The sequence below is a fragment of the Mesorhizobium sp. BR1-1-4 genome (assembly GCF_020165375.1).
GTDB lineage: Bacteria > Pseudomonadota > Alphaproteobacteria > Rhizobiales > Rhizobiaceae > Mesorhizobium > Mesorhizobium australicum.
Genome location: NZ_JAIUIB010000001.1, coordinates 504,937 through 559,859 on the forward strand (window position 1 = coordinate 504,937; position 54,923 = coordinate 559,859).

The 54,923-nt window shown below is 64.1% G+C and carries 56 protein-coding genes, 1 tRNA gene and 2 pseudogenes (2 of these 59 only partly in view); 24 read left to right on the plus strand and 35 right to left on the minus strand.

Going from position 1 to position 54,923, the window contains the following annotated elements:
- On the minus strand, positions 1-7 hold the 5' end (the start) of the coding sequence (locus LB571_RS02540; protein ID WP_140712215.1) for an ACT domain-containing protein. 401 nt of this gene lie to the left of the window's left edge; 7 of the gene's 408 nt are visible here — the first part of the coding sequence; the start codon lies at positions 5-7; its stop codon lies beyond the left edge, outside the window.
- Positions 8-181: 174 nt separating this feature from the next.
- Between LB571_RS02540 and LB571_RS02545 the strand changes: the two are divergent.
- The 3 genes and pseudogenes from LB571_RS02545 (at position 182) to LB571_RS02555 (ending at position 2,044) form a co-directional block, all read left to right on the plus strand.
- Positions 182-1,087 (plus strand): annotated as a pseudogene (locus LB571_RS02545) (bestrophin family protein).
- A 103-nt stretch (positions 1,088-1,190) separates the two neighbouring features.
- Positions 1,191-1,601, plus strand: coding sequence for a DoxX family protein (locus LB571_RS02550; RefSeq protein WP_224592027.1), 411 nt, complete (start codon positions 1,191-1,193; stop codon positions 1,599-1,601).
- Between the two features lie 179 nt (positions 1,602-1,780).
- The gene (locus tag LB571_RS02555) at positions 1,781-2,044 is read left to right on the plus strand and encodes a YMGG-like glycine zipper-containing protein (protein ID WP_015314961.1); all 264 of its coding nucleotides are present in this window, start codon (positions 1,781-1,783) and stop codon (positions 2,042-2,044) included.
- Positions 2,045-2,152: 108 nt separating this feature from the next.
- Here the strand turns inward: LB571_RS02555 and LB571_RS02560 are convergent, their stop codons facing one another.
- From LB571_RS02560 to LB571_RS02590, 7 genes are all read right to left on the minus strand, one after another.
- Positions 2,153-2,998, minus strand: a complete 846-nt coding sequence (locus tag LB571_RS02560) for an acyl-CoA thioester hydrolase/BAAT C-terminal domain-containing protein (RefSeq protein ID WP_140874515.1) — start codon at positions 2,996-2,998, stop codon at positions 2,153-2,155.
- A 125-nt stretch (positions 2,999-3,123) separates the two neighbouring features.
- Positions 3,124-3,525 carry a 30S ribosomal protein S16 gene (rpsP, locus tag LB571_RS02565; protein WP_023774471.1) on the minus strand — a complete coding sequence of 134 codons (402 nt, stop codon included), beginning with the start codon at positions 3,523-3,525 and terminating at the stop codon, positions 3,124-3,126.
- Positions 3,526-3,573: 48 nt separating this feature from the next.
- Positions 3,574-3,900, minus strand: a complete 327-nt coding sequence (locus LB571_RS02570) for a chorismate mutase (RefSeq protein ID WP_224592030.1) — start codon at positions 3,898-3,900, stop codon at positions 3,574-3,576.
- A 7-nt stretch (positions 3,901-3,907) separates the two neighbouring features.
- Positions 3,908-5,503, minus strand: coding sequence for a signal recognition particle protein (gene ffh, locus LB571_RS02575; protein ID WP_224592033.1), 1,596 nt, complete (start codon positions 5,501-5,503; stop codon positions 3,908-3,910).
- A 295-nt stretch (positions 5,504-5,798) separates the two neighbouring features.
- Positions 5,799-6,755, minus strand: coding sequence for a CPBP family intramembrane glutamic endopeptidase (locus LB571_RS02580; RefSeq protein ID WP_224592036.1), 957 nt, complete (start codon positions 6,753-6,755; stop codon positions 5,799-5,801).
- Between the two features lie 178 nt (positions 6,756-6,933).
- On the minus strand, positions 6,934-7,533 hold the full coding sequence (locus tag LB571_RS02585; protein WP_015314956.1) for a DUF1236 domain-containing protein: 600 nt from the start codon (positions 7,531-7,533) through the stop codon (positions 6,934-6,936).
- Between the two features lie 62 nt (positions 7,534-7,595).
- Positions 7,596-8,693: a putative zinc-binding metallopeptidase gene (locus LB571_RS02590; RefSeq protein ID WP_224592039.1), complete on the minus strand. Its 1,098-nt coding sequence runs from the start codon at positions 8,691-8,693 to the stop codon at positions 7,596-7,598.
- A 331-nt stretch (positions 8,694-9,024) separates the two neighbouring features.
- On the opposite strand from LB571_RS02590, the gene LB571_RS02595 reads away from it, so the two are divergent.
- Positions 9,025-9,822, plus strand: a complete 798-nt coding sequence (locus tag LB571_RS02595; RefSeq protein WP_015314954.1) for a lytic transglycosylase domain-containing protein — start codon at positions 9,025-9,027, stop codon at positions 9,820-9,822.
- Between the two features lie 49 nt (positions 9,823-9,871).
- On the opposite strand, the gene LB571_RS02600 is transcribed toward LB571_RS02595, so the two are convergent.
- Both LB571_RS02600 and LB571_RS02605 read right to left on the minus strand, forming a co-directional pair.
- On the minus strand, positions 9,872-10,393 hold the full coding sequence (locus LB571_RS02600; RefSeq protein ID WP_224587130.1) for a hypothetical protein: 522 nt from the start codon (positions 10,391-10,393) through the stop codon (positions 9,872-9,874).
- Positions 10,394-10,398: 5 nt separating this feature from the next.
- Complete coding sequence (locus LB571_RS02605) at positions 10,399-11,622, minus strand: argininosuccinate synthase (RefSeq protein ID WP_224592042.1); 1,224 nt, start codon at positions 11,620-11,622, stop codon at positions 10,399-10,401.
- Between the two features lie 325 nt (positions 11,623-11,947).
- Between LB571_RS02605 and LB571_RS02610 the strand changes: the two genes are divergently transcribed.
- Complete coding sequence (locus tag LB571_RS02610) at positions 11,948-12,589, plus strand: LysE family translocator (RefSeq protein WP_015314951.1); 642 nt, start codon at positions 11,948-11,950, stop codon at positions 12,587-12,589.
- Here LB571_RS02610 and LB571_RS02615 read toward each other — a convergent pair.
- From LB571_RS02615 to rlmN, 3 genes and pseudogenes are all read right to left on the minus strand, one after another.
- Positions 12,561-13,033, minus strand: a pseudogene (locus LB571_RS02615) (hypothetical protein). The gene LB571_RS02610 and the pseudogene LB571_RS02615 sit on opposite strands and share 29 nt — an antisense overlap.
- Positions 13,030-13,443 carry a hypothetical protein gene (locus tag LB571_RS02620; protein ID WP_224529748.1) on the minus strand — a complete coding sequence of 138 codons (414 nt, stop codon included), beginning with the start codon at positions 13,441-13,443 and terminating at the stop codon, positions 13,030-13,032. The pseudogene LB571_RS02615 and the gene LB571_RS02620 overlap by 4 nt, the downstream one beginning before the upstream one ends.
- Before the next feature lie 32 nt (positions 13,444-13,475).
- Entirely contained in the window at positions 13,476-14,711 is a 1,236-nt protein-coding gene (rlmN, locus tag LB571_RS02625) for a 23S rRNA (adenine(2503)-C(2))-methyltransferase RlmN (RefSeq protein ID WP_140618248.1), read from the minus strand.
- Positions 14,712-14,989: 278 nt separating this feature from the next.
- Here rlmN and LB571_RS02630 point away from each other — a divergent pair, with 278 nt between their 5' ends.
- Positions 14,990-15,289: a hypothetical protein gene (locus LB571_RS02630; RefSeq protein ID WP_015314947.1), complete on the plus strand. Its 300-nt coding sequence runs from the start codon at positions 14,990-14,992 to the stop codon at positions 15,287-15,289.
- A gap of 80 nt (positions 15,290-15,369) precedes the next feature.
- On the opposite strand, the gene LB571_RS02635 is transcribed toward LB571_RS02630, so the two are convergent.
- Positions 15,370-15,927 carry a DUF305 domain-containing protein gene (locus LB571_RS02635; protein WP_224592045.1) on the minus strand — a complete coding sequence of 186 codons (558 nt, stop codon included), beginning with the start codon at positions 15,925-15,927 and terminating at the stop codon, positions 15,370-15,372.
- 129 nt (positions 15,928-16,056) lie between these two features.
- Here LB571_RS02635 and LB571_RS02640 point away from each other — a divergent pair, with 129 nt between their 5' ends.
- Entirely contained in the window at positions 16,057-17,412 is a 1,356-nt protein-coding gene (locus tag LB571_RS02640; protein ID WP_140660410.1) for a chloride channel protein, read from the plus strand.
- A gap of 54 nt (positions 17,413-17,466) precedes the next feature.
- On the opposite strand, the gene LB571_RS02645 is transcribed toward LB571_RS02640, so the two are convergent.
- From LB571_RS02645 to LB571_RS02655, 3 genes are all read right to left on the minus strand, one after another.
- Positions 17,467-17,970 carry an invasion associated locus B family protein gene (locus LB571_RS02645; protein WP_015314944.1) on the minus strand — a complete coding sequence of 168 codons (504 nt, stop codon included), beginning with the start codon at positions 17,968-17,970 and terminating at the stop codon, positions 17,467-17,469.
- A 286-nt stretch (positions 17,971-18,256) separates the two neighbouring features.
- The gene (locus LB571_RS02650; protein WP_015314943.1) at positions 18,257-18,619 is read right to left on the minus strand and encodes a YkvA family protein; all 363 of its coding nucleotides are present in this window, start codon (positions 18,617-18,619) and stop codon (positions 18,257-18,259) included.
- Between the two features lie 138 nt (positions 18,620-18,757).
- Positions 18,758-19,054 carry a 4a-hydroxytetrahydrobiopterin dehydratase gene (locus tag LB571_RS02655; protein WP_015314942.1) on the minus strand — a complete coding sequence of 99 codons (297 nt, stop codon included), beginning with the start codon at positions 19,052-19,054 and terminating at the stop codon, positions 18,758-18,760.
- A 50-nt stretch (positions 19,055-19,104) separates the two neighbouring features.
- On the opposite strand from LB571_RS02655, the gene LB571_RS02660 reads away from it, so the two are divergent.
- A complete protein-coding gene (locus LB571_RS02660; protein WP_015314941.1) occupies positions 19,105-19,623 on the plus strand; it encodes a low molecular weight protein-tyrosine-phosphatase in 519 nt (172 codons plus the stop codon).
- Here LB571_RS02660 and thpR read toward each other — a convergent pair.
- Positions 19,527-20,123, minus strand: a complete 597-nt coding sequence (gene thpR / locus LB571_RS02665) for an RNA 2',3'-cyclic phosphodiesterase (protein ID WP_015314940.1) — start codon at positions 20,121-20,123, stop codon at positions 19,527-19,529. The two genes, LB571_RS02660 and thpR, sit on opposite strands and share 97 nt — an antisense overlap.
- 139 nt (positions 20,124-20,262) lie before the next feature.
- Positions 20,263-20,907: an arylesterase gene (locus LB571_RS02670; protein WP_140719659.1), complete on the minus strand. Its 645-nt coding sequence runs from the start codon at positions 20,905-20,907 to the stop codon at positions 20,263-20,265.
- Between the two features lie 85 nt (positions 20,908-20,992).
- Here LB571_RS02670 and LB571_RS02675 point away from each other — a divergent pair, with 85 nt between their 5' ends.
- The 4 genes from LB571_RS02675 (at position 20,993) to LB571_RS02690 (ending at position 25,922) form a co-directional block, all read left to right on the plus strand.
- Positions 20,993-21,688 (plus strand): ABC transporter ATP-binding protein, encoded by a 696-nt coding sequence (locus LB571_RS02675; protein ID WP_140876176.1) that lies wholly within the window; start codon positions 20,993-20,995, stop codon positions 21,686-21,688.
- Positions 21,688-24,237: an ABC transporter permease gene (locus tag LB571_RS02680; protein WP_224592049.1), complete on the plus strand. Its 2,550-nt coding sequence runs from the start codon at positions 21,688-21,690 to the stop codon at positions 24,235-24,237. The genes LB571_RS02675 and LB571_RS02680 overlap by 1 nt, the downstream gene beginning before the upstream one ends.
- Positions 24,238-24,464: 227 nt before the next feature.
- Entirely contained in the window at positions 24,465-25,238 is a 774-nt protein-coding gene (locus LB571_RS02685; protein WP_015314936.1) for a Bax inhibitor-1/YccA family protein, read from the plus strand.
- Between the two features lie 105 nt (positions 25,239-25,343).
- The gene (locus LB571_RS02690) at positions 25,344-25,922 is read left to right on the plus strand and encodes a GNAT family N-acetyltransferase (protein WP_140618237.1); all 579 of its coding nucleotides are present in this window, start codon (positions 25,344-25,346) and stop codon (positions 25,920-25,922) included.
- 74 nt (positions 25,923-25,996) lie between these two features.
- Here LB571_RS02690 and LB571_RS02695 read toward each other — a convergent pair whose 3' ends face one another.
- Positions 25,997-26,377: a DUF2794 domain-containing protein gene (locus LB571_RS02695; protein ID WP_023782086.1), complete on the minus strand. Its 381-nt coding sequence runs from the start codon at positions 26,375-26,377 to the stop codon at positions 25,997-25,999.
- A 528-nt stretch (positions 26,378-26,905) separates the two neighbouring features.
- On the opposite strand from LB571_RS02695, the gene LB571_RS02700 reads away from it, so the two are divergent.
- From LB571_RS02700 to LB571_RS02725, 6 genes are read left to right on the plus strand one after another with little or no spacing between them, the layout of a single operon-like run.
- A complete protein-coding gene (locus tag LB571_RS02700; protein WP_015314933.1) occupies positions 26,906-27,565 on the plus strand; it encodes a helix-turn-helix domain-containing protein in 660 nt (219 codons plus the stop codon).
- A 35-nt stretch (positions 27,566-27,600) separates the two neighbouring features.
- Positions 27,601-28,671, plus strand: coding sequence for an extracellular solute-binding protein (locus LB571_RS02705; RefSeq protein WP_224592052.1), 1,071 nt, complete (start codon positions 27,601-27,603; stop codon positions 28,669-28,671).
- Between the two features lie 23 nt (positions 28,672-28,694).
- Positions 28,695-29,558: an ABC transporter permease gene (locus LB571_RS02710; protein ID WP_140793871.1), complete on the plus strand. Its 864-nt coding sequence runs from the start codon at positions 28,695-28,697 to the stop codon at positions 29,556-29,558.
- The gene (locus LB571_RS02715; protein ID WP_140660404.1) at positions 29,558-30,355 is read left to right on the plus strand and encodes an ABC transporter permease; all 798 of its coding nucleotides are present in this window, start codon (positions 29,558-29,560) and stop codon (positions 30,353-30,355) included. The genes LB571_RS02710 and LB571_RS02715 overlap by 1 nt, the downstream gene beginning before the upstream one ends.
- Positions 30,352-31,464, plus strand: coding sequence for an ABC transporter ATP-binding protein (locus LB571_RS02720; RefSeq protein ID WP_224592054.1), 1,113 nt, complete (start codon positions 30,352-30,354; stop codon positions 31,462-31,464). Before LB571_RS02715 ends, LB571_RS02720 begins: the two co-directional genes overlap by 4 nt.
- 21 nt (positions 31,465-31,485) lie before the next feature.
- Positions 31,486-32,871, plus strand: a complete 1,386-nt coding sequence (locus tag LB571_RS02725) for an NAD(P)/FAD-dependent oxidoreductase (RefSeq protein ID WP_224592057.1) — start codon at positions 31,486-31,488, stop codon at positions 32,869-32,871.
- 55 nt (positions 32,872-32,926) lie between these two features.
- On the opposite strand, the gene LB571_RS02730 is transcribed toward LB571_RS02725, so the two are convergent.
- Both LB571_RS02730 and acnA read right to left on the minus strand, forming a co-directional pair.
- Positions 32,927-33,736 (minus strand): DUF1223 domain-containing protein, encoded by an 810-nt coding sequence (locus LB571_RS02730; protein ID WP_224587148.1) that lies wholly within the window; start codon positions 33,734-33,736, stop codon positions 32,927-32,929.
- 376 nt (positions 33,737-34,112) lie between these two features.
- On the minus strand, positions 34,113-36,803 hold the full coding sequence (gene acnA, locus LB571_RS02735; protein ID WP_015314926.1) for an aconitate hydratase AcnA: 2,691 nt from the start codon (positions 36,801-36,803) through the stop codon (positions 34,113-34,115).
- 285 nt (positions 36,804-37,088) lie between these two features.
- Here acnA and ccmA point away from each other — a divergent pair, with 285 nt between their 5' ends.
- The 4 genes from ccmA (at position 37,089) to LB571_RS02755 (ending at position 39,288) form a co-directional block, all read left to right on the plus strand.
- Positions 37,089-37,697 (plus strand): heme ABC exporter ATP-binding protein CcmA, encoded by a 609-nt coding sequence (gene ccmA, locus LB571_RS02740; protein WP_224592061.1) that lies wholly within the window; start codon positions 37,089-37,091, stop codon positions 37,695-37,697.
- A gap of 49 nt (positions 37,698-37,746) precedes the next feature.
- Positions 37,747-38,412 (plus strand): heme exporter protein CcmB, encoded by a 666-nt coding sequence (ccmB, locus tag LB571_RS02745; RefSeq protein ID WP_023774435.1) that lies wholly within the window; start codon positions 37,747-37,749, stop codon positions 38,410-38,412.
- 130 nt (positions 38,413-38,542) lie between these two features.
- On the plus strand, positions 38,543-38,710 hold the full coding sequence (gene ccmD, locus LB571_RS02750) for a heme exporter protein CcmD (RefSeq protein WP_023774434.1): 168 nt from the start codon (positions 38,543-38,545) through the stop codon (positions 38,708-38,710).
- On the plus strand, positions 38,707-39,288 hold the full coding sequence (locus LB571_RS02755; RefSeq protein ID WP_224592065.1) for a DsbE family thiol:disulfide interchange protein: 582 nt from the start codon (positions 38,707-38,709) through the stop codon (positions 39,286-39,288). Before ccmD ends, LB571_RS02755 begins: the two co-directional genes overlap by 4 nt.
- Before the next feature lie 78 nt (positions 39,289-39,366).
- Here the strand turns inward: LB571_RS02755 and LB571_RS02760 are convergent, their stop codons facing one another.
- From LB571_RS02760 to LB571_RS02775, 4 genes are all read right to left on the minus strand, one after another.
- Complete coding sequence (locus tag LB571_RS02760) at positions 39,367-39,606, minus strand: Trm112 family protein (RefSeq protein ID WP_140618229.1); 240 nt, start codon at positions 39,604-39,606, stop codon at positions 39,367-39,369.
- 104 nt (positions 39,607-39,710) lie between these two features.
- Entirely contained in the window at positions 39,711-40,382 is a 672-nt protein-coding gene (locus LB571_RS02765; protein WP_224592068.1) for an LON peptidase substrate-binding domain-containing protein, read from the minus strand.
- Positions 40,383-40,488: 106 nt separating this feature from the next.
- A complete protein-coding gene (trxA, locus tag LB571_RS02770; RefSeq protein WP_224592070.1) occupies positions 40,489-41,499 on the minus strand; it encodes a thioredoxin in 1,011 nt (336 codons plus the stop codon).
- An 84-nt stretch (positions 41,500-41,583) separates the two neighbouring features.
- Positions 41,584-42,081 (minus strand): prolyl-tRNA synthetase associated domain-containing protein, encoded by a 498-nt coding sequence (locus tag LB571_RS02775; RefSeq protein WP_015314918.1) that lies wholly within the window; start codon positions 42,079-42,081, stop codon positions 41,584-41,586.
- Positions 42,082-42,292: 211 nt separating this feature from the next.
- On the opposite strand from LB571_RS02775, the gene LB571_RS02780 reads away from it, so the two are divergent.
- Positions 42,293-42,367, plus strand: a tRNA-Gly gene (locus LB571_RS02780).
- 182 nt (positions 42,368-42,549) lie between these two features.
- Here the strand turns inward: LB571_RS02780 and socB are convergent.
- The 4 genes from socB to LB571_RS02800 all read right to left on the minus strand — a co-directional run bounded on the left by socB (position 42,550) and on the right by LB571_RS02800 (position 45,173).
- A complete protein-coding gene (gene socB / locus LB571_RS02785; RefSeq protein WP_224592245.1) occupies positions 42,550-43,260 on the minus strand; it encodes a type VI toxin-antitoxin system SocB family DNA replication inhibitor toxin in 711 nt (236 codons plus the stop codon).
- Positions 43,241-43,789, minus strand: a complete 549-nt coding sequence (socA, locus tag LB571_RS02790; RefSeq protein ID WP_224592071.1) for a type VI toxin-antitoxin system SocA family antitoxin — start codon at positions 43,787-43,789, stop codon at positions 43,241-43,243. The genes socB and socA overlap by 20 nt, the downstream gene beginning before the upstream one ends.
- Positions 43,790-44,075: 286 nt before the next feature.
- Positions 44,076-44,276, minus strand: a complete 201-nt coding sequence (locus LB571_RS02795; protein WP_224592073.1) for a DUF2934 domain-containing protein — start codon at positions 44,274-44,276, stop codon at positions 44,076-44,078.
- A gap of 90 nt (positions 44,277-44,366) precedes the next feature.
- A complete protein-coding gene (locus tag LB571_RS02800) occupies positions 44,367-45,173 on the minus strand; it encodes a SapC family protein (protein ID WP_224592075.1) in 807 nt (268 codons plus the stop codon).
- Between the two features lie 307 nt (positions 45,174-45,480).
- Between LB571_RS02800 and LB571_RS02805 the strand changes: the two genes are divergently transcribed.
- Positions 45,481-45,756, plus strand: a complete 276-nt coding sequence (locus LB571_RS02805; RefSeq protein WP_224592078.1) for a DUF6916 family protein — start codon at positions 45,481-45,483, stop codon at positions 45,754-45,756.
- Between the two features lie 251 nt (positions 45,757-46,007).
- On the opposite strand, the gene LB571_RS02810 is transcribed toward LB571_RS02805, so the two are convergent.
- The 5 genes from LB571_RS02810 to LB571_RS02830 all read right to left on the minus strand — a co-directional run.
- Positions 46,008-46,535 (minus strand): GNAT family N-acetyltransferase, encoded by a 528-nt coding sequence (locus LB571_RS02810; RefSeq protein ID WP_224592080.1) that lies wholly within the window; start codon positions 46,533-46,535, stop codon positions 46,008-46,010.
- Between the two features lie 196 nt (positions 46,536-46,731).
- On the minus strand, positions 46,732-47,253 hold the full coding sequence (locus LB571_RS02815; RefSeq protein WP_224592082.1) for a phage tail protein: 522 nt from the start codon (positions 47,251-47,253) through the stop codon (positions 46,732-46,734).
- Between the two features lie 12 nt (positions 47,254-47,265).
- Positions 47,266-47,769, minus strand: a complete 504-nt coding sequence (locus LB571_RS02820) for a phage tail protein (protein ID WP_140793228.1) — start codon at positions 47,767-47,769, stop codon at positions 47,266-47,268.
- 12 nt (positions 47,770-47,781) lie between these two features.
- Positions 47,782-48,279 (minus strand): phage tail protein, encoded by a 498-nt coding sequence (locus LB571_RS02825; protein ID WP_224592084.1) that lies wholly within the window; start codon positions 48,277-48,279, stop codon positions 47,782-47,784.
- 230 nt (positions 48,280-48,509) lie between these two features.
- Positions 48,510-54,923, minus strand: partial view of a beta strand repeat-containing protein gene (locus tag LB571_RS02830; RefSeq protein WP_224592087.1) — the final stretch only. It continues 6,960 nt past the right edge of the window; 6,414 of the gene's 13,374 nt are visible here — the last part of the coding sequence; its start codon lies beyond the right edge, outside the window — the gene reads right to left on this strand; the stop codon is at positions 48,510-48,512.

Here is a 54,923-nt window from a genome sequence, read left to right on the forward strand (position 1 = left end):
CCGTCATTTTTTTCCTCGCCTGCATCGGGACGGCAGCAGCTTCTCAATATCCGCAAACAGCACACACCGGTAGTCGACACACGGACGACATGGCAATGTCGCTGGCGGCCGGGCTTGCATGGCCGCCGCATCGCACAATACAGGAGCTGAGGGCCGACGCTCGCCCGTGAAAGGCTCCCGAATGATCGTTCGTCCGCGCCCCACCTTCCTGCAGCTGTTCTTCATCATGCGTGGTTCGGTGGTGCCACGCATCCTGCCGCAGATTTTCGGCTTCGCGATCTATTCGGTGGTCATCCTCGTCGTGGCGCGCCGGTTCCAGCTCGATCTCGGCGTCTTCAACATCACGCCTTTCGGACTGGTGGGCGTGACCTTGTCGATCTATCTGTCGTTTCGCAACAACGCCGCCTATGATCGCTGGTGGGAGGCGCGCAAACTGTGGGGCGCGCTGGTCTTCGAAATCCGCAATCTGGCCCGCGCCACGACAAGCCTCATTCCCGATCGGGCCGAGCAGCGCGCCCTGCTGATGGAAGCGCTGGCCTTCTGTCATTTTCTGCGCGGCCAGTTGCGCAAGATCGACAGCGTCAAGGAGGTCCATGCCTTCATCGAGGCTGAAGCCGGGACGGCCGCTAGTTTCGCCAATCCGGCGGACGAGATGGTCAGGCGCATGGGCCGCCGTGCCAATGCGCAGCGCCGGGCTGGCGACCTCGACACGATCGGTTTCCGCATTCTGGATGAGAGGCTGGCGTCAATCACCGCCATCCAGGCCGGCTGCGAGCGGATCGCCGGCACGCCCTTGCCCTTCGCCTACACGCTGCTGGTGCACCGCACGGCCTAAATCGTGTGCCTGCTGCTGCCGATTGGCCTGATCTCGACCACCGGTTGGGCAACGCCATTGTTCACGGCGCTGATCGCCTACACCTTCTTCGGCCTCGACGCGCTTTCGGAAGAGCTTGAGGATCCGTTTGGCACCGAAGCCAACGACCTCGCGCTCGACGGCCTGTGCCGGGTCTGCGAAATCTCGGTGTTCGAGGCCTTGGGCGAGACGCCACCAAAGATGCTGTCGGCCGAAAAGTTCTATCTTTCGTAACGCCGCACCGTCAAAAATCCGAACATTTGTCGGATCGACGCCTCATGGAACGTCCTTGGGTCGACCCCACCGAAAAAGGGGCTGACCATCAGGAGGACACCCAATGAGCATTTCTCAAACCGCGCCCGTCTCGGCTGGCGCCCTGTGGATCGGCCGGGCGCTCAGCGGCCTCATCGTCCTGTTCATGATCTTCGACGGCGCCATCAAGCTGCCGCCGCTCGACGTGGTCACCCAGACGATGGTGCCGCTTGGGTGGCCAGCCGATCCCAACGTCGCGCGCATGCTGGGCGTCATCGGCCTGGTCTCGACCGCGCTCTACGCGCTGCCGCGCACCTCCGTGCTCGGCGCCCTCCTGCTCACCGCCTATATGGGCGGCGCCATCGCCACCAATGCGCGCATCGGCAATCCGCTGTTCTCGCACATGCTGTTCGGCGTCTATCTCGGCATCATCCTATGGGGCGGCCTCTATCTGCGCGACCCCAGGGTTCGTGCGCTGATCCCGTTCAGCCGATAGCTGTTCCGAGCCAAGAACAGCGTCCACTTCGCCTGCACGCCATCGGGTGGCAATACCGCCGATGCGGTCTGTTTGGGCGAGCAGCGTCGCGATCTTCGTTCTCCTCGGGATCAAATTAGCCGTCTGAGAGTTAAGCACTTGGCGGCGAGACGGCGATCCGCGTGTGAGAGGAACGACAAATGAAGAAAATACTGACCATTCTGGTGCTGACGACGGCACTGGGTGCATGTTCGCAAACGGAAAAAGGGGCTGCCGTGGGCGGCCTGGGCGGTGCTGCGGTTGGCGCGGCCGTGGCCGGAGATCCGGTGCAGGGCGCTGTTGTCGGCGGTGCGGTCGGCGCCGTGGCCGGCGCGCTGATCGGCCATGCCAGCGAAAGCGGCCAATGCCGGTACCGCGATCGCCATGGTCGGGTCTATGTCGATCGCTGCCCAAGCGGTTATTGATCGGCCTCAGTCCAAACATGAAGAGCAAAACGGCGGGCTTTTGACCCGCCGTTTTCGATCGATGAATTGGCCGCGACTCGCTTGAGACAGCCGCCGCCGCGAGCCGCGCTACAACAGCTCCCGAATGTATCGCCAGGCGTCCCGTCCCAGATCCGCATCGGCGCGGTCATTGCCGCCATGCGCATGCGAGCTTGAGCGCGGGGTGGTTTCGCCAGGCAGGACGATGCGGTGGCCGGCGCCGGGGGCCGAAACCAGGCGCGTGGCCTTTCCGGCGTCTTGCCTACGCTGGACAATCGACGCGGCAAATTCCAGGGACGGCCACAGCGCGTCGTCGCCGCCCGCGACCAGCATGACCGTCGCCGAAATTTCCTCGACGGGAATGGCGGCCTTGCCGGCCTCCTTCTTGAAAGCGGTCAGGCAGTGTTCGAAAAGCCCTCGGTAGGACACGAGGCCATCGACGTAGCGTGCCTTCCAGTTGGGGTCGGCCGGAACAAAGGGGAGAGGGCGCCCCTTGAGTGTCCACGACGACCGCTCGGGCCAGCTGACGCCGTCGCGGCCCGGCCCGATGTTTCCCCAGACCACCGATGTCGGGCTGATCGCGACAACGGCGTCGATGCGCGGGTCATGCGTCGCCACGAGCAAGGCCGCCTCGGCACCTTTGGACGTGCCGACATAAACGATGCGCCGGCATCCCAAACCGACAAGACGGTCGGTCGCGGCGAAAAAAATCTCCAGGGGGATTTCGCATATGCCTGGGATCTGGTCTTGGCCGCCAAACCACCGGAGGGCAAGGGCAGAGACGCCCACATCGGCAAACAGCCTGGCGCGCCCGACGTCGACGCGGCCGCTCGATCCGCTCAGCACCACGACACCTGTCGTGGCCTCGGGGCATCGCAACAGGGTTCCGGCGACGAAGCCGGACAGGATTTCCTCCGCGACTGCCCGTTCGTCCATCCGATCCTCAGCCGGAAATCAGAAGCTTTCCAATGAAACAGCAAAGGGCAGGTGAGTGACAAATGCAAACAACAAAACGGCGGGCACAGGCCCGCCGTTTTGTTCCCGCAAGGAATAGGACGCGATTACTCGGCGGTAGCGGCTTCCGCTTCGGCCGGTGCGGCAGCGGCCGAGGCGACGGCGGCAGCGGCGTCTTCCTGGGCCTTCTTCAGCAGGGCGGCGCGTTCCTGCGCCTTCTTGCCGGGCTCGGCCTTCTTCGGGTTGGAGCGGGCTTCGCGCTTGGCAAGGCCGGCCTCATCGAGGAAGCGCAGCACGCGGTCGGTCGGCTGGGCGCCGTGCGACAGCCAATGCTTGACGCGGTCGGCGTCGACCTTGATGCGCTCGCCGTCCTTCGGGAGCAGCGGGTTCCACGAGCCGAGCGACTCGATGAACCGGCCGTCGCGGGGCGAACGGGCGTCGGCGACGACGACGTGGTAGTAAGGACGCTTCTTCGAGCCCGCACGGGCCAGTCTGATCTTCAGTGCCATTTCTTTTCTCCTAAAAGCTCTGATTTCGTTTGATAAGTCAGGGTTTCTTCAACCCGTTTTCGTCACGCCGTTGGCAGCGGCGATCTGTTCGTGGTGCCGGATCACTTCGCGGACGACGAAGTTGAGGAATTTCTCCGCGAAATCCGGGTCGAGATGCGCGTCATGCGCCAGCTGGCGCAGGCGGGCGATCTGCTGCTGCTCGCGCGCCGGGTCGGCCGGCGGCAGGCCATGCTCGGCCTTGAGCACGCCAACCGCCTTGGTGCAGCGGAAGCGCTCGGCGAGCATGTGGATGAGGGCCGCGTCGATGTTGTCGATCGAGGCGCGGTAGCCGGCCAGGATGGTGCGGGCCTCGGCCATGTCCTTTTCTTCGTTCATAGCGTCCTCACTTTTTCTTGCCGAGACCGGGCAGGCCACCACCGCCGCCAAGGCCGGGAAGCTTCATGCCGCCGGGTAGGCCGGGCAAGCCGCCGCCGGGAAGACCGCCGGGCAGGCCCTTCATGCCGCCGAGGCCGGCGGCCTGCGCCTGCTTCTGCAAGGCTTCGAGCTGCTTGGGGTCCATCTTCGACAGATCGGGCATGCCGCCCATGCCGCCGGGCATCATGCCGCCCCCCAAACCACCAAGGCCCATCTTGGAGGCAAGGCCACCCATCATGCCGCGCATCAGGCCGCCGCCTTTGCCCTTGCCGCCCATCGCCTTCATCATGTCGGCCATGCCGCGATGTATCTTCAGGAGCTTGTTGATCTCGGCGGCATCGGTGCCGGAGCCGGCGGCGATGCGCTTCTTGCGCGAGTGCTTTAGAATGTCGGGATTGGCGCGCTCGGCCTTGGTCATCGAGGAGATGATCGCGAGTTGGCGGCCGAACATCTTGTCGTCGAGGCCGGCGGCGGCCATCTGGTCCTTCATCTTGCCCATGCCGGGCATCATGCCCATGATGCCGCCCATGCCGCCCATCTTCGACATCTGCTGAAGCTGCTGGGCGAGGTCGTTCAGGTCGAACTTGCCCGACTGCATCTTCTTGGCCATCGCCGCCGCCTGCTCGGCATCGATGTTCTCGGCGGCTTTTTCGACGAGCGAGACGATGTCGCCCATGCCCAGGATGCGGTCGGCGATCCGCTTGGGGTGGAATTCCTCCAGCCCATCCATCTTTTCGCCGGTGCCGATCAGCTTGATCGGCTTGCCGGTGACGGCGCGCATCGACAGCGCGGCACCGCCACGGCCGTCGCCGTCCATGCGGGTCAGGACCAGGCCGGTGATACCGACGCGCTCGTCGAAGCTTTTCGCCAGGTTGACGGCGTCCTGGCCGGTCAGCGAATCGGCGACCAGCAGGATCTCGTGCGGGCTCGACACCTTTTTGATGTCGGCCATCTCGACCATCAGCGGCTCGTCGATATGGGTGCGGCCGGCGGTGTCGAGGATGACGACGTCATGGCCGCCGAGCTTGGCCGCCTGCACGGCGCGCTTGGCGATATCGACCGGGTTCTGGCCTGCGATAACAGGCAGCGTCGCCACCTTGACCTGCTCGCCGAGCTGGCGCAGCTGCTCCTGCGCGGCCGGACGCCGCGTGTCGAGCGAGGCCATCAGGACCTTCTTGTTCTGCCGCTCGGTCAGCCGCTTGGCGATCTTGGCCGACGTGGTGGTCTTGCCGGAGCCCTGCAGGCCGACCATCATGATGACGACCGGGGCCGGTGCGTTGAGGTCGATGGCGACACCCTCGGCGCCGAGCATGTCGACCAACTCGTCATGGACGATCTTGACGACCATCTGTCCCGGCTTGATCGACTTCAGCACCGCGGCGCCGACGGCCTTCTCGCGCACCTTGTCGGTGAAGGACCGCACCACTTCCAACGCCACGTCGGCCTCGAGCAGCGCACGGCGCACCTCGCGCAGCGCTGCCGAGACATCCGCCTCCGACAGCGCGCCGCGGCCGGTCAGGCCGTTCAGGATGGAGCCAAGACGCTCCTGCAGCGATTCAAACATTCGTTTTCCTTTTCCCTGGCACCCGGATGGTGCCCGAGAGGTAATGCGTTCGCGCCCAGTCTCCAAGCAAAAGCCAGTCCAAGCAAAAGCCCAAAACCAAAAAGCACCCGGGGGCGCACAGCGCTGCCGGGTGTTGGCCTCCAGGATCTGTTTACAGCACTCGGCCTCAAAGAGGTTTCGGCATCCTGGTCGGCTTGCTCGGAGGGATACTCGTCGCGGAATTGGTGGGCTGTAGACAGGAATTTGGCGCGAGAGTCAAGGCAAGGCCGGTGTCGCGCCGTTTCCCGGGCCGCGATCAGGCCGTGCTCGGGCCGTTGGGGACCTGGGCTGAAACCCTCAGCGGCGAGCGCGGATGCAGCAGCAAAACAATCGTCAGCAGGCTGCAGGCAATACCGATGAGCGCAATGAGGATGGCATCCGATATCATCCAGCCCGGTCCCTCGAGCGGCTTTGCAGTGAACAAGGCGAAGGAATTGTAGCTCTCCTGATGCGAGATCAGCAGGAAGCCGGTGAGGTTGTTGCCAAGATGGGCGCCAAGTGCCGCGCCGAGATTGCCGGTGGCGTAGACCACGAGGGTCAGAAGCAGCGCGAAGGCAGCGATCGACACCAGCACGCTGGCGTTGATGGCGGCCGACGAACCGCCGCTCCAGTGCAGCGAGGTGAACAGCAGGCCGGGCAGCAGCGCCCAGGCGAACGGGCTTCTGAACCGATTGGCCAGGCCACGCAGCAGGTAGCCGCGAAACAGCATCTCCTCCGACGACGTCTGCAGCAGCGTGAGCGCGGCGATCGGGATCGCGAACAGCAGCCATGACGACAGGCTGATCGTGCCGCGCGCAATGCTGGGCTGCAGCAGATAGAGCAGGATTTCGGACAAGGCCGAGGTGATCAGCACCGCGATCAGCCCCTTGAGGAAGTCCGGTCGCGCTATGCGGCGGCCGGCGCCAAGCAGTGCCGACAGCGGCTCGCCATGCACCCAGCGCATCACGATCCACAGGCCGATCCAGATCCCCGCGAAAGAGGCGAGCGCGCAGAGGATGCCGATGGGCGAGGCGAGAAAGCCTTCCATGCCGTATGGCGAAGCCGCCGCCCCCTGCCAGGCGAAGTAAACATGGGTGCCACCGAACAGCACGGCCGCGGTGGTGGCGGCCCAGAACAGGACGACGATCAGCGTTCCCAGCAACAGGCGCGGCAAGGTCGTCCTGGCGTTCGGCGTGTTGCGATAGCGCTCGAAGGCAGTGTCGTCGATCGTCACGCTTGTCCTCGATCCCAATCCATCGCTGCTTGATCCAGCTGATGGTTTCGGGAACCGGAATCGATATCAGCAGGAATACGCGCACTCCGATTGCCCCGGAACGCAGGCGCGGGCCAGCCTGCCGCGGTCGCCAATCCAGGTTTCGCCGGCGGCCGCTTCGGCGACCGCCGGCATCGCGTCAACGCACGACGTACATGATGCGCCGTGTCTGCGGATCGATCAGCGCCCGCTGGCCGTTCACATAGACATAGCGGTAGTTGTAGTCAGGAATTTCGCGCAGCTCGACCGTATCGGGCAGGGTCGCGCCGGTGACCACCTCGCCGTCGAGATAGACGGGGTCGAGGCGATGGGTGTCGACATAGGTCCGTACCGCGGCCGGCGGCGCTGGAAAGTCGCCAACCACCGGATCGCTGGAAATGATCGCACCGGTATAGTCGGTCGAATAGTTGCCGATGTCGTCCGGCGGCGAGACCACGGCAACGGCGGAGCGGCGCTGCGTCAGCACCACGCGGCTGCCGCCGAAATCGGCGGTGACGTAGTCGGAATAGACCCAGCCCTGGCCGCCAGCTTCGGCGATGGTGCACCATTTGCTGTTTTCGATGCAGCCGTTGAGCGTCGCCGATTGGCCTGCGGCGAGAACGCCAATGACAGGATATTGCGGGCCGGGACCGGCACGCACGTTGAGATCGGTGACTGCCGAGACAGCGGTATCGGCCAATGCCGCGCCCGACATTGCGGTCAGCATCCCGGCTATTGCGGGAAACAATAAGGATTTCATGGGTTCTCTCCGTTTCACAGTCCCTCGGCGGTGACAACGGGACAGCAGCGCATGCGTTCCGGCTAAAATGCGCGAGCCAACTCACGATTTGTTCCGGCCTCCATCGGCAAGCCGGTCAGAAGATCGTGTACGAACGCCAGTTTCCGCGCGGTCGCGTCCGAAATGACGAAGGGGTAGAGGTCGGGGAGACCCATGCAGCGGTTGATCGAATTGGAGGCTTCCGACAGCACCAGCCAGCGGGCAAGGATCTTGTCGAAGGGCTCGGGCGTGTTGGCGGGTTCCGAGGGTGCCGCCTGCGGCTCGCCCCCGGTATCGCCCCGCGGCAGTTCGTTCGCCGCCACCGTCTCCAGCCGGCCGAGCGGGAAGTTCAGCGCATGGACCATCTCCAGCGTGTCGGTGATGTGCAGGTGGTGGGCCCAGGTCTCGGCCCAGTCCTCCCACGGATGCGAGGTGGCGTAGGCCGAGATGTGGTCTTGCTGCCAATCGGGCGCCGCGCCATTGGCGTAATAGGCCTTCAGCGCCTGTTCGTAGTCGGCACGCTCGTCGCCGAACAAGGCGCGGAACGCTTCCAGCCTTTGCGGATCGTCGCGGATCAGGCGGTCCCAGTAATAGTGGCCGAGCTCGTGGCGGAAATGGCCGAGCAGCGTGCGGTAATTCTCACCCATCTGGACGCGACGTTTTTCGCGCTCGGCTGAATCGGCTTCGGCGACGTTCAGCGTGATCAGGCCGTTGTCGTGACCAGTGAGAATCCGTTCGCCGCCCGGGCCGCCGCCGATCGGATCGGCGAGGAAGTCGAAGGCCAGCCCGATCTCGTCCGTCGGGCTCTGCTTGGGCGCCACCGGCAGGCCGAAGGCGAGCAGCGAATAGATGGCGCGCTTCTTCGCCGCCTCGACGCGAATCCAGCGGCGGCGATTGCCGTCGACCGAGAGATCGGGGATCAGCTGGTTCAGCACGCAGGCACGGCAGAAGACCTGTCCCGGCTCGGCCATCCAGTTGCAGGCGCATTCGTCGGCATTGGTGCACTGGATCGCGCCGTCGACGCCGGACAAGACAAAGCGCGCGCCCTCGGGATCATAAAGCACGAGACTGCTGCAGTTCAGGCACTGGGCATTCTCGAAATAGAGACGGTGGCCGCAATGCGGGCAGTCGAAAAGTTTCATCTCGGTCTCAATTCGTCAGAAGGGATGCATGATTCATCTGAAAGGGATGCATGATTCATAGGAAGGGATCATGGCGGCCCGTGCCCAAACGCGAACCACCGGCCGGTGTTCCGCGGTCCATCGCGACTATTTTGCTTCGCCGGTCCAGGCGCGCCTGCCCCGGTCCATGGGCGGCATCAGAGTCTTTCATGCCTGACACTCGCCATAATAATCACTTGATCGTAGGCAAATTCCCCGGCATTCGCCAGCATCGCGCCACAGACGGTGACAAATGCGCGTTTCGCTGGCAAATTCGCAAACGGGACGTGAATCAGGCAACTAGGAGAACAACATGGCATTTCGTGCCAAGGGTAGGATTTTAGCGGCGGCGGTGGTGGCGGTGCTCGGGCTGGCAACCGGCGCGCAAGCGGCGGCCAGCTGCGGCAAGACCGGCGCCGGCTTCGACGCCTGGAAACAGGACTTCGCCGCCGAGGCCAAGTCCGAAGGTGTCGGGTCGAGGGGTCTGGCTGCTCTGGCCGGCGCGACCTACGCAACAAGGACGATCTCCGCCGACCGCGCCATCCACAAGGCCTTCAGCGGCTCGGTGGACGATTTCATGAAACGCCGCGGCGGGTCGGCGATCATCTCCAAGGGCCGTTCGCTGAAGAAGTCGAACGCGGCGCTGTTCAACCAGATCGAAGCCAACTACGGCGTGTCGCCGGGCGTGCTGCTCGCCATCTGGGGCATGGAAACCGGCTTCGGTGCTTCCATGGGCAACCAGAACACAGTCTCCGCCATTGTGACGCTTGCCTATGATTGCCGCCGGCCCGACTATTTTCACCCGCATGCCATCGCGGCCCTGAAGCTGGTTGATCGCGGAGCGTTGACCGCCTCGTCGGTCGGCGCCATGCATGGCGAGATCGGCCACACGCAGTTCCTGCCCGGAAATGTCTTGAAGTATGCGGTAGGCAGCGGAAACCTGCGCGACAAGGCGATCGCTTTGGCGTCCACCGCCAACTTCCTCAAGGGTCACGGCTGGCGGGCTGGCGCCAGCGCGCAGTCGAATATGGGCGCGATCGCCGGCTGGAATTCGGCAAGCGTCTATCAGCAGGCCATCGCCCGCATCGCCACCGCGATCGACGCCGATTGATCGATCCGCACGGCCATTGAACGAAAAACCCGGCTCCGCGCCGGGTTTTTCATTTCACGTCGAGCGCATAGGAGCAGCCGGCCAGCGTCCTGCCGGGGTGGGACTCGACGGTCGAGACGTTGAGCGTGATGCGCGTGGCAAGGCTCACGCCGCCGGCATCCTCGCTGCTTTCGGCCATGACCTTCTCGCCGAGGAACTTGTCCGGCGTCGAGACCGTCGCCGGGACGTCGAGCTGGCGGGCGAGGTCCGGCGCTGCGATGCCATCAAGCACGGCCATCGGCCCTGTCGCGGTAAAGACGATCGTCGCGGTCTCGCGCCCGAAGACATGGACCGGGACCGGCAATCGATACTGCCGCAGGAAGGGATTGCCGGAAGCGACCTCCTTCCAGCCAAGGGTCTGCGCCGCGTCTGGCTCACCGCCCAGCCAGAGGGCAAGACCATTATACGCCGGCAGATCGGCCCTGCATTCGATGAGGGCGGCGAGGTCCAGGGAGGTGGGCGCGAAGTCCCCAGCCATGACCGGCGCCGCCAGAAAGAGCAGCGGCACCAGGCATCGACCGAGACAGCGCATTCCGTCTAGCTGTTGCGGTTGCGCGCGGCCAATGTCCGCAGCCTCAGCGCATTGAGGCGGATGAAGCCGGCGGCGTCCTTCTGGTCATAGGCGCCACGGTCGTCCTCGAAGGTGACCAGCGCGTCGGAATAGAGCGTCTTCCCAGATTTGCGGCCGGTGACCATGACATTGCCCTTGTAGAGCTTCAGCCGCACCGTGCCTTCGACGTCTTCCTGGCTCTTGTCGATCATCGCCTGCAGCATCAGGCGCTCGGGCGAGAACCAGAAGCCGTTGTAGATGAGCTCCGCGTAGCGCGGCATGAACTCGTCCTTGAGGTGCGCGGCACCCCGGTCGAGCGTGATCGATTCAATGGCGCGATGGGCCACGATCAGGATAGCGCCTCCCGGCGTTTCATACACGCCTCGCGATTTCATGCCGACGAAACGGTTCTCGACCAGGTCGAGCCGGCCTATGCCATTGTCGCGGCCGAGATCGTTCAGCGCCGCCAGCATGGTGGCCGGCGACAGCTTCTTGCCGTTGAGCGCGACCGGGTCGCCCTTCAGGAATTCGATCTCGATCTCGGTGACGGCATCCGGCGCGTCCATCGGCGACACGGTGCGCTGGTGCACGAATTCCGGCGGCTCGCTCCATGGGTCTTCCAGCACCTTGCCCTCGGAGGACGAGTGCAGCAGATTTGCGTCGACGGAGAACGGTGCGTCGCCCCTCTTGTCCTTCGGCACCGGGATCTGGTGCTGTTCGGCGAAGTTCATCAGGTCGGTGCGCGATTTGAACGACCAGTCGCGCCACGGCGCGATGACCTTGATGTCGGGGTTGAGCGCATAGGCCGAAAGCTCGAAACGGACCTGGTCGTTGCCCTTGCCGGTGGCGCCATGCGCGATGGCGTCGGCGCCGGTTTCCCTGGCGATCTCGACCAGGTGCTTGGAGATCAGCGGCCGCGCGATCGAGGTGCCCAGGAGATAGGTGCCTTCATAGACGGTGTTGGCGCGGAACATAGGGAAGACGAAGTCGGCGACGAATTCCTCGCGTACGTCGACGACGCGGATGTCCTTGATCCCCATCATCTCGGCCTTGCGGCGCGCCGGCTCCAGCTCGCCGCCCTGGCCGAGGTCGGCGGTGAAGGTGACGACTTCGGCGCCGAGTTCGGTCTGCAGCCATTTAAGGATGATGGATGTGTCGAGGCCGCCGGAATAGGCGAGCACGACCTTCTTGACGTCTTTGATCTTGGACATTTCTGCTCCGTCGAAAAGCGGACGCTTGAGGCAAGGCGTCACGGATTGTCGGAGCGCCTTTTAGCAGGAACGGCAAAGCGAGCAAGCGCACGCGGCGCAAGGTTGCTGATCCAGCGCGGCAGTGCGACGCCGGGCTTGATCGGGAGGACCGATCCCGGGGCCATGCCGCCGGTCACCAGGCGCTCAAGAACGCCGCCTGTAAGCTGCGAAATGTAAGCTGGCGAAACTGGCCGAACCGCTCCAACTCCACCGGAGGACGCGCTGGCCCCATCTGGCGCCGGCGAGACGGGTCCTGTATAGCCGACGCGTTCCCCCGGGGCCTGCCATGTCCTTCATTCCCGACACCACCACGCTGATCCAGTTCGCCATCGCCACCGTGATCCTGGCGATCACGCCAGGCCCCGACATGACGCTGTTCGTGTCGCGCACGCTGAGCCAGGGCCGCGCCACCGGCTTTGCCTCGATGGCCGGCGCGCTGTGCGGCACGCTGATCCACACCACGCTGGTGGTGGTCGGCGTCTCGGCGCTGATCGTCGCCTCGCCGATGGCTTTCTTCGTGCTGAAGATCTTTGGCGCCGGCTATCTCGTCTTCCTCGCCTGGCAGGCGATCGCCAAGGGCTCGGCTTTCTCGCCGGAAAAGAAGACCGGCCCGCGGATTTCCTTGTTGCGCAGCTGGGCGGCGGGACTCGGCGTCAATTTGCTCAACCCGAAGATCATCCTGTTCTTCATGACCTTCCTGCCGCAATTCGTCTCCGCGCACGATCCGAACGCGCCGGGGAAGCTGTTCTTCCTCGGCTCCATGTTCATCGTGCTGTCGATCCCGGTGACGGTACCGATGGTGCTGGCGGCGGAAAAATTCTCGGCGGCGATGAAAGCCAGCCCCCGTGTGACGCGGGTGGTCGACTATCTCTTCGCCGGCGTGTTCTCGGCGTTCGCGCTCAAGATCCTGACGGCCCAGGCGAAGTAGAGACCTTCCACCAGCTTCCCGCCCAGCGCCCGGCGGCAAGCCAATAGAAGATCCCGCCGACCATGCCGCCACCGAGTACCGCCATGATGGCGCTGGCTTCGGTGACCGCGAAAGGGGAATTGCGGACATTGTCGACGAGGCCGAGGAAAACCCCCGCCACCCCCGCCCCGGCGAGCGCGTAGAACAACCAGTCGCGCCGGCCGAGAATTTCGGCAATCAGGATGACGATCGCCGCCGGCATGAAGCCGAAATAGGCGACGAACAGGGCGACGAAGGGAATTGAAAAATAGAGCGATGCCGTTGCCGCCGGATGCGCTTGCACCGGCGCGTAGCCGAGCGAGGCCAGGAACAGGATGTTGAGGAAGGCGCTCGCCGCCAGCGAGGCGGCGGCGTAACGAACAGGATGATGGCGAAGCGCACGATGTAGGTGACGACACGGTTCATCGGGGATCACGGCCCGTGAGACGACCGGAGCTGCGTCCAGCCAGAAGCCAGTAGACCCAACCGGCGGCAATGCCGGCGGCGGCCAGAAAACCCAGGAAGCCCGGATTGAAAACGAAGCCTCCGGCGGAGCCCGGCACAAAAACACCGAAGGCGATCGACGTGACCGCGCCCGTGACGGCGAAGTAGAACCATCCTCGCAGAGCCAGCCGTTCGGCGACGAAGATCGCCGGGCCGACGATCAGCAGCGCGCAGATCGCCACGGTCAACACGGCGAGCGGGAAGGAGGCCAGCCAGTCGAATGTGAAAATGATCGACCAGTTGCCGTCCTCGATCCCTGCCAGAAGAACGATCAGTAGCACCGGCACCAGGATCGAGGTCAGCACGGCGGCGAGGTAGCCGACCGCAATCATGGCGAAGCGTGTGAGGCCGGCGACGAGACGGCTCACACCTCGCCGTGCCCCGCGATCATCATGGCTTCCAGCGCCAGCCGGTCGACCTTGCGCATGCGTTCCGATTCCGACTTCAGCTGGCCGCAGGCGGCCAGGATGTCGCGGCCGCGCGGCGTGCGGATCGGCGAGGCATAGCCGGCATTGTTGATGTAGTCGGCGAACTTCTCGATCGTCTCCCAGTCCGAGCACTGGTAGTTGGTGCCCGGCCACGGGTTGAACGGGATCAGGTTTATCTTGGCCGGAATCCCCTTGAGCAGCTTGATCAGCCCCTTGGCGTCCTCAATGGAATCGTTGACGTCCTTCAGCATCACATATTCGAAGGTGATGCGCTTGGCGTTGGAGAGACCGGGATAGGCGCGGCAGGCGGCGATCAGCTCCTTCAGCGGATATTTCTTGTTGATCGGCACCAGAAGGTCGCGCAGATCGTCATTGGTCGCATGCAGCGAGATCGCCAGCATGACGCCGATCTCCTCGCCGGTGCGGAAAATCTCGGGCACGACGCCGGAGGTCGACAGCGTGATGCGGCGCTTCGACAGGGACAGGCCGTCGCCGTCGGAGGCGATCAGCAGCGCCTTCTTCACCGCCTCGAAATTATAGAGCGGCTCGCCCATGCCCATCATGACGATGTTGGACACTTTTCGGCCCTCGGCCGGCACGATGGCGCCATCCGGCGTGTCGCGGTCGGGGAAATCGCCGAGCCGGTCGCGCGCGGTGAGCAACTGCGCCAGGATTTCTTCGGCGGTCAGGTTGCGCACCAGCTTCTGCGTGCCGGTGTGGCAGAACGAACAGGTCAGCGTGCAGCCGACCTGCGAGGAGATGCAGAGCGTGCCGCGGCCTTCCTCGGGGATATAGACTGTCTCGATCTCGACCGGCCGGCCGGCGCCGCGCGGCGGAAAGCGGAACAGCCACTTTCGCGTGCCGTCGGCGGAAATCTGCTCCTCGACGATCTCGGGCCGGGCGACGGTGAAATGCTTGTCGAGTTCGGCGCGCAGATCCTTGGAGATGTTGAACATGCCGGCGAAGTCGGAAACGCCGCGTACATACATCCAGTGCCAGAGCTGCTGGGCGCGCATCTTTGCCTGGCGCTCCGGCACGGTGCCGGATTCGACAAGAGCGGCGGCGAGTTCCGTCCGCGTGAGGCCGATCAGCGATGGCTTTTCGGTCCGCGCGGCACGGCCGCGCAAGGCGTCACGGGCGCCTTCGGCGGTAAGGTCGAGTGAAAGGGTCATGGTTGCACAGATATAAGCGGTTTGCGGCCGATTTCATCCATCGGCCCGATATGAAGCGCGGCGCATAGCACAGGTTGAGCGCGAAGTCATGCGGTGCACGCCAAACTGGGGTCCGCCGTCGGTGTCCCGATCGCCACCGTCCCCGTGAAGGACGATCGCCGCCGGTGGACGCGATGTCGTTGGCGGCGATCACTTAGTCGTGTTGGCGTAACGATCCCCATCGCGCCTTCGAACCCTGAATGGGGCAACTGTGCCCCTACAGAATGGGAGTATGCAGGATGAAATCGATCAAGCTCGCCGTCGTTGCCGGCTTCGCCGCTCTTTGCGCCTCGCAGGCGTTTGCCGAGGACGCGATGGGCACCATGAGCATGATGAAAGGCGGACAAGTGACGGCGATCATGCCCGACGGGCATATGGGCACCATGACGCCGGACGCGAAGATGGGCGCCGACATGATGAAGATGGCCAAGCCCATCAAGCACTGCATGATGATGATGACCGACGCCAAGGGCAAAGCCTACATGATCGACACCTCGACCAAGAAGGCCCAGGCCGAATGTGAAAAAATGGCTATGTGACGATCCCGCAAGGATGTTCCCGCCGGCTTGGAGGCCGGCGGGACGAGCGGCTTCCATATTCCGCGCGTCCATCCCCGCGTCTACCTGTCGATGGAGAGCGTATCGATCCCGGTGCTCTGGTCGGTTTCCGGCGGTGGCGGCGCGGCCCCGCGGGCTCGGTAGGACGGCAGGTCGGGAGCGCCGGCCGCTACGGGATTGGCGTCGAGCCGCGCGATCAGACGCTTCATTTGCGTGATCTCGCGCACCTGGGCGTCGATGATGCCGTCCGCCAGCTTTCGCACCTCCGGGTCGCGGATATGGGCGCGTTCGCTGGTCATGATCGCGATCGAGTGGTGCGGGATCATGGCCTTCATGTAAGAGACGTCGCTCACGGTTTCCTGGCTTCTGACCAGCCACAAGACGCCAGCGAATACCAGCATGCCGCCGATGACGATGCCTACATTCGCGGCCACGCTCTCGTACATCCCCCACATGAAGCCGATCATGACGATGGCCATGGCGGCGCCCATCACGATGGCCATCCACACCCGGGTCTGGCTGAAGAAAACATGATCCAGCGCATAGGTGTTCAGGTACATGAGCCCGTACATGAGGACCGTGGAAACCAGGATCATCGCGGCGAATCTGACATAGCTCATGACTGCGGGCTCCTTGTTCAAAGGGACACAACCGCGACGGTGGGCTTTTTGATCCCGTCCGATCGGCAGACTCACACTTGATCGGCGTCATGCCTGTGTTAGGGCTGGGTTTTCCCCCCGAGGGCAGACATGGCCGGCCAATCGCGAAAACACCCCATGCTGCGGCGTTCGCGCGCCATGTGGGCCTCGCGCCGCGTCTGGCAGCCACGTCTGGTGTTCTGGGCCGGTGCGATCTCGATCGGCCTGATCAGCGTGCTCTTTGCCGTGCTGGCCGACAAGGCGCAGGCGCTGTTTCATGTCGTGATCGGCAATGACGGCGGCTGGCGTTTCTATCTGCCGCTGGCCATCACGCCGCTCGGCTTTGTGCTGTGCGCCTGGCTGGCGCACGCCTTCTTCCCGGGCTCGCAAGGCAGCGGCATTCCGCAGGCGATCGCCGCCCGCCACCTGCGCGACGATGACGACCGCAGCCATATCCTGTCGCTCAGGCTGGTGGCGGGCAAGATCGCGCTCACCCTTGTCGGCCTGTTCTGCGGCGCTTCGATCGGCCGCGAGGGACCGACCGTACAGGTCGGCGCGTCGCTGATGCTGCAGGCGGCGCGTTGGGGCGGCATGGCGCAGGCGCGCGGCCTGATCCTGGCCGGCTCGGCGGCGGGCATCGCGGCGGCGTTCAACACCCCGCTCGCCGGCATCGTCTTCGCCATCGAGGAAATGGGCCGCACCTATGAGGCGCGCACCAACGGGCTGGTGCTGACCGCGGTCATCCTGGCCGGCCTCGCCTCGCTCGGCGTGCTCGGCAACTACACCTATTTCGGCGTGTCCAAGGAGACGATCTCGTTTGCCGTCGACTGGCCGCTGGTGATCGCCTGCGGCGTCATCGGCGGCGGCTTTGGCGCCTTGTTCTCGTTGCTGGCGTTGAAGGCGACGCGGCGTATCCGACGCTGGAACGCGCTGCAGCCGCTGTGGCGCGCGCTGCTGGTGGCCGCGATCTGCGGACTGGCGGTCGCGGTGATCGGTATCGCCTCGGGCGGGCTGACCTTCGGCACCGGCTACGCGCAGGCGCGCAGCGCGGTCGAAGGCACGCCGCTGCCCTGGTTCTTCTTTGCCGAGAAATTCGCGGCCGGCCTGCTGTCGATGATCTCAGGCATTCCCGGCGGCATCTTCGCGCCCTCGCTGGCGGTCGGCGCCGGCATCGGCAGCTCGCTCGGCCTGATGTTCGGGAGCAGCGCGGGCGTCGCGGCCCTGCTCGGCATGGCGGGCTATTTCGCCGGCGTCGTGCAAGCGCCGATGACGGCTTTCGTCATCATCCTCGAAATGACCGGCAATCACGACAATGTCATCGGCCTGATGCTGGCTTCGATGCTGGGCTACGGCACGGCGCGGCTGATCTCGCACGAGCCGCTTTATCACGCCCTGTCGCGGGTGTTCATCGCCGAGGCGATCCGGCGGCGGCGGGCGGAGGCCGCACCGGAATCAGGGCTGGGCTGAAAAAGCAAAGGCCGGGCGTTACGGCCCGGCCTTCGGTTCAAAAACGAAGATGGCCTATTTGCACTTGGCGATCGAGGACAGCGCCGCCGAAATGCCCTTAAGCGAGAAGACATAGTTCGTGGGATTGCCGCGGCCCGACTTCGCCGACACCTTCATGTCGGTTCCGGTCTTCATCGCGGCGATCAGCACTGGCTCTTCCGCCGCGTTCTCGACCCAGGCCGATTTCCCGCGCGTGAACATCGAGAAGCTCTTCTTGTCGATGGTGACGGTGGCCTTGGAACCTTCCTGGAAATTGTAGCCGGCGATGAACTGAGGCTCATAGGACACTTGCTGGCCGGGCCGCTGGCTGACGAAGAAGAACATGTCGCCGTGGTCGAGCGTCGGCGGCTGCTTGTCGGTCGGCACGGTCAGCACGTAGCAGACCTTGCCGCCCGAAGCCTGGTAGCTGTAGGTGCCCCAGGCATTGTGCTGGCCGATCTTGGTCGCCTGCTGCGCCAGCGCCGGCGCCGCCGAGGCCGCCAGGACCAGGCTCGAAACTAGTGCAATCAATCCGCGCATCGTTTTTCCCGTATTCCAAATGGTGCGGAGGCGGGCCGCGTGGCGTCCTGCCGTCGCTTCATTTTGATTTAATCTGGGTTACCAAACGGTGAATTTCCCAAGAGAAAAGGACCTTCACCCCAGGAAACCGCCGCCATTTCCGCGCCGCCGCCTTGTCAGCGGCCGGCTCGGTGTCCCTTTGGCGACTTGGAGGCCACGAAAACGGCAAGAGTTTGACTTCTAACCCGCCGCTGAACGCCCCTGTCCAGCGGTCGAGCCGTCGCGGCGGGATTCGGCCGGCGGGACTTCAGCTCTTATCGGCGATGGCGTCCTTGGCGGCTTGCCGGTGCGCGGGCGTGATATGGGCGCTGACGGCGGTGATCGCGGCGGTCAGCACGGCGATGTCGTCGGTGAAGCCGAGACCGAAGATGAAGTCGGGGATGAGATCGACCGGCAGGACGAAATAGCCGAGCGCGGCCACCAATATGCCCTTGGCACGCAGCGGCGTCTTCTTGTCCATGGCGCAGTAATAGGCGGCGACGACATCTTCCATGAACGGAATCTGCCGAGCGGCCTTCCTGGCCGTGCGCCAGAACTTTTCGCGCACTTCGCCTTCGCCGGCCAGCTTGTCGCCAAAGCCGAAGAAATCAAAACCGGATTCTTGCGCCATCAATCTCTCCTTGCGGGCCTCATGCGCGTCTCAGCGCACGTCCGCCGATCAAAATGTGGTGAAAGCTTAACCCGGCTGCAAGATGCGGGCGCCGATTTGCCGGGTCCGCGCCGGGCCTGGACGTTGGACAGCCCGTGTTCAGCCGCCGAAATAGCGGTTCATCTTCTTCGCCAATTCGATGTCGAGCGCCGTCACGCCGCCGGCGTCATGCGTGTTCAGGGTAACGCTGACGGTCTTGTAGACATTCGACCAATCGGGATGGTGGTCCATCTTCTCGGCGGTCAGCGCCACCCTGGTCATGAAGGCGAAGGCTTCGGAGAAATTGGCGAAGGTGAAGGTGCGGCCGATCGAGGCTCCGTCGTCCGCCAGTGCCCAGCCATCAAGCCCTGTGAGCGCTGCTTCGGCGGCCTCCCTGCCCAGTTTCTCTCTCGTCATGTCCGCTTCCCGTGCTATTGGGCTGAAGTCGTCACCATAGCGCCGGATCCATGATCGCGAAGCCCATAAATTCCATTCTTTTCGTCTGCCTCGGCAACATCTGTCGGTCGCCGCTGGCCGAAGGCATTCTTGGCGCCGTGCTGGCGGAGCGCGGATATGGCGGCGATATCGTGCTCGATTCGGCCGCGACCAGCGGCTGGGAGGTCGGCTCCGCTCCCGACCCGCGCTCGATCGCCATCGCGTCTCACCACGGCATCGACATCTCGCGGCAGCGGGCGCGCAAGATCATGCCGGAGGATTTTCACCGCTTCGACCTGATCTTCGGCATGGACCGGTCCAACGTCGCCGACCTGAAGGCGCTGGCGCCGGCGGCGGTGCGCGACCGTATCCACCTGTTCCTGGAATTCGCCGAGGGAAGGCCGCGCGATGTACCGGACCCCTACTATGAGGACCAGCAAGCGTTTGCCGAGGTCTATCGCATGATCCGCGAGGCGTCGGAGGTGCTGGCGACACGGCTGGCGGCACGCGTATCGACGCCGGACAGCGGCCATGCCTCCTCGACAATATAGGGGCCGCCACCCACCGAATCGCGCGACGACATCAGCACGAAACGGCCGATGCGGAACGGCAGCGTCGAGAAATTGCCGCGCGCCGACAGATATTGGGCGACGTCGAGCGGGCTCGAATTGCGCAGCCGCGCCAGCGTCACATGCGGCATGAACCTGCGCGGATCGGCGGGAATGCCGAGCCGCTGGCAGATGCGCTCGATTTCGGCCTGAAGAGCCGCCAGATCGGGCGAGGACGAAGCGCCGGCCCACACCGCATGCGGCTTCTTCTGGCCGAAAGCCCCGACACCGGACAAGGTCAGCGAGAAGGAAGGGCGATGCACCCGGTCGAGAGCGTTGGCGATCTCGTCGGCGACATGGCCCTGGACGTCGCCGATGAAGCGTAACGTCAGATGGTAGTTTTCGACGTCGATCCAGCGGGCCCCGGGCAGGCCGCCCCGGAGCAGGGACAGCGAAAGGGCGGCATCACGCGGAATTTCGAGGGCGGTGAAAAGACGCGGCATGAAGAGCCTCCCTTCCTCGAATCGAAACTGTCATCCCTAGCGAATCATCGATAATCAAATGGAGCAAGTGGTTTGTTGGTCCCGGATGCAATCTAGATGCAATCTAAAGCTTCCGCGGCGGAACCGGTTCCATCCGACGTCACGATCCTCCTGGCGCCGCCGCCATGGCCTTCTCGACGGTGGGCAGGATGCGTTCGACCATCAGGTCGACGCCGCGAGCACTCGGATGCAGGCCGTCCTCGAGCTGCAGGCCGGGCTGGCCGGCGACGCCGTCGAGGAAGAACGGATAGAGCGGAACATCGTATTTGCCGGCCAGGTCAGCAAAGATGGCGTCGAAGGCGCTCTGGTAGTCGGCGCCGAGATTGGGCGCCGCCCGCATGCCGGCCAGCAGCACGGCAATCTTGCGCTCTTTGAGCTTGCCTAGCATCTCGTCCAGGTTCCGTTTGGTGATGTCGGGCGCGACGCCGCGCAGCATGTCGTTGGCGCCGAGTTCGAGGATCACCAGCTGCGTGCCGTCAGGCACCGACCAGTCGAGCCGCGCCAGGCCGCCGCTGGAGGTGTCGCCGGAGACGCCGGCATTGGCGACGACGACGTCATGGCCCTTGGCGCGAAGTGCTGCCTGCAATTTGTCGGTAAAGCCCTCGCCCGGGCCAAGGCCGTACCCCGCCATCAGGCTGTCACCGAAGCCGACGATCTTGAAAGGCGCGGCGCGCGCCGACGAGATGCCGCCGCAGATGGCGAGGAAAACGACCAGGCCTGCGGCAAAGCGGCGTTTGAAAGACATGCGGCAGGCCCCATATGACAGAGAATTCTTCCGGCGATGGCTTCCGACAGGTAGAGCCTCCCTTTCCATATAGGACGCTTTCATTTTGACAGAAGCCGTCATCGCGCTGAAAGACATATCCCTGACACTCGGCGAAGGCGCTTCGTCGGTTCATGTATTGAAGGGCGTCAGCCTCGACGTCGCGCGCGGCGAGGCGACGGGTATCGTCGGCCCGTCGGGGTCCGGCAAGTCGACATTGCTGATGGTGCTGGCCGGGCTGGAGCGGGTCGATTCCGGTACGGTGCGCATTGCCGGCGAACTGCTCAACGGTAAAAGCGAGGACCAGATCGCTTCGTTTCGCGGCCGAAACATTGGCATCGTGTTCCAGTCCTTCCACCTCATCCCCAATATGACGGCGCTCGAAAATGTCGCCGTGCCGCTGGAACTGGCCGGCCACGCCGATCCCTTCTCGGTGGCGGAGCGGGAACTGGCGGCCGTCGGCCTCAGCGACCGCGTCGCCCATTATCCCGGCGAGCTCTCCGGCGGCGAGCAGCAGCGCGTGGCGATCGCCCGGGCGCTGGCACCATCGCCGCGCATCCTGATCGCCGACGAGCCGACCGGCAATCTCGATCAGGCGACGGGGCGGCAGGTCGCCGATCTGCTGTTCGCCAAGGCCGCCGAACGCGGCATGACGCTGGTGCTGGTGACCCATGATCCGGCGCTCGCGGCGCGCTGCTCGCGCCAGGTTTCGATGCGCTCCGGCCGGATCGAGGCGCCGCCGCCGGTCAGGATCACCGCCTGATGCCGCTGGCGCGGACCTTGAAGCTTGCCATCCGCTTCTCGCTGCGCGAGATGCGCGGCGGCCTGTCCGGCTTCCTCATCTTCCTCGCCTGCATCGCGCTCGGCGTGGCGGCTATCGGCGGCGTCAATTCGGTGGCCCGCTCCATCACCGCCGGTGTCGCCGATCAGGGCCAGACGCTGCTCGGCGGCGATCTTCGCTTCCAGATCAACCAGCGCGACGCCAGCCAGGCAGAACTTGGCTTTCTCGACGGGCTGGGCGTGGTTTCGCATACCGCCGGCATGCGCTCGATGGCGCGCCTGGCTGACGGATCCGACCAGGCGCTGGTCGAGGCCAAGGCTGTCGACGAGGCCTATCCGCTCTATGGCGCGCTGGAAACCGAACCGGTGCTGACGAAGCAGGAACTGTTCGGCGGGCAGTTCGGCGTTTTCGGCGCCGCGGCACCCGATCTCTTGTTCGAACGGCTGCATCTCAAGATCGGCGACCGGCTGAAGCTCGGCACCGCCACGTTCGAACTGCGCGCCAGGCTGGTGGCCGAGCCCGACGCGGTCTCCGACGGGTTCGGCTTCGCGCCAAGGCTGATGATCTCGACCGAGGGCCTGGCCGCCACCGGGCTGATCCAACCGGGCAGCCTGGTCGAGAACGCCTACAAGGTCCGGCTGCCCGCCGGTGCCGACGAGGCGCGGCTCAAGGCCATCCAGGACCGGGCGGCCAAGGATTTTCCGCAGGCCGGCTGGTCGATCCGCACGCGCAGCAACGCCGCACCGGCGCTATCCTCCAACATCGAACGCTTCTCCCAGTTCCTGACGCTGGTCGGGCTCACCGCGCTGGTGGTCGGCGGCGTCGGCGTCGCCAATGCGGTGCGCGCCTATCTCGACGGCAAGCGCGGCGTCATCGCCACCTTCAAGAGCCTGGGGGCGTCCGGCGGCTTCGTCTTTGCCGTCTACCTCGTGCAGATCCTGATCATCGCGGCACTTGGCATCGTGCTCGGCCTGGTGCTCGGGGCGCTGATGCCGTTCGCGGCGAGTGCCGCGCTTCAGTCGGTCATTCCGGTGCCGGCGCAGGGCGGCTTCTATCCCGGCGCGCTCGCCATGGCGGCGCTGTTCGGCCTGCTGGTGACGCTGGCCTTCGCGCTGTTGCCGCTCGGTCGCGCCCGTGACGTGCCGGCAACCGCGCTGTTTCGGGAAATGGGACTGGAAGGCCGGGGCCTGCCGCGCCCCGTCTATGTCGTTTGCGCGCTCGGCATCGCGCTTTTCCTGGCAGCGCTGGCGATCCTGTTTTCGGGCGACCAGCGCATCGCCTCGATCTTCGTCGGCGCCACCGTTTTTGCTTTCCTGGTGCTGCGTCTCGTCGGCGGACTGGTGCAATGGGCAGCCAGGAAAAGCCCGCGCGTGCGCTTTGTCGCGCTCAGGCTCGCCATCGGCAACATCCACCGGCCCGGGGCGCTGACGCCGTCCGTGGTGCTGTCGCTGGGGCTTGGGCTGACGCTGTTGGTGACACTGGCGCTGATCGACGGGAATCTCAGGCGCCAGATCTCCGGCAGCCTGCCGGAGCGGGCGCCGAACTTCTTCTTCGTCGACATCCAGGGCAGCGAAGTCGATGCGTTCTCCTCGCTGATCGCGAAGGAGGTGCCGCGGGGAACGCTGGCCAAGGTGCCGATGCTGCGCGGCCGGGTCATGGCTCTCAACGGCGTCGATGTCGACAAGGTCAAGGTGCCGGCCGAGGGCGCCTGGGTGCTGAAGGGAGATCGCGGCCTGACCTATGACACCAGGCAACCGGAAAACGCGACGCTGACAGAGGGCAAATGGTGGCCCGACAACTATGCCGGCGAGCCGCTGGTTTCGTTTTCCGACAACGAAGGCAAGGAAATCGGCCTGAAGCTCGGCGACACCATCACCGTCAATGTGCTCGGCCGCAATGTCACCGCCCGCATCGCTAATTTCCGCCAGGTCGAGTGGGAGACGATGGGCATCAATTTCGTCATGGTGTTCTCGCCCAACACATTCGCCGGCGCCCCGCATGGCTGGATAGCCACGCTCACCGAAAAGAACGCCTCGGCGGCCGACGACGCGCGCGTCCTCAACGCCGTCACCCGCGCCTTCCCCGCCGTGACGACGGTGCGGGTCAAGGATGCACTCGACATCGTCAACCGGCTGGTCGGCCAGCTCGGCACGGCGATCCGGGCCGCGGCCGGCGTGGCGCTGATCGCCTCGGTTCTGGTGCTTGCCGGCGCGCTTGCCGCCGGCAACCGGGCGCGCATCCACGACGCGGTGGTGCTGAAGACGCTGGGCGCCACCAGGCGAACGCTGATCACGGCATTCTCTCTGGAATACATGCTGATCGGACTGGCCACCGCGATCTTCGCGCTCGCCGCCGGCAGCGCCGCCGCCTGGTTCGTGGTCGCACGCATCATGACGCTGCCATCGCATTTCATGCCCGAGGTGGCGGTGGCGACGATTGCCTTTTCGCTAGTGATCACGGTCGGCATCGGCCTTGCCGGCACCTGGCGGGTGCTCGGCCACAAGGCGGCACCCGTGCTGCGAAACCTCTGATTCGCCGGCGGGCGCCGCCTGCCCGGGTTAAATCTTGGTAAGGATGCCGTCCGAAACGGCCGGCGAAGCGGCATTTTGGCCTGTCACGAACCGTTACACCCGGTTACGGTCTTGTTCTTGACGCGAATAACCATCATATTCCGCGCAGGCATGCTGGAGCCCCCCAGCGGCGCCTGGGTCCGCAAGAGGCCCGACACCGGACGGGGCAGAAGCAACGAGGATTTCCAATGGCTGATCCCATTCGCAACTATCAGACGTCGGCGGTGCCCGGCGTCCGCGCCGACATCGACCAGGGTCTGCGCGCCTACATGATCAAGGTCTACAATCTGATGGGGCTTGGCCTGCTCATCACCGGCCTTGCCGCCGTCGGCACGATCATGCTGGCCACCACTACCGATCCGGCTTCGGCCGTCGCGACGCTGCCGAGCGGCGAGATGCTGACCTCGTTCGGCTACGCGATCTTCGGTTCGCCGCTGCGCTGGGTTGTCATGCTGGCGCCGCTGGCCGCCGTGTTCTTCCTGTCGTTCAGGATCCAGTCGATGAGCGTCGCCGCCGCGCAGACCACCTTCTGGGTCTATGCCGGTCTGGTCGGCCTGTCGCTGTCGTCGATCTTCCTGGTCTACACCACGGCCAGCATCTCGCAGACCTTCTTCGCCACCGCCGCGGCCTTCGGCGCGCTGTCGCTGTTCGGCTACACCACCAAGCGCGACCTGTCGGCGATGGGCTCGTTCCTGATCATGGGCGTGTTCGGCATCATCATCGCGTCGGTGATCAACATCTTCCTGCAGTCGTCGGCACTGACCTTCGCCGTCTCGGCGATTGGCGTGCTGGTCTTCGCCGGCCTCACCGCCTACGACACGCAGAAGATCAAGGAGATGTATTTCGAGGGCGACGCTTCCGATGTCGCGGGCCGCAAGGCCATCATGGGCGCGCTGTCGCTCTACCTCGATTTCATCAACCTCTTCATGTTCCTGCTCCAGTTCATGGGCGACCGCCGCTAAGCGGTATTGGACCATCGACTCCTGGAAGGGCGGCCCAACGGCCGCCCTTTTCTTTTAAGCGGGCCTCTGCTGTTATCGAAAGCACCAAAGAGGCTTGCATAAAGAATGAGCAATATCGCGATCAGGCCGGCGACCCCGGCCGACCTCGACGCCATAACCGAAATCTACGCCGACGCGGTTGCCAACGGCACGGCGAGCTACGAACTGGAGCCGCCTAGCCGCACCGAGATGGGGACGCGATTCGCCGCACTCGCGGCCGGCGGCTTTCCCTATCTGGTGGCGGAAAAGGCAGGCGCCGTGCTTGGCTATGCCTATGCCGGCGCCTTCCGGCCGCGCCCGGCCTATCGCTTCATCGTCGAGGATTCGGTCTATGTCGCGCCTGACGCCAAGGGCCAGGGTGTCGGCCTGAAGCTGATGCAAAGCCTGGTCGCGGCGGTCGAGGCGGCGGGCTTTCGCCAGATCGTCGCGGTGATCGGCGATGGCCGCGCCGACAGCGCCTCGGTCAGGTTGCACGAGAAGCTCGGCTTCCGTCATTCCGGCCGCCTCGAAGGCTCCGGCTACAAGCACGGGCGCTGGTTGGACACGGTATTCATGCAGCTGTCGCTCAACGGCGGGGCATCGCTGCCACCTGATCCGGATTCGCTGCCGGAGCGGAAGTTCCGGAAGGGGGAACTGAAGAATTGAGGAACAGGACACGCGGCGCCTGACGTAAGCGCCCCTTTCCTTCGTTCCTCAATTCTTCAGTTCGCAATTCACCCCTATACCAGCTTCAGCTTGCTGTCGAAGACGCCGAGCACGCGGCCAAGCTCCTGGCCGCGTTTGAGGATGCGCCCGCCCGCCGCGATGACGGCGAAGGCGCCTTGCTTGCGCGCCAGTTTGGGATCCTTGACGATCTGGAACAGCGGCACTTCGCTGGCGCGTCGGAAGACGGAAAAGACAGCGCGGTCGGTGAGGTGATCGATGGCGTAGTCGCGCCATTCATTGGCCGCGACCATGCGTCCGTAAAGCCTGAGGATCTGGTCCAGTTCGCGCCGGTCGAAGCGGACCGGCTGGTCGAGGCGTGCGCTGCGCGCCTCGTGCAGCGGGATCAATATTGCGGATGCGTCTCCATCCCCCATCCCGCCGCCGTCATCGGTCATGCCTGCCTCGATCCTTCAAAATGAATCTTTGCCAACCAAAGTTGGCCCCTTCGCATCGCAATTGCAAGAGCTGAGAAGCGAAGGCAGCGGCGCGCCGTTTCCGTTGCGTCCAGTCACGTTTGTGAAACGCGTGTTGGAATTGGTGATGCTTCGCCACATTTCCGCCTTTTTTTATCCGCGCTCCTGCCCCAATGTCCGACGAATTTACCGGCGTTGCCTGAGACGGTTCGGTCCGGCACCGGCTCGTAAACCCCAAGCCCCCCGCCCACGGGTCTGCGTCGGATCGAACCAACCTCGGCCTTTTCCTCGGAAAAGCCAGGTGCGACGATCCCAAAACCTAAATGACCGACGTCAGAAGCAAGCTGACGTCGGTTTTTTCGTTTTTGGGCCTTGCACCCGGGACTGCGCGCCGACGGCATCGGCGTAGGGCCGAAAGCGGCCAATCCCGCGTGGCCATTCAATTCTGCCGACCGTGCTTGCCATTTTCCGTTCCACTTAATAGGGTGTTAAGTGAGAACGGAGACGACAATGCCACACGCATCGGGCTCCCCAGTAAAACAGTTGAATGGCGGCGCGGCCGTGCCGGAGGCCGGCGGCGTCGGCCCTCGTATCAAGGCATTGCGCATGGCGCGGCGCGTCTCGCTGCGCCAGCTTGCCGACATGACGGGCACCACGGCGAGCTTCATCAGCCAGCTCGAGCGCAATCTGTGCGGCGCCAACACCGGCACGCTGCTCAAGATCGCCGCCGCTCTCGACCTCGGCATCAACGATCTGTTCGAGGACAATGCGCGTCCCCTGCACAAGGTGCTGAGGCGCGAGGAGCGGCCGGTCGTTCCGGTTGGCCTCCAAGGCCGCAAGATGCTCCTGTCGCGGCGGCCGATCCATCAATTCGAAGTCTATGCCGGCCATTTCGAGGTTGGCGGCTCGACCGGCGACGAGACCTATGTGCATGGCGGCGAGCACGAAATGTTCATGGTGCTCAAAGGCACCGTCGAACTGACGCTTGCCGACGAGCGCCATCTGATGCGCGAGGGCGACAGCGTCGAATACGCAACCTCGGTGCCGCACCGGACCGTCAATGTCGGCGACACGCCGGCCGAGGTGCTCTGGATCATTGCGCCGCCGACCGCCGGCGCGCTCGAACTCGATCGATACAGGCCCGGAAACCGCTCGCATCCGGGTGAATGAAAACAATGCGAGTTCTGCAAATGGGAGAGATGATCATGAAACTGAAATTTGGACATGCGGCGGCCGTCGCCGTGCTTATGGCGGCCACCGCCGCGCTCGCGCAATCCAAGCCGGTGGCGGGAGAGGTCGCCGAAGGCTCGCTGAAGGGCAAGACGCTGACCCTCGTTTCCTATGGCGGCATCTATCAGGACGGCCAGGCGGCGGCACTCAAGGAGTTCGTCGACAAGTCCGGCGTCAAGCTGCTCAATGACGGCCCGACGGAGATCGCCAAACTGCAGGCGCAGGTCGAGTCCGGCAATGTGACCTGGGACGTCGTCGATACCGACGACCTGCCGCCCTATGTCTATTGCGGCAAGCTGTTCCAGAAGCTCGATCTGACGAAGCTCGACGTCTCGAAAATCCCGGAAGGCCAGGTCGGTGAATGCTCGGTGCCGGCGATGAACTACGGTGTTGTGCTGATGTACAACAAGGAAAAGTACGGGGATAATCCGCCCAAGAGCTGGGCCGACTTCTTCGATACCCAAAAATTCCCCGGCGTGCGTGGCATCGACGGCTCCGGCAGCCCGACCGGTGGCCTGCTGGAACAGGCTTTCAAGGTTGCCGGCGGCGATCCGAAGGCGATGACGGTAGCCGATATCGACAAGGCCATCGATGTGGTCCGCAAGCTCGGCCCCGACACGATCTTCTGGAAGACGGGTGCCGAATCGCAGCAGCTCGCCGAATCCGGCGAGGTCGACATGCTGATGATGTGGACGGGCCGCGCCATGACGGCGGTCAAGAACGGCGCCAAGTACGCACCCGCCTGGCAGGATTGGCTGGTGGTGATGGACCAGATGACGATTCCGGTCGGCGTCAAGGATACGGATGCGTCCTACGCGCTGCTCAATGCCTATCTCGGCAAGCATGCCCAGGAGATATTGGCGGAGAAGACCTCCTACACGCCGATCAACAACGACGCGCAGCCCAAGGTCGACGCTTCTGTTGCCGCCTACCTGACCAATACGCCTGAACGCCAGAAGCAGGGCTACAAGCAGAACTTCAAGTTCTGGGTCCCGAACTTTGCGGTGGCGCAGGAGAAGTGGTCGGCGCTGATGGCCGGCAACTGACCGGCTGACGGGAAGCAAGGGCCGTGAGCGCGTCCGAGCCAACCATTCCGGCCGCCGAAAGGCGCTGGGCATGGCGGCCGTTCGCGCTCGCGTTGCCGGCCCTGGTCCTGCTTTTCGCGGTGATCGGCTATCCGCTGCTGACCATCGTGCTGCGCAGCCTGTCGGAACCGGAGTGGGGAGCGCAGAACTATGTCTGGTTCTTCAGTGCGCCGATCAACCTTGTCGTGCTCCAGCGGACCTTCGTCATTTCGGCGTGGGTCACGCTGGTGTGCGTGGTTTGCGCTTATCCCTACGCCTATCTGATGACCGCGGTCGGGCCGCGCGTTCGGCTGGTGCTGCTCTTGTGTGTGCTGATCCCGTTTTGGGTGAGCGGCGTGGTGCGCACTTTGTCCTGGGTGATCCTGCTCCAGGATTCAGGCGTCATCAACTCGGTCCTGCGGTCGCTCGGGCTCGGTGGCGTCAGGCTGATCCGCACCCAGACGGGCGTGGTCATCGGCATGGCGCAGGTGCTTTTGCCGTTCATGATCCTGCCGCTCTATTCGGTCATGAAAGGCATCGATCTCAGGCTGATGCGCGCGGCGCAAAGCCTTGGCGCGCGGCCGTCCCGCGCCTTCTTCACCATCTACCTGCCGCTGTCGCTGCCGGGCGTCTATGCCGGCGCGATCATCGTCTTCATCCTGGCGCTCGGCTTCTACATCACGCCGGCTTTGCTCGGCGGTCCGCGTTCGACCATGCTGTCCACCCTGGTGCAGACACAGGTGCTCAGCCTGCTGCAATGGGGCCGTGGCGGCGCCATGGGCGTGGTGCTGCTGGTCACGACCTTCGTGCTGCTGGCGCTCGCCGCGCCCGTCATGCGGTCCCGGTACCGGGAAGCGGAGCGGCGCTAATGGAGATGAAGCCGCTCACCCGCGTCATCCTCGGCCTTGTCTGCCTGCTGGTGGCCATATGGCTGGTGGCCCCGACGCTGGTCGTGGTGCCGATGTCGTTCAACGAGAACAAGTCGCTGGCGTTTCCGCCGCAGGGCTTTTCCTGGCAATGGTACCAGAATTTCGCCACCAACCCGGACTGGTCGAACAGCTTCCTCAATTCGCTGAAGGTCGCCTCGATCGTTGCCGTGCTGGCAACGGTCCTCGGCACGCTTGCCGCCTTCGGCCTCGACCGCATGAAGGCGCGGCCGGCAAACCTGCTGCGCATGCTGATGTTGACGCCGATGGTGGTGCCGGGCGTGGTGCTGGCCATCGGCATCTACGCGGTCTATCTCGATACGCGGCTTGTCGGCACGCTGCTCGGCTTCGTGCTCGCCCACACCATCCTTGCGCTGCCTTTCGTGCTGATTGCCGTCTCGGCCAATCTCGAAGTGTTCGACAGGCGGCTCGAGACAGCCGCGGCGAGCCTCGGCGCCAGCGCGCTCACCACCTTCCGCACGGTGACGCTGCCGCTGATCGCACCCGGCGTGCTGTCGGGCCTGCTGTTCGCCTTCGCCACCTCCTTCGATGAGATCGTCGTGTCCCTGTTCATCACCAATCCCTACCTCAAGACATTGCCGGTGCAGATCTTCGCTTCCATCACGCGCGATGCCGACCCGACGGTCGCGGCCGTCGGCACGATCCTGTTGTTTGCCACCACGATCCTGATCGGCGGCGGCATGCTTCTTCTTGGCCGCGAGCGGAAAGGACGCCAATGACCTCGGGGCAAGAGAGCAGGGGCGCGGCGATCGATCTCAGGTCGATCAGCAAGGCCTATGGCAGCTTCAAGGCGCTGGACGGCGTGTCGCTGCACATCGAGGCCGGCGAGTTCATGACGCTGCTCGGACCAAGCGGCTCCGGCAAGACGACGACGCTCAACGTCATCGCCGGCTTCACCGAGGCCAGTTCCGGCGCGCTGGAAGTGGGCGGCAAGAGCGTCGTCGGCGTGCCGGCGCACAAGCGCAACATCGGCGTCGTCTTCCAGCATTACGCGCTGTTTCCCCATATGACGGTGAGCCGCAACGTCGCCTATCCGCTCGCCTTGCGCGGCGTGGCGGGAGCCGAGCGCGAACGCCGGGTGCGCCAGGCGCTCGACATGGTCAAGATGGCGGATTTCGGCCATCGCTTCCCCAGCGAGCTTTCGGGCGGCCAGCAGCAACGCGTGGCGCTGGCCCGCGCCATCGTCTTCGATCCGCCGCTGCTGTTGATGGACGAGCCGCTCGGCGCACTCGACAAGAAACTGCGCGAATGGCTGCAGCTCGAGATCAAGCGCATCCACCGCGAACTCGGCACCACCTTCGTCTATGTAACGCATGACCAGGAAGAGGCGCTGGTGCTGTCGGACCGCATCGCCGTGTTCAACCGGGGCCGGATCGAACAGATCGGTACCGGGCGCGAGCTGTATGACGAGCCGGCGACGCTGTTCGTTGGCAAGTTCATCGGCGATTCCACCGTGCTGCGCGGGGCCGCCGCCACCTCGGGCCAGGAGACGGCGATCGAGATATCAGGCCAGACGGTGACGACCGCCAAGCGTCTCGCCAATGGCGGCAGGCCGGTCATGCTGCTGCGCCCCGAAAAGCTGGCGCTCGCCCGCCCTGGTGCTGGCGGCGACAGCCGCAACCGGCTCACGGGCCGTATCGGTGAAGCCATCTATCTCGGCTCCGGCTCAAAATACGAGGTCGACCTGGCCGACGGCTCGAAAGCCATCGTGCGCTCGACGCTGGAAGCAGACAGTTTCGCCATCGGAGACGAGGTCGAGGTGCTGTTCGCCGGCGCCGACGTGAAGCTGCTCGCCGACGACGACAAGGCTGACCTGACGCTCACCTGATTTCGGAACGGATTTCAAAAAATGCAAGCCAAGCACAATGGCGACGTGTCGTTCTGGTATGCCGATATCGGCGGCGTGCCGGCCTATCGGCCGTCCCTGCCCGGCGATATCGAGGCCGATGTCTGCATCGTCGGCGCCGGCTACACCGGCCTGTGGACCGCCTATTATTTGAAGAAGGCGCAGCCTGCGCTGCGCATCGCCATCGTCGAAAAAGAGTTCGCGGGCTTCGGCGCGTCGGGCCGCAATGGCGGCTGGCTTTCGGGCGGCTTCAGCTGGTCGCGTGAGAAATACGCAAAGACCTCCTCGCGCGGCGCGGTGATCGACATGCAGCGCGCCATGTTCGGCACGGTCGATGAGGTGATCGCGGTGACGGAAGCTGAAGGCATCGACGCCGATATCCGCCGCGTCGACAACATCACCGTCGCCACCAACGCGGCACAATTGCAGCGCGCCAAGGCCGAATACGAGGAGCTGCTGCGCTGGGAGATGCCGCCGGAGCGGCTCGCCTTCCTCGACGCGCGGGAGGCGCGCCAGCGCATCGCCATCGACAAGGTGCTGGGCGCCTTCGTCGTGCGCAACGTCGCGCGTGTCCAGCCGGCCAAGCTGGTGCAAGGCCTGGCGGCGGCTGTCGCGCGGCTTGGCGTGCCGATCTACGAGCAGACGCAGGTGCTGGCGATCGAGAAGGGCAAGGTCACCACCAGCAGAGGCATCGTGCGGGCAGGGAAGATCATCCGCGCCACCGAAGGCTTCACGGCTGGCATTCCCGGCTACGAGCGTCTCTGGCTGCCGCTGAACAGCGCCATCGTGGTGACCGAGAAGCTGCCGAAAGAACTGTGGGACCAGATCGGCTGGAACGGTTACGAAGTGCTGGGCGATGCCGCCCACACCTATTGCTACGCGCAGCGCACGCGCGAAGGCCGCATCGCCATGGGCGGCCGTGGCGTGCCCTACCGCTTCGGTTCGCGCACCGATGTGCGCGGCCGGACCCAGCAGGCGACCATCGACCAGTTGCACGAGGTGCTGACCAGGCTGTTGCCGCAGACCAAGGGCTTGCGTCTCGACCATGCCTGGTGCGGGACGCTTGGCGTACCGCGCGACTGGTGCACCACTTCAGGCTTCGACCGGGAAAGCGGCATCGGCTGGGCCGGCGGCTATGTCGGGCTCGGGGTTTCCAGTTCCAACCTGTCAGGCCGCACCTTGCGCGACCTCGTGCTCGGCCACGACACCGAGTTGACCCGGCTGCCCTGGGTCAACCGCACGGTCAAGAAATGGGAACCGGAACCACTGCGCTGGCTCGGCGTGCACACAATGTACCAGCTCTATCGCATCGCCGACCGGCGTGAAGCAAACGGCCTGGACCGGACCTCACGCCTTGCGGCCTTCGCCGATCGCCTGACCGGACACTGAAAGCATTCGAGCAGGAAATGTGCGGTTTCCGTCTGGAATTGCGCCGAACCCGTTGTTACAGCTTACGATCGAGGGAGGTCTCGGATCCGGGTCTGTGGATGAAAGCCGCACCCAGGATGGGGCCTGGCAGGCCATCCTTGCCGACCGACTGCAAAAGCACGGCGCAGCCGCCTTTCTTGGTGATCTCGCTCAGCGGAAATTCGTAGCGCTGCGCCTTGCCATGCCACATGCCGGCGGTCTGGATCCCGGTGACGGCGTTCCAATAGGTCATCTTGCGGCCGGAGTTCTCGCCCTGGCCGATCTTGACCGTCTGCGGCGCGTCGAAATAGACGATGACGACATGGGCGTCGTTCGGGCCGGCGCCGGCGTCACCTGCATCGATGATCACACGGTCGCCGGTGCGGCTGACCTTGATGGGCACACGCATGCCTTCGCCGGCACGGGCCATGCGGGCAAGCGCGCCGTCGACCTCACCGCGATTGGCGCCGTTGACATGCATGCGGCCGTTCAGGACGGCCTGCGGCGTATAGACCGAACGGCTGCTGAAATAGCGCATATAGTCATATTGCCGCTCGGTGTTTTCCTTGTGGCTCAGCGTGTCCTTCCAGCCGAGATAGTCCCAGTAATCGACATGATAAGCGAGCGCGACAAGGTCTTGCCTCGTGGCGAGTTCGGCGAAGAACGCGTCCGCCGGCGGGCAGGAACTGCAGCCCTGGCTGGTGAACAGTTCGACCACGCCGAGCGGCCTGTCGGATTTTTCGGCCTGGGCCCTTTCGGGCTCGCTGGCATGCCCAGCGCCGGCAAAAGCCGAGAAGGCCAGCGCGAAGGCTGCCAGCCACAATGATCGTCGCGAGGCCATGACCATTCCAATTCCCGCCGGTGATGCCGGCTTTGTTCTGCTTTGCCGAAATATGTGGCAGAACGGGAAGTCAACGGGAAGTCACGTTGCGGTGAAATTTTACCGCTTCAATCGTGAGGTAAGGCCGCAATAGGAGCAGCCGCTGCATTTCAAGGCGTGGTTCGATTGAGCGGCGGCATCATCGCCATGCGGCAGGTTCTCCTCACCACCATCGATCTCTATTGCGAACGCACCGGCCCAGGACTTCGGTCCGGGCCGGTCAATGCTTCGACGACCTTGCCTTCATCGCGGCAGGACTGTGCGGTATGCTGGTCTGCTGTGCCGCGGCAGGGGAGTAGTGAGTAGGGGCGTCCCCTGCATCCCACTCACTACTCACTGTTTTCTAGGCCGCCAGATCGCGCAGCACGTACTGCAAGATGCCACCGTTCTTGAAGTAGTCGAGCTCATCCAGCGTATCGATGCGGCAGATGATCGGCACGTTCTTCACCGTGCCGTCGCCATAGGTGATCTTGGCGGTCATCGTCTGGCGCGGCTTGATGGCGCTCAATCCGTCGATCTCGACCAGCTCGTCGCCCTTGAGGTTGAGGGAAGCCCATGAGGTGCCTTCCTCGAAGACGAAGGGGATGACGCCCATGCCGACCAGGTTCGAACGATGGATGCGCTCGAAGGACTGGGCGATGACGGCACGGACACCGAGCAGGTTGGTGCCCTTTGCCGCCCAGTCGCGCGACGAGCCGTTGCCGTATTCGACGCCGGCGAAGATGACCAGCGGCACGCCTTCCTTCTTGTACTGCATCGCCGCGTCGTAGATCGATTCCTCTTCCTTGCTGGGATAGTGGATGGTGTAGCCGCCCTCGCGGCCGTTCTCGCCCAGCATGTGGTTGCGGATGCGGATGTTGGCGAAGGTGCCGCGCATCATCACCTCATGGTTGCCGCGCCGCGTGCCGTACTGGTTGAAGTCGGCGACGCCGACGCCATGGTCGGTCAGGTATTTGCCGGCCGGCGAGGCGGCCTTGATCGAACCCGCCGGCGAGATGTGGTCGGTGGTGATCTTGTCGCCGAACAGGCCGAGCACGCGGGCGCCCTTGATGTCGCCGATCTTGCCGAAACCCGTGGTCATGCCGGCGAAGTAGGGCGGGTTCTGCACATAGGTCGAATTGTTGTCCCAGGCATAGGTCTGGCCTTCCGGCGCCTTGACGTTCTGCCAGTACTCGTCGCCCTTGAAGACGTCGGCATATTTGCGGGCGAACAGCTCGCGGGTGACGTTCTTCTCGATGAACTCCTGGATCTCGGCCGAGCTCGGCCAGATATCCTTGAGATAGACCGGATTGCCGTTCCTGTCGTCGCCGAGCGGCTCCGTGGTCAGGTCCTTGGTCACGGTGCCGGCCAGCGCATGCGCCACGACCAGCGGCGGCGACGCCAGGTAGTTCGCCTGCACGTCGGGCGAGACGCGGCCTTCGAAGTTGCGGTTGCCGGAGAGCACCGCGGCGGCAATCAGGCCCTTGTCGTTGATGGTTTTTGAGATCGGAGCGGGCAGCGGTCCGGAATTGCCGATGCAGGTGGTGCAGCCGAAGCCGACCAGGTTGAAGCCGATCTGGTCGAGCTCCTTCTGCAGGCCCGACTTTTCCAGATATTCCGCCACCACCTGGCTGCCGGGGGCCAGCGAGGTCTTTACCCACGGCTTCTGCTTCAGGCCAAGGCGGTTGGCGTTGCGGGCAAGCAAGCCCGCGCCGATCAGCACTGATGGGTTCGAGGTGTTGGTGCAGGAGGTGATGGCGGCGATGACGACGTCGCCATGGCCAAGGTCATGGTCGGTGCCTTCGACGGCATAGCGTTTGGAGATTTCCGCCGCCTTCTTGTATTCGGTGTCCATCGCCTTGGCGAAGCCGGCGGGAATGCCTTCCAGCGCGACACGGCCCTCGGGGCGCTTGGGGCCGGCCATCGACGGCACGACGCTGTCCAGCTCCAGTTCGAGCAGGTCGGTGAAGACCGGGTCGGCGGAGCCGGCCTCGCGCCACATGCCTTGCGCCTTGGAATAGGCCTCGACCAGTGCGATGCGGTCCTCGCTGCGGCCCGACATTGTGAGATAGCGGATGGTTTCGGAATCGACCGGGAAGAAACCGCAGGTGGCGCCGTATTCGGGCGCCATGTTGCCGATGGTGGCGCGGTCGGCCAGCGTCATGTTGGACAGGCCGGGGCCGAAGAACTCGACGAACTTGCCGACGACGCCCTTCTTGCGCAGCATCTGGGTGACGGTCAGCACGAGGTCGGTGGCGGTGACGCCCTCCTTGAGCTTGCCGGTGAGGCGGAAGCCGATGACTTCCGGCAGCAGCATGGAGACCGGCTGGCCGAGCATGGCCGCCTCGGCCTCGATGCCGCCGACGCCCCAGCCGAGCACGCCAAGGCCGTTGATCATGGTGGTGTGCGAATCGGTGCCGACGCAGGTGTCGGGATAGGCGGTGGTTTCGCCGTCCTCGGTGTTGGTCCACACCACCTGGCCGAGATATTCGAGATTGACCTGGTGGCAGATGCCGGTGCCGGGCGGCACGACGCGGAAGTTGCGGAACGCCTGCTGGCCCCATTTCAGGAACTTGTAGCGCTCTTCGTTGCGCTCATATTCGAGCTCGACATTGCGGGCGAAGGCCATCGGCGTGCCGAACTCGTCGACGATGACGGAATGGTCGATGACGAGGTCGACCGGCACCAGCGGGTTGATCTTCTGCGGATCGCCGCCAAGCGAGGCCATGGCGTCGCGCATGGCGGCGAGGTCGACCACGGCCGGGACGCCGGTGAAATCCTGCATCAGCACGCGGGCCGGGCGATAGGCGATCTCGACGCCGGCGGTGCCCTTGTCGGTCAGCCAGCCTGCCACCGCCTGGATGCTCTCCTTGGTGACGGAGCGGCCGTCCTCGTTGCGCAGCAGGTTTTCCAGCAGCACCTTCATCGAATAGGGCAGCTGGGCAATGCCGGTGAGGCCGTTCTTCTCAGCCTCGACGAGGTCGAAATAGACATACTCGGCGTCGCCCGCTTTCAGCGTGCGGCGGCAATTGAAACTGTCGAGGGATTTTGACACGTGCGATCCGTCCTTGTCTGTTCAGCCTGAAAGGGAACGGACGCCGATGGCATGCAATCACGCGCAAAGGTGCGGGTACGGCCATTTCCGCTGTCCGTTCCCAAGCAACCCGAGCCGTTCAAGGCGGCGCGTGCGCTGGTTCGGCGCTAATTCTGTTCCCGCGCCGACCGCTGGCACGGATGCCCCGCATATAGAGAATTTTCTGGAATAGTTCTAGACAGTTGCTGAGCAAATTTGTGCGATGCGGCAGCGCTCGCGAAACATTGATTTCAGGGCAGGCGAGGGATGCGGCTTATCGCCGAAAATCTGGGCGGCGAACGCGGCGGCGAGCCGGTTTTCTCCGGCATCGGCTTTGTCCTCGATCAGGGCCAGGCCCTGGTCGTCACCGGGCCGAACGGCTCGGGCAAATCGACCTTGCTCAGGGTGGTCGCCGGGCTGCTGCCGAAAACCGAGGGCCGGCTGCTGCTCGAAGGCGGCGGCGACGAGTTCCCTTCGATCGGCTCGGCCTGCCACTATCTCGGCCATCAGAACGCGATGAAGACGGCGCTGAGCGTGACCGAGAATTTGCGCTTCTGGCGGGAGTTCCATGGCGAAGGCCGGCTCGATGTGGAGGAGGCACTGGAAACGGTCGGGCTCGGCGGCATCGGCCATTTGCCGTTCGGCTATCTCTCGACCGGGCAAAGGCGCCGCGTGGCGATCGCGAAACTCTTGGTCAGCCATCGGCCGCTGTGGCTGCTCGATGAGCCGACGGCAGGGCTGGACAAGGCTTCGGAGGGGAGATTCGCGGGGCTGATGCGCGGGCATTGCGAGGAAGGCGGGATGATTGTGGCGGCGACGCATCTGCCGCTGGGATTGGAAGGGGCGAAAGAGTTGGCGATGGGGGAGGCCTGTTGATGACTGCACCCTACGGCGCCCCCCTTCTTCAACAGGGGACCACATCGTAATGTGGTCCCTCTTCCTGCGCGACATCCGCCTCTCGATCCGCGCCGGCGGCGGCGCGCTGACGGGCGTCATCTTCTTCCTCGCCGTCATCGCCACCATCCCTTTCGGCGTTGGGCCGGATCTCAAGCTGTTGGCCCGCATCGGTCCGGCGATCCTGTGGATCGGCGCGCTGCTTGCCTGCCTGCTCGGCCTCGACCGGCTGTTCCAGGCCGATCGCGAGGACGGTTCGCTCGATCTCCTGGTGCTCGGCAACGACCGGCATATGCTGGCGCTGACGGTGCTGGTGAAGTGCGTTGCGCATTGGGCGGGCAGCGTCCTGCCGCTGGTGGTCGCGGCCCCCCTGCTCGGCCTGTTCATGAACATGGAACCGTTGGCCATAGGCGCCACGGCGCTGACGCTGCTGGTCGGCACGCCGGCCATCACCTTCATCGGCGCCGTGGGCGCCGCGGTGGCGGTGGCGCTGCCGCGTGGCGGCCTCTTGATCTCGGTGCTGGTGCTGCCGCTGACCATACCGGTGCTGATCTTCGGCGTTTCGGCGAGCTATGGCGCGACGGCCAATCCCGATCCATTCCTGCAGCCCTTCCTCATTCTTGCCGCGCTGACGCTGTTTCTTGGCGTGCTGGGGCCGACCGCGGCGGCGCTGGCGCTGCGCCACGGCACGGATTGAGGCGCCTGAGGTCTGAAGGCTGCGGCGTGGCGGCCGATTGCGGAGCCGCCGGCGCGCGGCTAAGGGAAGACATGATCGAACGAGGCGGAAAGACCCGGCTGGAACGAGACGCGGCGATGGAGCGGCGCGCATGAGCGCGCATGCGCTCTACGTCGCGGCGGCCTACGCGATCACCGCCGTGGCGCTGGCCGGGCTGATCGGCTGGATTCTCATCGACCAGCGGGCGCGCAAGCGCGAACTCGCCGAACTCGAGGCGGCTGGCGTGCGCCGCCGTTCCGACAAGGCAGCCAAGCCATGAGCACAGGGACGGAAACGCCGACGCCGGCCCGTCGCCGCCTGTTCGTATTTTTGCCGCTGCTGGTCTTCCTCGGACTGGCCGGACTGTTCCTGTCGCAGCTCTTGTCGGGACGCGATGTCTCGGAAGTGCCGTCGGCGCTCATCGGCCTGCCGGCGCCGCGGACCAACTTGCCGCCCCTGGAGGGCAGCAATCTGCCCGGGCTCGATTCGAAAGCCTTCGCCGGCAAGGTCACGCTGGTCAACGTGTTTGCGTCCTGGTGCGCACCATGTCGGGAAGAGCACCCAGTGCTGCTGGCGCTGGCGCAGGACAAAAGGTTCGCGATGGCGGCGCTGAATTACAAGGACCGGCCGGAAAACGCCCGCCGCTTCCTCGGCGACCTTGGCAATCCGTTCCAGGCAATCGGCGTCGACGAAGCCGGCCGCACGGCGATCGACTGGGGTGTCTATGGCGTGCCGGAAACCTTCGTCATCGGCAAGAATGGCAAGATAGCCTACAAACATGTCGGCCCGCTGACGCCAGAATCCGCCAGGGAGCTTCTGCTGCCGCAGATCGACAAGGCGCTGGCCAAGCCGAACTGAAGCGATGTCGCGAAGACCTGATATCCCTTGGTTTGTACACGTATATGGTTGAAGCGGAGCGGATGGCTCCGCGCCACCTCAATTCGGCCCACCCGGCCGTGGCGGCGACAGTACATCCTCGGCCGAGAGCACCCGCGCTTCCGAAGGCAGCATGATCGGGATGCCGTCGCGCACCGGATAAGCGAGCTTGGCGACTCGCGAAACCAGCTCGCCGCGCTCGGGGTCCCAGGCCAGCGGCCCCTTGGTCAGCGGGCAGGCCAGGAGTTCCAGCAGCTTCGGGTCAACATTCGTCTTCTTTCCGTCGCGCCCATCCGCCATTGGGTCCTCTTCCGGTTTCACGCCCTGGATGTCAGCCAGCATGTCAGGATCTGTCGAGATCCGTCAGGCCGTTATTTGCAGGCCGGCTGGATATCGTCGCATTCCTACTGCAGGCTCGAGCCAAAATCCTCATTCTCGCGCGCCAGCGTCATCTCGGTGATGGCAATCAGCGTTTCGGCCCTGGTTTTCAGGTCCGCGGCCTCGAGCAATGCCTGCTTCTCGGCCGGTCCATAGGGCGCCATCATCGACAGCGCGTTGACCAGCATGGCGTTTTCGGCACGGCTGACGCTCTCCCAGTCGGCTTCCAAGTCATTGGCCTGCAGATAGGCGCGAAAGGCTCTGAGCAGCGCCGGCCGGTCGATTTCATCAGCCGCCTGCTCCTCGTCCAGATCGGCGAGGAAGGGCGCCGGCTTCGCCTGGCGGAACGGCGTCTTGACCGCCAGCTCGTGGGCGACGCGGAACCGGCACACGCCTTGCAGCGAGATCAGGTAGCGGCCGTCGCCGGTCTCGGAAAAGGCGATGATGCGACCGATGCAGCCGACGTTGCAAAGCTCCGGCTCGCCATCCTCGCGCAATGCGCCATTGAGGCCGGGCTGGATGACGCCGACGAGCCGCGAGCCGGCGACGGCCTCGTCCACCATCTGCAGGTAGCGCGGCTCGAAGATGTTGAGCGGCATGCGGCCGCCCGGCAGCAGCAGCGCGCCTTCGAGCGGAAAGAGCGGGATCGTCGATGGCAGATCCTTGGCGAGCCGGTAATGCGCGTTTCCCGCTTGCACCTCGTTCCTCCGATCGCTTCCCTTGCGAAGCGTCAATCCTGCCCTGTCCTATCTGGCGCACAGGCCTGGCGCCACAAGCCCTTGCGACAAAACAACCGTAACCGGCTCAGGAAAACAGCAATGCCGACAATTTGCGGCGCGCGGCAAGCGTCGCCTCGTCGGTCATGCCCCAGGCCTCGAACAGCTGCAGCAACTGCGTCCTGGCGCCATCCTCGTTCCAGCTCCGGTCGGCCTTGATGATGGCCAGCAGATTGTCGGCGGCCGCCGTGCGATCGCCCATGGCGTTCTGGATCATCGCCAGGTCGAAACGGGCCTGATGGTCCTTGGGGTTTTCCGCAAGCCGCCGCTCGAACTCGGCCGGATTGCCCAGCGCCGCCGCCTGCGCGGCCAGCGCGATCTTGGCGCGCAGGGCAGCCAGCGGCGGTGCGTCCTTCTTGGCCTCCGGCGCCGTTGCCAGGAGCGCCTCGGCACCCTCGGTATCGCCGGCCTCGAACAGCAGGTCGCCCAGCCCGCCAATCGCCTCGACCGTTTCCGGCGCCTGCGCCAGGATGCTATCGTAGATGTCGGCCGCGGTCTGCATGTCGCCGGCGTCGCGCGCCTCCGCCGCCGCGGCCAGGGCCTCGGCCACCGGCGGCGCGCCATTGCCCTTGCCGCCGACCTTGGTGATGAATTCGTTGATCTGGCTCTCGGGAACGGCGCCCATGAAGCCGTCGACCGGCTGGCCGTCCTTGAAGGCGATGACCGCCGGTATCGACTGGATGCCGAGCTGGCCGGCGATCGAGGGATGGTCGTCGATGTTCATCTTGACCAGCTTGACCTTGCCACCGGCGGCCTTGACCGCCTTTTCCAGCTGCGGAGTGAGCTGCTTGCAAGGTCCGCACCACGGCGCCCAGAAGTCGACCAGCACCGGCTGGCGGCGCGATTCCTGGATGACGTCGGCGGCAAAGGCCGCGGTCGTCGTGTCCTTGATGACATCGCCGGTGGTGGGGCCGGCGGCTGGGGGCGCGGACGTCTCGCCGAATCCGGCTTTGGGCTCGGTTCCGCCATACTGCACCGTGGTGGCATACTGGCCGCCCTTGTTTCCGAATGATCCGCCAAACGGATTGTTGTCGCTCATCTCGTCACCCTTTCGGTCGCGCGGCCGGCCCGTGGCCCGGCGCCCTGTCTCAATTGGAAATCGGCTTTGCCACCCATGTGGCGATCATGCCGAGACTTTCAAGATAGCAGCATCATGCCCGGTTGCCTCGACGAATCTGATGAGATCGGCGGCCGCGATCGATGTCGTCGCCTCGTTGGTCAGGGGATGCGCATTGATGACGGAATGGTCCATCAGATCCTTGTCGAGCACCAGTTTGACCCGGTTTTCCCTGTCGTTGACGATGCCGAACACCGTGACCGCCCCCGGCGTGACCCCCAGAAGCTCCATCAGCATTTCCGGCTTGCCGAACGAAACCCGGCTGGCGGCGCCGATCAGCTGATGTATCTGCTTGAGATCGACGACCGCATCCTCGCCGACGGTGACCAGGAAGAAATTGTCCTTCTTGTCCTTCAGGAACAGGTTCTTGGTGTGCCCGCCGGCGATTTCGCCGCGCAGCGCCTGCGAATCGGCAACCGTATAGAGCGGCGGGTGGCGTATCGTCGAAACCGCGATGCCGAGTTCGGCAAGAAAGGCCATCAGGTCAGCTTCGGTCTTCGGCATGGGTCTCTTCTTCGTTGGTTTCTCGGCCTTGCCGTTTACGGCCAATGAGGCGGCCGACACAAGACCGCCGCGCCAGCGGCGATGAAATCGGCGCGTCGCGGGCGGTTTGCCGGCATCGCTCGGAAGGTTGCAAAAAGCCTGCTATTTCCCTGTTGCAATCGCCGCGCTCTTCAGCCATATAGGCCCGGCTTGCGGCCAAGACGCCGTGTGAGCGGGTGTAGCTCAGGGGTAGAGCACAACCTTGCCAAGGTTGGGGTCGAGCGTTCGAATCGCTTCACCCGCTCCAGTTTCCTTCGGGAAGCCAAGTGTCGAAAAGCCGCGGAACTCCGCGGCTTTTTCGTTTGCTGGGCGTGGAAATCGCAGCAGCTAGGAATGGCTCGGAAGCCAGGGTTACACGAGGGCTACCGGTCCAAAATCGGCAGCGCGTGAAATGACGACGTCGCTAGGTTCCCGGCGATGCGGCGACGTTCAAATTAACGAGCCGGTACCCGTTCCTCTGCTACGAGCATCACGTTCGCGGTCCTCACAAACTTGACGCCACATCTCGTAGGTGGACGAGACCATAGTTTCCAGGTCGCCGAGACCATAAAGATCAACCCCTTCATCGGTGAACAAGCGAACCGAACGCTTCTCACCTTCCGGGTCTCCGAAACGGACGATGGCTAACTTTAATCCAGCAAAGTCTTCATCTGCAGCTCTAATCCGCTCGTGCATCATGGAGAAAGCGAAACGTCGACCCTCGGCCGTCAAGCCACGTGTGCGACGAGGCTCAACAAAAACAGCATGGGGCTGGTCTTCAATAGCAACAACCATCGGCAGCCAAAACGTGACTTTTCGTCCAATGCTCATAGCTAACGGAAAGAACTCCTGTCGCCGGCTCATGATTCGCCTGTCAGAGGCGAATTCGTAGAGGCCACGCGCTACTCGTTTGTTTTGCTCTAACTCGTCCTCTGACCTACAGCACTTGACGAGCTCTCGCTGGATTTTCGCCCAATCTGTCCGAGGCGATTCCCCAAACATCTCCGGTTGGATGTTGAAAATATCCCCAAAGCAAGTACGAACGGGCTTGTAAGAGAACGGCGGGCGCCCAGCCCGCATCGCCTCCAAGCTCTTACGTTTCATGTCGTCCGGCTGTGGTGCGATCCGGGCTAAGTCAATATCAGGCAAAGGGCGTATCATCACCGGGTTCTCCTGAGCGGGGTTCCGCTCCGACAGATACTTTGTGGTGGCGGAATCGATCTAAGATCACAGCATCCGGGATTCTAAGCCCGAACGCAACCTCCGTTCTCGCTTTGTCCGCAATGTACGCCCAAGGAGAGTCTTTAGCGTGGGATAAGTCTACAAGGCGCCCAGGCGACATACGACCGTATGAATTGAGCACCTGCTGCGTGAGCGCAGTGAGATCAACATCTTGTATTTTCCCTATTTCGCGCGGTCTTCCAGTCAACGCATCTCGGCCGACCGCCCTGAAAGTGATTGGTAAGGAACCACAATCCTTGAAAGCCCGATACGCTGCGGGGTGAACAGGCCCGTACTGCCAAGCCTCGAAATAACCTGAGACCAACGGCTTCTTAGTCCGCATCAGGTGAATTGCGTGTGCGAAGTAAAGCAGCTTCTGAAGTGCAAGGTTTGTGATTTTGATCCCAAGCCGATCCCCCTCGTCGAGCATGAGGTTCGCAACCGCTCTTGGATCGTACGTATCGCTCATGGCTTCTTGGCCTGCATCGTAGGTTCCTGATTTGTTCACAACATGCGCCCGGCAAAATCATTTGACAAGGAATGCCCTAAGTGCGTGCTGTTGCCAACGCCTCAATCATAATGGCAGCGCGTTCCAGATCGTCGTTGCCAAGCGCTGTTAAGGCAGCTGCTTTCCGGTTCGGGCGAAATTCTCCGGGGATGGTTCGGTTCTGCCCGGGCGATCTGTTAGCAGGTCGGTTGGCGTCGTCGCTCCAGCGAGGGGTGGGGTCGGCGAAATGATAAAACGCGGCGGAGCGTCAGTGTTTAATAGCCGCGCTGTCGCCAGCGGCATCCGCGCCTGGTTGCTTTTGTCCCGGGGTCAGCCGACCGGACTCGAACTCCTCGACCGCCTTGTCCCAGCAGGCCTTCTCACGATCGGGCATCAAGCCTTCCTGTTCCCAGAGTTCGCGGGCCCGCTTGCTGATATGCGCGACACGTTCTTCCTGGCTGATCACCATGGCCGTCTTCCTTCCCTGAGGAAGCAACCGGACAACGCATGAAATGTTCCAATTTGGATGTCGTCGACCTCGGCAGGTCGGGCAATGCCGTCAGGCACTCTTCGCGGTGTCCGCCTTGCGATGCGACGCCTGGTGCACCAGCGAAGTCCAGCTGTTGGTCGAGGCGAGGTGGCAATAGAGCAGGCCGAGCGCGCCGGATTTTCTGAGGTCGAGGAAGGCCTCGTCGCTCAGTTTGTTGAAGGCCGCTTCGTCGATCACCTGGAAGTCGGTGAGGTTGAGCACTTCGCCGCCTTCCAGCGTCACCTTGCTCTGGCGCGGCGAAAACAGACCGTGCGCGTCGATCTTGTCGACCATCTCGCGGGTGGCCCTGAAATCGATCTGGAACTGGTTGCAGAAGGCGAGCGCCTGCCTGGTCGCCTCGGTCGGTTCGTTACCGCCGAAGAACGGCAGCACCTTGTCGTCGCGGAACGGCGCCATCAGCTGGTCGACGACACGGTCGCTCGCCCGGTCGACGCACAGCGTCAGCCGGCCGGCCGAGGTCGGATCCTCGGCCAGGATGAAAGGGTAGCGGCGGACATAGGCCGGGATGTAGTGCGGCGCGTTCCACTTGCCGTCGGCATCGACGAACAGGTTCTCGTCCTGGCGAACGCCGGTGATGATGACGGGCGCCTTGGCGGCGCCGATGAAGACGATCGGATAGGAGCGCATCGCCGCCGGCATCTCCGACGCCACCACCGGGATGGCGTGCGCCGAGCGCGCGAAGGAAAAGTCGCTGCGCGCGGTCAACCCCAGCGAGCCGTGCCGCGCCGGATTGAGCGCCTCCGGCCTGGAGTAGAAAAGCGGCATCGCATCGGCCCCTGCTGTCGCCGCCGTCCCTGTTTTCGCACCTTCAGCCATCGTCGGTCCTTTTTCTCCGGCAAGCCGATCAGGCCGGCCAATCCGCGTCCGGCGCCGGGTTCGTATCGAAACAATCCCATGCCGAAACAAAGTACTACAGTGTCACCGGCGCTCATAAAAGGACGCGTTGCTGTATTTTGGGGTTTGCGGCGACGAAATGTCTTGCGCGCCAGCGCTCCGTGCCGATGCGCCAATTCCGAGGAAAAGTGGTCGACGGTTTTCCTGGGAATTTTGGTCGGACAAAGAGCTCTGGACAGCCCGCGGCGAAGCGGCGACAGTGCCGCGCAAACGGCTTTGAGGCGACAAAATGGCGGCGGCGGCGGATTTCGAACAGGCGATCGGACAGGCGTTCATCATCGAGACCGGAGCGGGACGGATCTCGTTCGAACTGAGCGCCGTCAACCGCATCGCGGCCAGCCCCCGCCCGGGCGGTGGTTTTTCACTGCTGTTCAGGGGGCCGCGTGAGATCGCGTTGCCGCAGGCGACCTACAGCCTTGCCGGCGCCGGCGGCGTCCACGACATCTTCATCGTACCGGTAGCCGCCGACGCGACCGGTCGGACCTACGAGGCGGTGTTCAACTAACGCCCATCTTGAGCTGCATTTTTATTGATGTTCCCGCATAGCCGACTGGGTCGAATGCGACAATCTTTACCGGCGGCGCTGCCCCTCACTGTCCTGCCGGACATCTCTCCCCGTAAACGGGGCGAGAGTGGCTGGCGGCAACGCAGCGCCTTTCTTGCGGCGCAAGAGATTGGCGAAATCGGTGGCGGGAGGTTCCCCGCCCCGTTCACGGGAAGGGATGCCGGCAGACGGGTGGGGCAGCGCCAACACCATCATGGATCCGCCGGCGAACACGCCATCAGATCATAGACGCCCTTGTCCTCGACGACGGTAAAGCCGAGCCTGACATAGAGTCCCCGCGCCGGATTGTTCTTCTCGACATGGATCGATACATATTTGCCGGCTAACCGTACCTCGTCGATCAGATCGCGCAGCAGCGCCGTGCCGTAGCCCTTGCGGCGATGGATGGGCAGAAAAGCGATGTCGATGATGCGGTGCTGGCTCGGCCAGCGCTCGATATAGAGGCGGCCTATGTCCTGTCCCGCCTGCTCCACCACCAGCCAGTCGGCCTCGGGATAGTGCGTGTGGTAATGCGCGTGCTGGGCCTGGAATTGCATGGCGAGGAAGGCGGCCTTCTGCGCCTCGCTCCAGTCGGTCACCGCGAGCTCTTCAACGCGGGTCGAGGCGTAAAGCCGCGACAGGAACGGTTTGTCGGCCTCGCCAGCCGCGCGAAACTTCAGCCCGGCCGCATCGGAGCGGGGCCAGGCCGAAGAAGAATGCGCGGGCGTGCTGTCTGTCACGCTACCCGTCTGTGCCGTCAGGACTGCCGTCACGCCGGTGGCGTCAGGTCGCGCACCACGGCGATCTGCTTGAGGTTGCTGGTGGCCAGCGCCGTCCAGCTCCACTCCCCTTCTTTGCCGTTGGAGCCGACGCTTCTGACTTTGGTTCTGCTTTCTTGGGCATCGTATCGGTCCTGCCTTGTTGCTGCCTCGGAATTCAGGTTCTCGGCGGGAAAACGCCTTGCAGCGCGATGCAGAAATAGCAGGTGAGATAGGGCTGCATGTTGTTGTGCGGCTGGTCGCCGCCGATCGGCCGCACCGCTTGATCGCTGAGCGGCGTTAACGTGGCCGTTGCCGAATAAGACATACCGGGAGCTGTACGCGCGAAAGATCGCGCCGGACCTGGCGCCGCCAGATTGGCGGGATTGACGTTCCCCATCATCGTGTGGCCGTGCTGCGGCATCTCCGATATCAGCAACTGCACAGTTTCCGAACCGCCCTGTTCGCCGAGATCGTGCAGCGAAAGTCCTGGTCCTTGCCCCGGGTGCATCGGCGCGCGGCCCTGCAGATCGGGCAAGGCGAAGTTGGACTTGCCGTTGCCGCCATAGGTAGTGCCGAGCAGGGAAAACAGCGCGGTGTTCTGCGACAGCGGCAGCAATTGACCGTCGCACCAGGCCCAGCCCTTGGGTGCGAAATTGAACGGAAAAATGCGGATTTCGGCGACGAACGGGTCAGCCATGACGGTCCCTCCTTAAGTCGGCGACGGGAAGATCCCGAACAGCGAGATGATGAAATTGACGCAAAGGTAGGGCTGGAAGTTCGTATGCGGCTGGCTGCCGCCGGTTTGCCCGGCGGTCTGCGGGGACATCGGCGCGGCTGCCGGCGCCTCGCGGTAGATCTGCGCCGCGCCGACCTGCCCGGTCATGTTGCCCGTCGGCGTGCTTGCCCCGGCATTGTTCAGCGAAGCCAGGAAGGCATGCGTGTGCGAAGGGATCTGCTGGGGGGTAAGCGTGACTTCTTCAACGCCGCCAGTCTGCGAAAGAATGAAATCGCCGCCCTGGTGGACCGGAAGGCGGCCACGCAGATCAGGCAGCCCGAACGTGCTTTGGCCATCGCCGCCATAGGTGGTGCCGATCAGTTGGAACAGGATCTCGTTCTCCGAAATGGGCAATAATTGCCCTTCGCAGAACATCCAGCCGGCTATCGCGAAATTGCCGGCGAACATCCGAATCTCGCCAACGTAGGGTTGTGCCATGGTTGCTTTTCCTCAGGTCGGCGACGGGAAAATGCCCTGCAGGGCGATGCAGAAGCTCAGGGTCAGAAATGGCTGCATGTTCATATGCGCTTGGTTGCCGCCGGCAAGGGCCAGCGTGCCAGGGTCCATGGCCGTGGGATTCCCAGGCGCCGTATAGGTGTTGGCAACGGTAGCCAGCAGGTTGCTGCTGGGCACCGGCGTGTCCGCATTTGTGGTCGTGGCTTGCTCGATATGGCTATGGAATGGCAATTCCCCGATCAACAGCGTGTGCGCCTGCTCACCGCCGCGTTCACCCAGCGTGTGGCCACTGCCGACATGGATCGGCACCCGGCCACGATAATCGGGCAGCGCGAAATTCACCCTGCCGTCACCGCCGAAGGTTGTTCCAAGCAATGAGAACAGCGCCTGATTCTGATTTATTGGAAGCAGCTGACCGTTGCATAGTGCCCAGCCTTTCGGCGCAAAACCGAAAGACATCATTCTGATTTCGGAAAGAAATGGTTCCGCCATTGCCGCCCCCCCTCATTGTTAACGTATACTAGCGCACTGTAGTCATATTACGCAACGTCAGCCGAACACAAATAGAAGAAATTTTCGACTTGGCTTTATTAAAATCCGCCCCTTCTCGCAGCGTCGCACGACAATCCATTGCTATCGCTTTGGCTCTGCCGTTCCCGGCGCCGTGGTGACCGAATTCGCTGAGAAGTCGTATCTTGCCGGCTAAACAACTGGCACATTGGTCAGGGTGGTGCTGGCGGGAGCGTGCCCACGAGGTTGATCGTTCCGCCGCCGCCCGACGTGTCAACTGTGGGGCTGCCGGCATTGTCGTCTTGCACAACGCCCGTCACCGACCCGGAACCAGATCCGTTGGTAGACAGGTTAAACGTCGTGCCCGCATTGAAGTTGCTCAAGCTCACATTGATGCTGCCACCAGTAAAGGTGTTCTGCTGCGCGCCGGTGCCGCCAAGCACGAGATTCATCTTGCTGGTATCCGCGGGCGGCCCCACGGTTGCACCATTGTCGGCGAAGAACCCGGCGAAGGCGAAGGCGACACCTGGCGCGGTGACGCTGTTGCCGTACACCGTAGCGTTCATCGTCGCGCTGCCGTCATTGTTTTGCAGATGGATGCCGTTGTTGCCCCAGCCGGTAATGGTGTTGTTCTGGATCAGCGTCGTCAACGCACCGCCGCCGGCCGCGCGCACGAAGATGCCATCGGAGTTCGAGCCCGTTTTGGCAACCAAGGTGTTGCCGACGATCTTGCCGGTCATCGTGCCCAGGTCCTGGCCCTTGGCGACGAAGATGCCGACGGTGTCGAAGGCATTGGCACCGCCGTCGCTGTTGAGGTTGTTGGTGATGTTGAAGGTGGTGGTCGCCGCCGACACGTTGCCGCCCGAACCGCTGCGGACCGAAATCGCGGTGCCGCCGCCCGGAATGATTGATTGGCCGTTGTGGAATGTGTTGTTGGTAGCGACCACATCCATGGTAGCATTGTTGTTGGCGATCGCTTCGAAGAAGTCGGAGCGCGTACCGGAGAAGGTGTTGTTGTCAAGAGTCACATTCGCCGTCGCGCTGTTGTAAACGGTAAAGTCAACATTGTCGTTGCCACCGCCTGCGTTGATCAGGCCAAACGTGTTGCCGCTCATCGTCAACCGGTTGAGCGTGCCGCTGGTGTTCCAGACCGCGACATTACCGTAATAGCCGCCGCTGATGTTGGAACCGGTGATCGAACCGGTGCCGAGCAGATTGTCGAAGCGGATCGCGCTTTCTTCAATATTGCCGTTATTGTTGGAGCCGTTGACGCCGCTGACGACGGAGTTGGCAAGGATGAAGCCGGTGACATTGTTGCCGTAGACGGCGAAGTTCGAGAAGTCGTTCAACTGCATGTTGGTGAACGAAGCACCGCTGGTGTTGCGCAGGAAGATGCCTGTGCCGGCCGAACCCGAAGCGGTGTTCCCACTGGCCGTATTGCCGTTGAGGATATCGCCGCCGGTCTTGTTGGCAATCGTGCCGCCGGAGGCAACCGCGCCCGTGCCCGTCACTTTCAAGCCGCCGGCAGCACCGGTGTTATCGAGCACGATGCCGGCATTCGCGCTCGACGTCGTGGCCGAAATGCGCTGGAACGTGACATTGCCCGCACCGATCGTCGTGTTGACGATGTTGAGCGCCGTGCCGGTCGTGGATGTAATCGTGTTGCCAGAACCCGTCACCGTCACCGTGCCGCCGGTGGTTGCTGCCGGACCCGCGCCGGTGGCGTTGAAGCCGGTGCCGCTGGTGGTGCTGATGACCAGCCCACCATTGCTGAAGTCGATGATCGCGCCGGCATTGTCGGTCAGGCTGACGCCGGCCGCGCTGCCCGACGTGATCGACTTGGAGGTGCCCGAGAAGGTGATGGTGCCGGCGGCGTTGTCGTCCAGCAGGATGCCGGTCTGGCCGGCGACATTGTGTGTGATGGTGCCCGACAGGGTGATGTTGCCGGCGCCGGCGGCGCGATCCTGGATGTTGACCGCCTGGCCGGTTCCGCTGGTGATGGTGCCGGCATAGCTGAAGGCCACCGTGCCGCCGCTGTTGGCGCCGCCGGCGCCGTCGCCGATGCGGATTGCCGCGAGGTTGCCGCCGAGCAGGGCGCCGGTTCCGAGATTGATGGCTCCCGGGCCGGTGACGGTGTCCAGTATCACGGCGCTGCCGCCGCCGCCGCCCGCGTTCGTGGAGGCGAAGCTCATGCCGCCCACGCCGACGGCGACCGTGTCCAGATTGACCGCGGCGCCGCTGCCGGCGGAAATCGTGTTGCCGGAGCCGGTGACGCTGACGGTGCCGCCGCCCGTGGCATTGAAGCCCTGGCCGCTCGACGTGGTGATCGCCAGCCCGCCGCCGGTGAAGTTAATGGTTGCGCCAGAGTTGGCGGTCAGAATGACCGCGGCGTTGGCCCCGGTCGAGAGCGTCTTCGACGCGCCGCCGAAATTGATCGAGCCGCCGGCATTACTGAGGGCGACGATGCCCAAGCCGCCATCGTTGCGAGCGATGGAGCTGGCGGAGTCGAAATTGACCGAGCCGCCGGCCATGCCGCGGATGTTGGCGACATTGCCACCAGGGTTGGTGATGTCGACATTGTTGAGGTTGACGGTCGCGCTCACGTCGTCGTTGGCCGGCGTGCCCTGGTCGCCATCGACGACGAAGGCCGTATTGGTGGCGCCCGCGGCGGTCTGGATCGCGACATTGTTGAAAGTGTAGGTGCCGGTCGCGTTGTTCGCCGCATCGCCAAGGATGGTGATGCCGGCCGTTCCGGTCAGGCTTGCATTGTTGACGGTGACGTTGCCAGCGGCGCCGTCGATCAGGATGCCGGTGCCGGCGGTATCGTTGAGGCCGTTCGCCACGGCGGTGGTGAAGTTCACCGTGCCGCCAGTGGTGTTGGCGACCGCGATCAATTGCTGGCCGGCCATCGCTTGTGCGATCGTGCCGGCATAGGTGATATTGGCCGAGCCGCCGCTGACACTGAACGCCGTGCCCGAAGCGCCTGTCAACGAGCCCGTGCCCAGGTTCACCGTGCCGGTGACATTGGTCAGCGCGACGTTATTAGGGCCCCCGCCGGAAGTGGTCGAGGTGAAATTGATGCCGGCGGCGATGCCGTTGAGGTTGATCGCCTGGGCGGCCGTCGTGCTGATCGATCCGGTGGCGACATTGACCGTGCCGTTACCGGTCGCGGTGAAGGCGGTGTTGGTGCCGCTGCCCGTCGTGATGGTGAGGTTGGCGAAGCTGACGGTCGAGGCCTGGCCGCCATTGTTGATCGCGACGGCGGCGCCGGTGGCGTTGTTGTGGTTGACGGCACCGGTGAAGCTTACTGTGTCTGCTCCAGTCGCGCCCGAAATGAAAATGGCCCTGGCTCCAAAGCTCGACGTGACCGTGCCGGCAAAGCCGAAGCTGCCGCCGGAGCGGTTGGTGATGCTGACAGCGGTGCCGGCGGCGCTGGAGACCGAGCTCGTGTCGTCGAAGCTGAACGCAGCATCGCCGCCGACCACGGACAGGCCGCCGCCGCCCGACGTGACGACTTTGGTGGCGGTGACCGTTCCGGAGGCAGCACCAAACTTGATGGCGGTGCCGGCCACGCCCGTGGAGAAGAGGGAAAGATTGGTCAGCTTCGTCGTGCCGGTGGCGCCGGCGCCGAAGTCGATATCGGTGGCGGTGACGTTCCTGATCGTCATGTTGCTGATCGTGGCGCCCGATGTCGCGCCGCTGATGCCGATCGCGGCATTGGCGCCTGTGCCGTCGCTACCGTTGATGGTAAAGCCGTCGATGATGTTGCCGCCGCTGCCCAGCGTGACGATGCTGCTGCCATCCGAGCTTGTCAGCGTCGCCGCGCCGCCGGACGTCTGATCGGCGATCGAGACGTTATTGCTGGCCAGCTGGATCGTCGACGGCACGGTCAGCGCCAGGTTGATGTTGCCGGCGCCGAAGCCGCGCACCTGCTCGCCGGCCTGCAGCAGCAGCGTGTTGTCGCCTCCCGCCGCTGTGATGACGCCATTGTTGACGAGAACGAGGATGTCGTTTGGCCCGGCCTGGAATTCCGCCGCGGCCAACGTCATCAGATTGCTTTGATCCTTGCCAAGGCCATCGCCGGTCGCGGTGGCGCCGACGAAATAGATCTTGCCGATACCGAAGCCGAGGCCCGGGCTGGCCTGGAAGTTCACGTCCTGGACGTTATAGGTGCCGAGCGTTGGCGCGCTGGAGGCGTCGATGCCGACATTGGCGCTCACGGTCGAACCCTTGTCGGTCGTCGATTCGCCGTCGCCATAGGTGAAGGCAAGGTTCGTCGTGCTGTTCAGGAATATGCCGGTGTTGGTACCGGCGATGCTGGAAAATGCGCCGCCGACCGCGGCGTCACCGAGGCGTACCGTCGATCCGCCGGTCGCGCCGCGCAGGTCGACGCCGATCGAGGAGCCCGCGCCCACGGCGGCATTGGTGACGTCGAAATCATTGGCGGTGATCGCCGCGTCGATGATCGCGCCATTCAGGTCGAAGGCAACGGCCGAGCTGCTGTTCAGGCCGATGCCCAGATCCGTGAAAGACAGGGCCGCGCCAAGCGTGCCGGACACATCGATGCCGCGCGAGGTTATGCCCTGCAGGTCAACCGTGCCAAGTGCGATGGCGCCGCCGGAGACGTTGTTCAGCGCGATGCCGGTAGCGGCGCCATTGGCAGAGACGCTGGAGAAATTCACGCCGCCAGCACCAACGGTCGTACCGCTGAGATCGAGTGCGGTTCCTGACCCGGTCGTGATCGTGTTGCCCGAGCCGGCGACACTGATCGTACCGCCCGTCGCGGCTATGCCGGCGCCGGTGGTGGTATCGATGTTGGCGAGGCCGGTGACGTTGAGCGTGCCGCTGGCCCAGCCGATGCCGCCGCCGGTCGTGTTGTTGACCGTTACCGTGTTGAAGTTGAACGTGCCGGTATTGGTATTGATGGCGCTGATGCCGGCGCCCGACGTGCCGGTGATGCTGGTGGCGCCGGTGACGGCGAAGGTGCCGGCAACGCCGTCGAAGATGATGCCGCTGGCGCCGCCGGTGGCGGTGACGCTGCCGAGCGTCATGTGGACCGTCAGCGGGTCGAGATTGATGGCAGTGCCGTTCGTGGTGTCGACCGAGCCGCCCGAGCTGTTCAACGTGAAGGTCGTGCCACCCTTTTGGTTGACCAGCAGGCCCGTGCCGCCATTGTTGGCAATGCTGAAGGTGCCAAGATCGAGCGTGCCGCTGGTGTTGAGCAGGTTGAGGCCGTCGCCCTGCACGCGCGCACCAGTTGTGCCGACGGTGAGGGTGCCCGCGCTGACGGTGCCGCCGCCGCCCGTCGAGTCGAAAGTGGCACCGTTAAAAGCAATGCCGCCGCCGGTGCCGCCGATGACCGTATTGTTGGCGAACGACCGGATCGCGATCGTATTTTGCGTGGCGCTGACGCTCTGGCCGAGGAAATTGGCGGCAAGCGCGGTCCCTGTCGACTGCAGCGTGTTGCCGTCGATCGAAAGCAGAAGCCTGTCGGCAGCCGGCGCGCCGCTGGTGATGAAATCGAGCGCCCTGCCGCCGGCGGCGATGTCGTTGTTCCTGAGGAAGAAGCTGGAGGCGGTCGCCACGCTGCCCGAGACGCCGGTGCCGCTGCCGGTGTTGCGGATGATCAGGTTCTCGATGCCGCCGGTGAGGACGCCGGTGCCGGCCGTCGCGAAATTGACCACCGAGGCGGCGGTGTTGCTCTGCAGGATCGGCCGCAGCGTATCGATGCCGCTCGGCGCCGAAATAATCGGCGAGTTCTGCACCGTCGTGAAATGGAAAACCCCCGATGCGCCACTGCTGGTGTCGACACCGAGCTGCGAGACATCGACGGCCGCATCGCCGCTCTTGAAGGCAAGCAGCACCTGTCCGTCGTCGAGTTGGAACGAGGTGCCGCCCAGGTCGATCGTCTCCTGGCTGCCGGTGCCGTTCTTGTCGATCAGCACGATGACATTGGCCGTGGAATTCTGGGCGTTCGCATAGGTGCCTGGATTGAGCAGGCTGCCGTCGCCGAGAGCGCTGGCGTCGGCGGTGACATAGTAGACGCTGATCGCCGACAGGTTCGAAGTGTCGCCGGAGAAATTGACGTCGTTGAAATTGTAGTCGCCCGATGTCGGCAAGCTGTCGGTGGCGTGAATGACCTGGCCGCCGGTGGTGGCGATCGAAGACTCGGCCGGACCTGCCCCGTCGCCGAAGACCAGCTTGGCGTTGGTGGCGTTGGAGAACTGGACGCCATAACCGACATTCTCGATCTTCGAGGTCTGGCCGGCTGGGTTGTTGTTGGTCGTGTCGCCGAGCTGGATCGTGCCGGTGCCGGTCGTGCCGGCCATGTCGATGCCGATCATGCCGGCGAAGCTGCCGCCGTCGACGTCGAAATCGCCGGCCGTGATGGTGCTGGCGCCGAGCGCGGCGCCGTTGAGCTCGAGGCCGATCGCGTTCGCCGCGCCGAGCCCGATGTTGAGGCTGGTGAAATTCAGCGTCGAGCCGAGCGTGCCGGAGATATCGACGCCATGCGAGGTGATGCCCAGCAAATTCGCGGCGCCGAGGCTGACGGTGCCGCCGGAAACATTGTTCAGCGCGATGCCGGTCGCCGCGCCGTTGACCGAGACGCTGTCGAAAGTCACGCC

What these genes read in the sequence shown, in the direction of transcription:
- LB571_RS02550 (WP_224592027.1), top strand. Translation starts at nt 1,191, where the DNA reads ATGAGCATTTCTCAAACCGCGCCCGTCTCGGCTGGCGCCCTGTGGATC.
- LB571_RS02555 (WP_015314961.1), top strand. Translation starts at nt 1,781, where the DNA reads ATGAAGAAAATACTGACCATTCTGGTGCTGACGACGGCACTGGGTGCA.
- LB571_RS02560 (WP_140874515.1), bottom strand. Translation starts at nt 2,998, where the DNA reads ATGGACGAACGGGCAGTCGCGGAGGAAATCCTGTCCGGCTTCGTCGCC.
- rpsP (WP_023774471.1), bottom strand. Translation starts at nt 3,525, where the DNA reads ATGGCACTGAAGATCAGACTGGCCCGTGCGGGCTCGAAGAAGCGTCCT.
- LB571_RS02570 (WP_224592030.1), bottom strand. Translation starts at nt 3,900, where the DNA reads ATGAACGAAGAAAAGGACATGGCCGAGGCCCGCACCATCCTGGCCGGC.
- ffh (WP_224592033.1), bottom strand. Translation starts at nt 5,503, where the DNA reads ATGTTTGAATCGCTGCAGGAGCGTCTTGGCTCCATCCTGAACGGCCTG.
- LB571_RS02585 (WP_015314956.1), bottom strand. Translation starts at nt 7,533, where the DNA reads ATGAAATCCTTATTGTTTCCCGCAATAGCCGGGATGCTGACCGCAATG.
- LB571_RS02590 (WP_224592039.1), bottom strand. Translation starts at nt 8,693, where the DNA reads ATGAAACTTTTCGACTGCCCGCATTGCGGCCACCGTCTCTATTTCGAG.
- LB571_RS02595 (WP_015314954.1), top strand. Translation starts at nt 9,025, where the DNA reads ATGGCATTTCGTGCCAAGGGTAGGATTTTAGCGGCGGCGGTGGTGGCG.
- LB571_RS02600 (WP_224587130.1), bottom strand. Translation starts at nt 10,393, where the DNA reads ATGCGCTGTCTCGGTCGATGCCTGGTGCCGCTGCTCTTTCTGGCGGCG.
- LB571_RS02605 (WP_224592042.1), bottom strand. Translation starts at nt 11,622, where the DNA reads ATGTCCAAGATCAAAGACGTCAAGAAGGTCGTGCTCGCCTATTCCGGC.
- LB571_RS02610 (WP_015314951.1), top strand. Translation starts at nt 11,948, where the DNA reads ATGTCCTTCATTCCCGACACCACCACGCTGATCCAGTTCGCCATCGCC.
- LB571_RS02620 (WP_224529748.1), bottom strand. Translation starts at nt 13,443, where the DNA reads ATGATTGCGGTCGGCTACCTCGCCGCCGTGCTGACCTCGATCCTGGTG.
- rlmN (WP_140618248.1), bottom strand. Translation starts at nt 14,711, where the DNA reads ATGACCCTTTCACTCGACCTTACCGCCGAAGGCGCCCGTGACGCCTTG.
- LB571_RS02630 (WP_015314947.1), top strand. Translation starts at nt 14,990, where the DNA reads ATGAAATCGATCAAGCTCGCCGTCGTTGCCGGCTTCGCCGCTCTTTGC.
- LB571_RS02635 (WP_224592045.1), bottom strand. Translation starts at nt 15,927, where the DNA reads ATGAGCTATGTCAGATTCGCCGCGATGATCCTGGTTTCCACGGTCCTC.
- LB571_RS02640 (WP_140660410.1), top strand. Translation starts at nt 16,057, where the DNA reads ATGGCCGGCCAATCGCGAAAACACCCCATGCTGCGGCGTTCGCGCGCC.
- LB571_RS02645 (WP_015314944.1), bottom strand. Translation starts at nt 17,970, where the DNA reads ATGCGCGGATTGATTGCACTAGTTTCGAGCCTGGTCCTGGCGGCCTCG.
- LB571_RS02650 (WP_015314943.1), bottom strand. Translation starts at nt 18,619, where the DNA reads ATGGCGCAAGAATCCGGTTTTGATTTCTTCGGCTTTGGCGACAAGCTG.
- LB571_RS02655 (WP_015314942.1), bottom strand. Translation starts at nt 19,054, where the DNA reads ATGACGAGAGAGAAACTGGGCAGGGAGGCCGCCGAAGCAGCGCTCACA.
- LB571_RS02660 (WP_015314941.1), top strand. Translation starts at nt 19,105, where the DNA reads ATGATCGCGAAGCCCATAAATTCCATTCTTTTCGTCTGCCTCGGCAAC.
- thpR (WP_015314940.1), bottom strand. Translation starts at nt 20,123, where the DNA reads ATGCCGCGTCTTTTCACCGCCCTCGAAATTCCGCGTGATGCCGCCCTT.
- LB571_RS02670 (WP_140719659.1), bottom strand. Translation starts at nt 20,907, where the DNA reads ATGTCTTTCAAACGCCGCTTTGCCGCAGGCCTGGTCGTTTTCCTCGCC.
- LB571_RS02680 (WP_224592049.1), top strand. Translation starts at nt 21,688, where the DNA reads ATGCCGCTGGCGCGGACCTTGAAGCTTGCCATCCGCTTCTCGCTGCGC.
- LB571_RS02685 (WP_015314936.1), top strand. Translation starts at nt 24,465, where the DNA reads ATGGCTGATCCCATTCGCAACTATCAGACGTCGGCGGTGCCCGGCGTC.
- LB571_RS02690 (WP_140618237.1), top strand. Translation starts at nt 25,344, where the DNA reads ATGAGCAATATCGCGATCAGGCCGGCGACCCCGGCCGACCTCGACGCC.
- LB571_RS02695 (WP_023782086.1), bottom strand. Translation starts at nt 26,377, where the DNA reads ATGACCGATGACGGCGGCGGGATGGGGGATGGAGACGCATCCGCAATA.
- LB571_RS02700 (WP_015314933.1), top strand. Translation starts at nt 26,906, where the DNA reads ATGCCACACGCATCGGGCTCCCCAGTAAAACAGTTGAATGGCGGCGCG.
- LB571_RS02705 (WP_224592052.1), top strand. Translation starts at nt 27,601, where the DNA reads ATGAAACTGAAATTTGGACATGCGGCGGCCGTCGCCGTGCTTATGGCG.
- LB571_RS02715 (WP_140660404.1), top strand. Translation starts at nt 29,558, where the DNA reads ATGGAGATGAAGCCGCTCACCCGCGTCATCCTCGGCCTTGTCTGCCTG.
- LB571_RS02720 (WP_224592054.1), top strand. Translation starts at nt 30,352, where the DNA reads ATGACCTCGGGGCAAGAGAGCAGGGGCGCGGCGATCGATCTCAGGTCG.
- LB571_RS02725 (WP_224592057.1), top strand. Translation starts at nt 31,486, where the DNA reads ATGCAAGCCAAGCACAATGGCGACGTGTCGTTCTGGTATGCCGATATC.
- LB571_RS02730 (WP_224587148.1), bottom strand. Translation starts at nt 33,736, where the DNA reads ATGGTCATGGCCTCGCGACGATCATTGTGGCTGGCAGCCTTCGCGCTG.
- ccmA (WP_224592061.1), top strand. Translation starts at nt 37,089, where the DNA reads ATGCGGCTTATCGCCGAAAATCTGGGCGGCGAACGCGGCGGCGAGCCG.
- ccmB (WP_023774435.1), top strand. Translation starts at nt 37,747, where the DNA reads ATGTGGTCCCTCTTCCTGCGCGACATCCGCCTCTCGATCCGCGCCGGC.
- ccmD (WP_023774434.1), top strand. Translation starts at nt 38,543, where the DNA reads ATGAGCGCGCATGCGCTCTACGTCGCGGCGGCCTACGCGATCACCGCC.
- LB571_RS02755 (WP_224592065.1), top strand. Translation starts at nt 38,707, where the DNA reads ATGAGCACAGGGACGGAAACGCCGACGCCGGCCCGTCGCCGCCTGTTC.
- LB571_RS02760 (WP_140618229.1), bottom strand. Translation starts at nt 39,606, where the DNA reads ATGGCGGATGGGCGCGACGGAAAGAAGACGAATGTTGACCCGAAGCTG.
- trxA (WP_224592070.1), bottom strand. Translation starts at nt 41,499, where the DNA reads ATGAGCGACAACAATCCGTTTGGCGGATCATTCGGAAACAAGGGCGGC.
- LB571_RS02775 (WP_015314918.1), bottom strand. Translation starts at nt 42,081, where the DNA reads ATGCCGAAGACCGAAGCTGACCTGATGGCCTTTCTTGCCGAACTCGGC.
- socB (WP_224592245.1), bottom strand. Translation starts at nt 43,260, where the DNA reads ATGATACGCCCTTTGCCTGATATTGACTTAGCCCGGATCGCACCACAG.
- socA (WP_224592071.1), bottom strand. Translation starts at nt 43,789, where the DNA reads ATGAGCGATACGTACGATCCAAGAGCGGTTGCGAACCTCATGCTCGAC.
- LB571_RS02795 (WP_224592073.1), bottom strand. Translation starts at nt 44,276, where the DNA reads ATGGTGATCAGCCAGGAAGAACGTGTCGCGCATATCAGCAAGCGGGCC.
- LB571_RS02800 (WP_224592075.1), bottom strand. Translation starts at nt 45,173, where the DNA reads ATGGCTGAAGGTGCGAAAACAGGGACGGCGGCGACAGCAGGGGCCGAT.
- LB571_RS02805 (WP_224592078.1), top strand. Translation starts at nt 45,481, where the DNA reads ATGGCGGCGGCGGCGGATTTCGAACAGGCGATCGGACAGGCGTTCATC.
- LB571_RS02815 (WP_224592082.1), bottom strand. Translation starts at nt 47,253, where the DNA reads ATGGCTGACCCGTTCGTCGCCGAAATCCGCATTTTTCCGTTCAATTTC.
- LB571_RS02820 (WP_140793228.1), bottom strand. Translation starts at nt 47,769, where the DNA reads ATGGCACAACCCTACGTTGGCGAGATTCGGATGTTCGCCGGCAATTTC.
- LB571_RS02825 (WP_224592084.1), bottom strand. Translation starts at nt 48,279, where the DNA reads ATGGCGGAACCATTTCTTTCCGAAATCAGAATGATGTCTTTCGGTTTT.